The organism is Sphingobacterium paucimobilis HER1398 (assembly GCF_000416985.1).
GTDB lineage: Bacteria > Bacteroidota > Bacteroidia > Sphingobacteriales > Sphingobacteriaceae > Sphingobacterium > Sphingobacterium paucimobilis.
The window spans coordinates 57,672-115,342 of record NZ_ATDL01000020.1 but is presented as its reverse complement, the minus strand read 5'-3'; the positions used below and the strand labels follow the sequence as shown (position 1 = coordinate 115,342).

General features: G+C 41.3%; 46 protein-coding genes and 1 tRNA gene (2 of these 47 cut by a window edge). 15 read left to right on the top strand and 32 right to left on the bottom strand.

Annotated elements, in window-relative coordinates; translation table 11 throughout:
* The 4 genes from purD to M472_RS40590 form a co-directional block, all read left to right on the top strand.
* A protein-coding gene (gene purD / locus M472_RS40600) for a phosphoribosylamine--glycine ligase (RefSeq protein ID WP_021071766.1) crosses the window boundary here: on the top strand, positions 1 to 772 show its 3' portion. 503 nt of this gene lie to the left of the window's left edge; the window shows 772 of its 1,275 coding nt (coding positions 504-1,275); the start codon falls outside the window, past its left edge; the stop codon is at positions 770 to 772.
* A 98-nt stretch (positions 773 to 870) separates the two neighbouring features.
* Positions 871 to 942: transfer RNA gene (locus tag M472_RS40595), tRNA-Glu, on the top strand.
* 81 nt (positions 943 to 1,023) lie between these two features.
* Positions 1,024 to 1,680, top strand: coding sequence for a FadR/GntR family transcriptional regulator (locus tag M472_RS0123090; protein ID WP_022829436.1), 657 nt, complete (start codon positions 1,024 to 1,026; stop codon positions 1,678 to 1,680).
* 49 nt (positions 1,681 to 1,729) lie between these two features.
* Complete coding sequence (locus M472_RS40590; RefSeq protein WP_021071765.1) at positions 1,730 to 2,920, top strand: MFS transporter; 1,191 nt, start codon at positions 1,730 to 1,732, stop codon at positions 2,918 to 2,920.
* 61 nt (positions 2,921 to 2,981) lie between these two features.
* On the opposite strand, the gene M472_RS40585 is transcribed toward M472_RS40590, so the two are convergent.
* Positions 2,982 to 4,358, bottom strand: coding sequence for an MFS transporter (locus M472_RS40585; protein ID WP_021071764.1), 1,377 nt, complete (start codon positions 4,356 to 4,358; stop codon positions 2,982 to 2,984).
* A gap of 166 nt (positions 4,359 to 4,524) precedes the next feature.
* Between M472_RS40585 and M472_RS40580 the strand changes: the two genes are divergently transcribed.
* The 6 genes from M472_RS40580 (at position 4,525) to aqpZ (ending at position 8,909) form a co-directional block, all read left to right on the top strand.
* On the top strand, positions 4,525 to 5,508 hold the full coding sequence (locus tag M472_RS40580) for an aldo/keto reductase (RefSeq protein WP_021071763.1): 984 nt from the start codon (positions 4,525 to 4,527) through the stop codon (positions 5,506 to 5,508).
* Positions 5,509 to 5,630: 122 nt separating this feature from the next.
* The gene (gene ybaK, locus M472_RS40575; protein ID WP_021071762.1) at positions 5,631 to 6,104 is read left to right on the top strand and encodes a Cys-tRNA(Pro) deacylase; all 474 of its coding nucleotides are present in this window, start codon (positions 5,631 to 5,633) and stop codon (positions 6,102 to 6,104) included.
* Positions 6,105 to 6,225: 121 nt separating this feature from the next.
* Positions 6,226 to 6,681 (top strand): hypothetical protein, encoded by a 456-nt coding sequence (locus M472_RS40570; protein WP_021071761.1) that lies wholly within the window; start codon positions 6,226 to 6,228, stop codon positions 6,679 to 6,681.
* Positions 6,682 to 6,703: 22 nt separating this feature from the next.
* Positions 6,704 to 7,420 carry a hypothetical protein gene (locus M472_RS40565; protein ID WP_021071760.1) on the top strand — a complete coding sequence of 239 codons (717 nt, stop codon included), beginning with the start codon at positions 6,704 to 6,706 and terminating at the stop codon, positions 7,418 to 7,420.
* Positions 7,421 to 7,436: 16 nt separating this feature from the next.
* Positions 7,437 to 8,006, top strand: a complete 570-nt coding sequence (locus M472_RS40560) for a hypothetical protein (protein ID WP_021071759.1) — start codon at positions 7,437 to 7,439, stop codon at positions 8,004 to 8,006.
* Positions 8,007 to 8,201: 195 nt separating this feature from the next.
* The gene (gene aqpZ / locus M472_RS40555; protein WP_021071758.1) at positions 8,202 to 8,909 is read left to right on the top strand and encodes an aquaporin Z; all 708 of its coding nucleotides are present in this window, start codon (positions 8,202 to 8,204) and stop codon (positions 8,907 to 8,909) included.
* A gap of 72 nt (positions 8,910 to 8,981) precedes the next feature.
* On the opposite strand, the gene M472_RS40550 is transcribed toward aqpZ, so the two are convergent.
* From M472_RS40550 to M472_RS40540, 3 genes are all read right to left on the bottom strand, one after another.
* Positions 8,982 to 9,878: a 3-hydroxyacyl-CoA dehydrogenase gene (locus M472_RS40550; RefSeq protein WP_021071757.1), complete on the bottom strand. Its 897-nt coding sequence runs from the start codon at positions 9,876 to 9,878 to the stop codon at positions 8,982 to 8,984.
* A 31-nt stretch (positions 9,879 to 9,909) separates the two neighbouring features.
* Positions 9,910 to 11,850 carry an oleate hydratase gene (locus M472_RS40545; protein WP_021071756.1) on the bottom strand — a complete coding sequence of 647 codons (1,941 nt, stop codon included), beginning with the start codon at positions 11,848 to 11,850 and terminating at the stop codon, positions 9,910 to 9,912.
* A gap of 80 nt (positions 11,851 to 11,930) precedes the next feature.
* Entirely contained in the window at positions 11,931 to 12,818 is an 888-nt protein-coding gene (locus tag M472_RS40540) for an AraC family transcriptional regulator (protein ID WP_021071755.1), read from the bottom strand.
* A gap of 412 nt (positions 12,819 to 13,230) precedes the next feature.
* Here M472_RS40540 and M472_RS40535 point away from each other — a divergent pair, with 412 nt between their 5' ends.
* The gene (locus M472_RS40535; protein WP_144062778.1) at positions 13,231 to 14,247 is read left to right on the top strand and encodes a PAS domain-containing protein; all 1,017 of its coding nucleotides are present in this window, start codon (positions 13,231 to 13,233) and stop codon (positions 14,245 to 14,247) included.
* A 6-nt stretch (positions 14,248 to 14,253) separates the two neighbouring features.
* Positions 14,254 to 14,649, top strand: coding sequence for a response regulator (locus M472_RS40530; protein ID WP_021071753.1), 396 nt, complete (start codon positions 14,254 to 14,256; stop codon positions 14,647 to 14,649).
* Positions 14,650 to 14,704: 55 nt separating this feature from the next.
* Here the strand turns inward: M472_RS40530 and M472_RS40525 are convergent, their stop codons facing one another.
* From M472_RS40525 to M472_RS40475, 12 genes are all read right to left on the bottom strand, one after another.
* The gene (locus tag M472_RS40525) at positions 14,705 to 15,838 is read right to left on the bottom strand and encodes a redoxin domain-containing protein (RefSeq protein WP_031301962.1); all 1,134 of its coding nucleotides are present in this window, start codon (positions 15,836 to 15,838) and stop codon (positions 14,705 to 14,707) included.
* Positions 15,839 to 15,967: 129 nt separating this feature from the next.
* Complete coding sequence (locus tag M472_RS40520) at positions 15,968 to 17,137, bottom strand: sialidase family protein (protein WP_021071751.1); 1,170 nt, start codon at positions 17,135 to 17,137, stop codon at positions 15,968 to 15,970.
* A gap of 34 nt (positions 17,138 to 17,171) precedes the next feature.
* Complete coding sequence (locus M472_RS40515; protein ID WP_021071750.1) at positions 17,172 to 18,374, bottom strand: AGE family epimerase/isomerase; 1,203 nt, start codon at positions 18,372 to 18,374, stop codon at positions 17,172 to 17,174.
* Positions 18,371 to 20,434: a GDSL-type esterase/lipase family protein gene (locus M472_RS40510; RefSeq protein ID WP_021071749.1), complete on the bottom strand. Its 2,064-nt coding sequence runs from the start codon at positions 20,432 to 20,434 to the stop codon at positions 18,371 to 18,373. Before M472_RS40510 ends, M472_RS40515 begins: the two co-directional genes overlap by 4 nt.
* Positions 20,424 to 21,659 (bottom strand): MFS transporter, encoded by a 1,236-nt coding sequence (locus tag M472_RS40505; RefSeq protein ID WP_021071748.1) that lies wholly within the window; start codon positions 21,657 to 21,659, stop codon positions 20,424 to 20,426. Before M472_RS40505 ends, M472_RS40510 begins: the two co-directional genes overlap by 11 nt.
* Positions 21,656 to 22,774: a Kelch repeat-containing protein gene (locus tag M472_RS40500; protein ID WP_158499938.1), complete on the bottom strand. Its 1,119-nt coding sequence runs from the start codon at positions 22,772 to 22,774 to the stop codon at positions 21,656 to 21,658. The genes M472_RS40505 and M472_RS40500 overlap by 4 nt, the downstream gene beginning before the upstream one ends.
* A 35-nt stretch (positions 22,775 to 22,809) precedes the next feature.
* The gene (locus tag M472_RS40495) at positions 22,810 to 23,730 is read right to left on the bottom strand and encodes a dihydrodipicolinate synthase family protein (RefSeq protein ID WP_021071746.1); all 921 of its coding nucleotides are present in this window, start codon (positions 23,728 to 23,730) and stop codon (positions 22,810 to 22,812) included.
* Positions 23,731 to 23,821: 91 nt separating this feature from the next.
* Positions 23,822 to 25,033 carry a sialidase family protein gene (locus M472_RS40490; protein ID WP_021071745.1) on the bottom strand — a complete coding sequence of 404 codons (1,212 nt, stop codon included), beginning with the start codon at positions 25,031 to 25,033 and terminating at the stop codon, positions 23,822 to 23,824.
* 14 nt (positions 25,034 to 25,047) lie between these two features.
* Positions 25,048 to 26,916 (bottom strand): sialidase family protein, encoded by a 1,869-nt coding sequence (locus M472_RS44710; RefSeq protein WP_144062777.1) that lies wholly within the window; start codon positions 26,914 to 26,916, stop codon positions 25,048 to 25,050.
* A 13-nt stretch (positions 26,917 to 26,929) separates the two neighbouring features.
* Positions 26,930 to 28,354, bottom strand: coding sequence for a LamG-like jellyroll fold domain-containing protein (locus M472_RS40485; protein WP_021071743.1), 1,425 nt, complete (start codon positions 28,352 to 28,354; stop codon positions 26,930 to 26,932).
* 49 nt (positions 28,355 to 28,403) lie between these two features.
* Positions 28,404 to 29,936, bottom strand: a complete 1,533-nt coding sequence (locus M472_RS40480) for a RagB/SusD family nutrient uptake outer membrane protein (RefSeq protein WP_021071742.1) — start codon at positions 29,934 to 29,936, stop codon at positions 28,404 to 28,406.
* A gap of 20 nt (positions 29,937 to 29,956) precedes the next feature.
* The gene (locus tag M472_RS40475) at positions 29,957 to 33,226 is read right to left on the bottom strand and encodes a SusC/RagA family TonB-linked outer membrane protein (RefSeq protein ID WP_021071741.1); all 3,270 of its coding nucleotides are present in this window, start codon (positions 33,224 to 33,226) and stop codon (positions 29,957 to 29,959) included.
* 97 nt (positions 33,227 to 33,323) lie between these two features.
* On the opposite strand from M472_RS40475, the gene M472_RS40470 reads away from it, so the two are divergent.
* Positions 33,324 to 34,013, top strand: coding sequence for a FadR/GntR family transcriptional regulator (locus tag M472_RS40470; protein WP_021071740.1), 690 nt, complete (start codon positions 33,324 to 33,326; stop codon positions 34,011 to 34,013).
* A 66-nt stretch (positions 34,014 to 34,079) separates the two neighbouring features.
* Here M472_RS40470 and M472_RS40465 read toward each other — a convergent pair whose 3' ends face one another.
* The 16 genes from M472_RS40465 to M472_RS40395 all read right to left on the bottom strand — a co-directional run bounded on the left by M472_RS40465 (position 34,080) and on the right by M472_RS40395 (position 56,004).
* Positions 34,080 to 35,093: an MBL fold metallo-hydrolase gene (locus tag M472_RS40465; protein WP_021071739.1), complete on the bottom strand. Its 1,014-nt coding sequence runs from the start codon at positions 35,091 to 35,093 to the stop codon at positions 34,080 to 34,082.
* A 1-nt stretch (position 35,094) separates the two neighbouring features.
* Positions 35,095 to 36,612: a phosphodiester glycosidase family protein gene (locus M472_RS40460; protein WP_022829434.1), complete on the bottom strand. Its 1,518-nt coding sequence runs from the start codon at positions 36,610 to 36,612 to the stop codon at positions 35,095 to 35,097.
* Between the two features lie 3 nt (positions 36,613 to 36,615).
* A complete protein-coding gene (locus tag M472_RS40455; protein WP_021071737.1) occupies positions 36,616 to 37,413 on the bottom strand; it encodes a metallophosphoesterase family protein in 798 nt (265 codons plus the stop codon).
* Positions 37,414 to 37,417: 4 nt separating this feature from the next.
* Positions 37,418 to 39,046, bottom strand: a complete 1,629-nt coding sequence (locus tag M472_RS40450) for a RagB/SusD family nutrient uptake outer membrane protein (protein WP_021071736.1) — start codon at positions 39,044 to 39,046, stop codon at positions 37,418 to 37,420.
* A gap of 2 nt (positions 39,047 to 39,048) precedes the next feature.
* A complete protein-coding gene (locus M472_RS40445; RefSeq protein WP_021071735.1) occupies positions 39,049 to 42,327 on the bottom strand; it encodes a TonB-dependent receptor in 3,279 nt (1,092 codons plus the stop codon).
* A 185-nt stretch (positions 42,328 to 42,512) separates the two neighbouring features.
* Positions 42,513 to 43,694 (bottom strand): FecR family protein, encoded by a 1,182-nt coding sequence (locus M472_RS40440; protein WP_021071734.1) that lies wholly within the window; start codon positions 43,692 to 43,694, stop codon positions 42,513 to 42,515.
* A gap of 48 nt (positions 43,695 to 43,742) precedes the next feature.
* The gene (locus M472_RS40435; protein ID WP_021071733.1) at positions 43,743 to 44,303 is read right to left on the bottom strand and encodes an RNA polymerase sigma factor; all 561 of its coding nucleotides are present in this window, start codon (positions 44,301 to 44,303) and stop codon (positions 43,743 to 43,745) included.
* Positions 44,304 to 44,484: 181 nt separating this feature from the next.
* Entirely contained in the window at positions 44,485 to 45,114 is a 630-nt protein-coding gene (locus M472_RS40430) for a Pr6Pr family membrane protein (RefSeq protein WP_021071732.1), read from the bottom strand.
* Between the two features lie 97 nt (positions 45,115 to 45,211).
* Positions 45,212 to 45,391 (bottom strand): RNA polymerase sigma factor, encoded by a 180-nt coding sequence (locus M472_RS40425; RefSeq protein ID WP_021071731.1) that lies wholly within the window; start codon positions 45,389 to 45,391, stop codon positions 45,212 to 45,214.
* Between the two features lie 140 nt (positions 45,392 to 45,531).
* Entirely contained in the window at positions 45,532 to 46,872 is a 1,341-nt protein-coding gene (locus tag M472_RS40420) for a TlpA family protein disulfide reductase (protein WP_021071730.1), read from the bottom strand.
* Between the two features lie 12 nt (positions 46,873 to 46,884).
* On the bottom strand, positions 46,885 to 48,465 hold the full coding sequence (locus M472_RS40415; protein ID WP_021071729.1) for a PKD-like family lipoprotein: 1,581 nt from the start codon (positions 48,463 to 48,465) through the stop codon (positions 46,885 to 46,887).
* A 4-nt stretch (positions 48,466 to 48,469) separates the two neighbouring features.
* Positions 48,470 to 49,285 (bottom strand): DUF4843 domain-containing protein, encoded by an 816-nt coding sequence (locus tag M472_RS40410; protein ID WP_021071728.1) that lies wholly within the window; start codon positions 49,283 to 49,285, stop codon positions 48,470 to 48,472.
* 11 nt (positions 49,286 to 49,296) lie between these two features.
* Positions 49,297 to 50,715 carry a RagB/SusD family nutrient uptake outer membrane protein gene (locus tag M472_RS40405; RefSeq protein WP_021071727.1) on the bottom strand — a complete coding sequence of 473 codons (1,419 nt, stop codon included), beginning with the start codon at positions 50,713 to 50,715 and terminating at the stop codon, positions 49,297 to 49,299.
* A 9-nt stretch (positions 50,716 to 50,724) separates the two neighbouring features.
* On the bottom strand, positions 50,725 to 54,210 hold the full coding sequence (locus tag M472_RS40400; protein ID WP_021071726.1) for a SusC/RagA family TonB-linked outer membrane protein: 3,486 nt from the start codon (positions 54,208 to 54,210) through the stop codon (positions 50,725 to 50,727).
* 35 nt (positions 54,211 to 54,245) lie between these two features.
* Positions 54,246 to 55,367 (bottom strand): FecR family protein, encoded by a 1,122-nt coding sequence (locus M472_RS44705; RefSeq protein ID WP_021071725.1) that lies wholly within the window; start codon positions 55,365 to 55,367, stop codon positions 54,246 to 54,248.
* 73 nt (positions 55,368 to 55,440) lie between these two features.
* On the bottom strand, positions 55,441 to 56,004 hold the full coding sequence (locus M472_RS40395; protein WP_031301954.1) for an RNA polymerase sigma factor: 564 nt from the start codon (positions 56,002 to 56,004) through the stop codon (positions 55,441 to 55,443).
* Between the two features lie 102 nt (positions 56,005 to 56,106).
* Here M472_RS40395 and M472_RS40390 point away from each other — a divergent pair, with 102 nt between their 5' ends.
* On the top strand, positions 56,107 to 57,216 hold the full coding sequence (locus tag M472_RS40390) for an NAD(P)-dependent alcohol dehydrogenase (protein ID WP_021071723.1): 1,110 nt from the start codon (positions 56,107 to 56,109) through the stop codon (positions 57,214 to 57,216).
* Between the two features lie 208 nt (positions 57,217 to 57,424).
* A protein-coding gene (locus M472_RS40385; protein ID WP_021071722.1) for an RNA polymerase sigma factor crosses the window boundary here: on the top strand, positions 57,425 to 57,671 show its start. It continues 350 nt past the right edge of the window; the window shows 247 of its 597 coding nt (coding positions 1-247); it begins with the start codon at positions 57,425 to 57,427; its stop codon lies off the right edge, out of view.

Below are 57,671 nucleotides of genomic sequence, written 5' to 3'. Positions count from 1 at the left end.
AAAGACCGAATTAACGGCCATGTTGGCTGAAGCAAAATTTGGACAGGCCAGTTCAGTTGTTGTTATTGAGGAGTTCTTAAAAGGTATAGAACTTTCTGTCTTCGTATTGACAGATGGAGACTCCTATAAAGTACTGCCCTCAGCCAAGGATTATAAACGAATAGGAGAAGGAGATACAGGTCTCAATACTGGCGGAATGGGTTCGATATCACCTGTCCCTTTTGCTGATGCATCTTTTCTAAATAAAGTGGAAGAACGCATCATCAAACCCACAGTCGATGGTTTAAAGAAAGACGGTATTCCTTACAAAGGCTTTATCTTTATCGGATTGATGAATGTCAATGGCGACCCCTTTGTTATTGAATACAACGTACGCATGGGAGACCCTGAAACAGAGTCAGTATTACCACGTATCGAATCTGATCTTGTTGATCTATTAGAAGGCGTTGCCAAAGGCGATCTAGACAAACGCTCCTATACACTTAGTCCAAAGACAGCAGTAACCGTGATGTTAGTTTCTGGAGGCTATCCTGGAGATTACGAAAATGGAAAAGTAATCAACAACATCGAAAATGTAAAAGAGTCCATCGTATTTCATGCTGGCACCAAACTAGTCGATGGTGAAATCGTCACAGCAGGAGGACGCGTCATAGCAGTCACAACGATGCAGGATGACCTATTCACAGCCCTTCAACAGGCAACAGCAGACGCTGGAAGAATATTTTTTCAAGGAAAATATTTCCGGACGGACATTGGCTTTGACTTGATTTAAAAAATAATATTTTAGCTTTCAATCAATTACATGTTTTGGTTAAAAATTATTTTGGATAGTTGATAAAAGCGTATATATTTGCATCACCAAAGCAAAAGGGCCCGTTCGTCTAGGGGTTAGGACGCAAGATTTTCATTCTTGAAACAGGGGTTCGATTCCCCTACGGGCTACAAAAAAGCGACTTTCAAAAGAAGTCGCTTTTTTTGTTTTTAATATCAATTATTTTTCTACTTTTGCAATCATCAGATGATATGATGAATAGAATACAAAAAAAATCATTAGCACAAGAAGTAGCCGAGGCCCTTCAATATAGTATTGAGCGAGGCGCATTTGCTATAAATGAAAAACTGCCGACAGAACCTGAGCTTATGCAAAAGTTCAATGTAGGCCGATCAACTATACGCGAAGCCATCAAGTACCTCGCTCAATCGGGATTCGTTAAGGTTCAGCAAGGTTTAGGTACATTTGTCATAAGCAGCAATAGCAACAGTGCCCTTGACGACAAAATCGAGCGGGCAGACTTTGCCGATATATTTGAAGTAAGGCAATTAATCGAGCTCAAGACAGTTGAAAAAGCCGCTTCTAATAGAAGCTCAGCGCAACTGGATAAGATGAAAAAACAACTTGCCAAGCGACAAAAGTATGCCCAAAGCGGAGATACACTCAACTGTATACAAGCCGATGTCGACTTCCATATTCTAGTTGCAGAGAGCTGTGGCAATGCTATTCTCGATCAACTTTATAAAACAATGTCTGTACATGTCATCAAATTCTTCTCCAATATGTACAAGGACACCAGCACATTTATCGAATCACAGGATATACATGAAAGACTATTAAAGGCAATTGAGGACAAAGATGTCACGAGCGCTACCCAAATCGCAACAAAAATAATTGGAAAATTATAATTTTTTTACCCCAAATCGTCAGATGACCTGATGTTTATTAACACATATTATGTCCACTATATCAGCAAACAGAACCGTATATCCTATACTATTCGCTATTAGCTTCTCGCATCTGCTCAATGATCTGATGCAATCTGTCGTACCATCTGTCTATCCACTTCTGAAAGAGAATTATGGATTAACATTTACGCAAATCGGTATCATCACCCTCATTTTCCAATTAACAGCCTCTGTCCTGCAACCCTTTGTCGGCTCATACACCGACAAAAATCCGAATCCGCGCTCATTGGCTATTGGCATGCTATTTTCACTGTCAGGGCTACTATGTCTGGCATTTGCGTCCAACTTTTATTTTATTCTAGCCTCTGTCAGTCTCCTAGGCATTGGGTCATCTGTATTCCACCCAGAAGCCTCACGTGTAGCTCATCTCGCTTCCGGAGGACGCAAAGGACTGGCACAATCTATCTTTCAAGTCGGTGGTAATGCGGGTAGTGCAATCGGCCCATTATTAGCTGCTCTGATCGTCATTCCAATGGGACAAAATTACATTGGCTGGTTCGGTACATTAGCCATTGTAGGAGCTTTCATACTGACCATCGTCGGCAACTGGTATCAGCAGAATATGATTACTAAAACATCAGCTGCTGGATCTGCGATCAATACACCGCAGCATACACTTCCCAAGCGTACGGTAACCATCTCTATTGTTATTTTACTGATTCTCATCTTTTCCAAATATTTCTACATGGCATCGATGACCAGTTATTTTACTTTCTTCCTGATCGAAAAGTTTGGCGTAACAGTGCAGCAGTCACAGATCTATCTCTTTGTTTTCTTAGCTTCAGTAGCCGCAGGAACGATCCTAGGCGGACCGCTAGGTGATAGATATGGCCGCAAGCTCATCATTTGGATTTCTATTCTAGGTGCTGCGCCATTTACGCTATTGTTGCCACATGTGGGATTGACAGCAACCGTTATCCTTGCGGGTGTTATCGGCCTGATCATCTCATCTGCTTTCTCAGCAATCCTCGTCTACGCGACCGATCTCATTCCAGGTAAAGTGGGCATGATTGCAGGACTGTTCTTCGGATTTGCATTTGGCATGGGAGGTATCGCTTCGGCTGTTTTGGGCTGGCTAGCAGACCGCACAAGTATCGAATATGTATTTTCAATTTGTGCATTCTTACCACTAATTGGTATCGTCACAGGATTCTTGCCTAATATCAAACGAAAAGCATAAAAAAAGCCCTCCTATGAAACAGTTTGTCTCATAGGAGGGCTTATATCTTATAAAAGTATAATTAGGCTGTTTTTGAGATAGCATGCTCGCTCCGAGCCATTTTAGAAAGAATCAATACACTCATCAATGCATACAAAAACAATAACCCTAGACTAAGATTACCAACAGCCCATTCGGATGGCAACAGCTGATTTAAAACGGTCATAAATGCCAATCCTATTCCTCCGCCCAAGAAATAGCTCGTACTTGTCAAGCTCGATATCACACCATAGTTTGCAGAATCTACATCCCTAATACTCAATACCGCCATACTCGTAAAGCAAAAGGTAATCCCAATACCAGAAATACAGGCCACACCCACTAAAATCAACGGTAATGGATGTCCCAAATGAATAGCTGTCCACAGCACCGTAGCACCAAGCAGTAGAAATGACCATCCAAAGATCCCCATTTGTGCAGAGTTTAAGCGCTTTGAAACCAATGGCAGAGCAAACTTAGCAATCAAAGCTGAAAGTATACTAAAAGGCACCAATAAAAGACCAGCCGAAGCCGCAGTATGTCCCATATCGCTCTGAAGCATCAAAGATATCAAAAACAGAAACCCGATAAAAAAGGCTCCTTGTATAAAGAATATTCCATTTGATATCCGCACGGAGGATTGATTAAAAAGATCAAGTTTAATCAACGGTTCTTCGACTGTTTTCAATCTATAAATAACCGTACCCAACAACAACACACCAATTAAAATAGAACCTATAATAATAACTGGTGTACTCCCCACGCTAGGCAATTCATGCGTGCCATAAGTGAAACACAAGAGACCAACGACCAACAGAATGGCGGAAGCCATATCAACACGCTGACGCTCCTTTGTTGGTTCGTCTTTCGGAAAGTAAATATAAGCAAGGACCAGTGTCACGGCTAGAATCGGCACATTGATCAAAAATACCCAATGCCAGCTTAGATAGGTGCTCAATAACCCTCCAATAGAAAGCCCGCTCCCCGACCCTATCGCTGCAAAAGAGCTAAAGATGCCGATAGCACGGTTACGTTCCTGCGTCTCTGTAAATGTATTGTTAATAATAGAAGAAGAAGCCGGCATAATAAAAGCAGCCCCTAAACCTTGCAACGCTCTAAACACAGCCAGCGATTCGAAAGAAGTAGATAATCCAGCACCTAATGAGGTCAACATAAATACCAGCCCCCCCACAAGGAACACTTTCTTACGTCCACGCTGATCCGACATCCGTCCACCGATTATCAGAAAACCACCAAACAAAAGAACATACAAGGTCTGAAGCCATTGCGCCTGTTCAACCCCAATATGAAACTGCTCCTGTATCGAGGGAATGGTAAGATTTATGATGGCAATATCCAGTGCCTCAACAAAAGTTGCGACAGAGGCTAATACTAGAATCAGATTTTTCCGTAACTGCATATTAAAAATTTTCGCCAAAGGTACCCTTTATCGCCCAAACGAAAAACAACTCTCCAAAATTTACAATAAACGGACCTTATATTTTATCTTAGCCAGCATAAATACCTTACATTTTGTGTAGGTTTATAGTTAAAACACATTGTCAGATTAGAGCTTATAACGATATATGGAATTTAGAAAAATAGGAAATACAGACATAGAAGCCTCGGTGATTACATTTGGCGCTTGGGCTGCCGGCGGATGGATGTGGGGCAGTACTGACCGCAAACAGGCAACGGAAGCCATCATCGCAGCTTATGATGAAGGTGTGACTTCTATCGATACCGCCCCTATATACGGGCAAGGTACAAGTGAGGAAATTGTCGGCGAAGCTATCCGCGGAATAGCTAGAGATAAAGTACAAATACTCACCAAATTTGGTATGCGCTGGGATTTATCGACCCCACAAGGTGCGTTAGCAATGCACAGTAAAGACAATAACGGACAGCCTATTGACATCTATAAATATGCAGGTAAGGAGAGTGTGATTAAAGAGACTGAAGCAAGTTTGAAAAGGCTAAAAACCGACTATATCGACCTTTTGCAACTACATTGGCCAGACGTCACCACACCGATAGCTGAAACTATGGAGGCCCTAGAAATATTGATCCAACAGGGCAAAATTCGTGCAGCCGGAGTCAGTAACTATACAACAGAACAAGTAAAAGAGGCGAGGCACACACTCCCCATAGTGAGCAATCAAGTCCCATACAGCATGCTAAACAGGGGAATTGAAACGGAATTGGTCCCTTATGCACTGAACAATCATTTGAGTATTATTGCCTATAGTCCAATGGAACGTGGCCTACTCACAGGCAAATATACCCAGGGGTTTAATCTTCAGGAAGGAGATCATCGTCAAACCTATTTCAAAAGCTTTGATTTAAAAAAAGTAAATCATTTCCTTCAACAAATCGAGCCAATCGCTGCGACAAAAGGCATCTCTCTTTCCCAGCTCGTACTTCGATGGACTAGCTTACAACCTGGAATAACCCTAGTTCTCGCTGGAGCCCGCAATGCACAACAAGCAGTTGAAAATGCGAAAGCTGCACAAGTACAATTAGCACCAGAAGAGTTAGCTTTTATTCAGCAAGCCCTTGAAAAAATATAGCATTACAATAAAGAGGAGGGCATCATCCCCTCCTCTTTATCATTTTTAAGTACACTAAGCCGTAAAACCTATCCCACCTGCAAGGATTTTACCAGGACGAAAAATACAACAGTTTAAAACCAATGTCACAAAAAACAAATGCCGTACGGCTATTGGATACCGCTAAAATTGATTACAAACTAAGAGAGTATGAAGTAGACGAGCAAGATGTAAGTGCTGAGCATGTAGCTCTGTCTATGGGTATAGATATCGACCATCTCTACAAAACTCTGGTGCTCAAAGGAACAAAGGACCCCTATCTGGTGGCCGTCATCCCTGGCAGCAGCCACCTGGATTTTAAGAAGCTTGCAAAAGTATCAGGCAATAAGAGCTGCGAAATGCTCCCTATGAAAGACCTACAACAGGTCACAGGCTATATCCGCGGTGGCTGTTCTCCCATAGGAATGAAAAAGGAATTTCCTACATTTATTGAAGAGGCTGCACAACTTGAGGAGACTATTTCGATCAGTGCTGGCAAACGTGGTCTACAGATCATCCTACAGCCCACGGATCTCGCCACGATGACCCAAGCTTCCTTTGTAGATCTGATCGGTTAGTGTGCTGCTTTCTATCTTTTCTGCTTTCTTTGGACGTTTCATAAAATGCCATCGACGAATCGTAAACCGTTTACCTTTTCTGAATAGTAGTTTCTAATTTTGTTTCAAATCAAATCAAGATATGGCATCATTAAAACACATCATCCTCGTATTAGCTCTGCTTGTAGGGACCTTCAGTCTTTCATTAGCAAAAGTTAAAATCCCTCTTGGAGAAAGAGAAGTGCTGAATAAAGTGCACGACCTACCTGATACCGATGAATTCAAACTAGAAAACGGCAGCTATCTAGACCTAGCAACATTACATACCGAATTTAATATCGCTTATATCCTACCTTTGTATATCACTGTAGCCCCTAAACTTGTCGGTTATGATGAAAAGACAAAAGAATATTATGATATTCCGGATAAGGAGATGGAAAGCTTACTAATGGAGCAGAAATTAAAATCGACCAACCTTAATAAATTGCCTTTTTATACGCAATATGGAGGAAAACTAGTAGGCCTAGCATTGATCGCCTTTATCATTTGGGGATTTATCCCATCCTCGAAAAAGAAAGTAGAACCTAGAAATATATAAATCATTTAAATAAACAGATATCATGAGTATCCAAGTCGTATTAATTATTGTAGCTGTAGTACTTGTCTACGGAGGAATATTTTACTTTACCTACGCAAAGAAGAAAAAACTGAAAGAGGCTATGCAAAACATAGACTTTAAATCCGAGCTTCAAAAAGCAGAAACTTACCGCGACAATTTTCTTGACGGCGAGTATGACTACCTCAAAAAGCAAATGGGCAGTCTTCCTATAGATGCTTTTAACTTTGCAAATTTAGACTACGGCAACAAATCTGCTATTAAAGATGGTCTGAAAGACTCTTTAAAAAGCGCGGCAACCCTAGGTACCGTAAGATACCAAACAGTACAGACCCCTAAATACTTGCTTCTAAGCGGTGACGAACTCCACCTTCTAGATACAGATACTGAAGGAGATATAAGCAATCACCTTGTATTCAATGGAGAGAGGCTTGCTCAAGCGACTTTAGAAGAAATTCCTCAGAAAGGAACTATGCAGGCATTTGCGAAACAGAAAGGCGACAATGTCAAAGCTTATAGAATTTCTTTGCCAACAGAAGGGAAATCGATTGAACTTATTCTGTTTTCAGCACTCGTATTTACTTATGCAACGACGACGACCAGTATGTTTTCCATGAATACACAAAAGCTGATCCAAGAAAATGTTATAGCAAATGACTTTCTATTAAGGCTTGGCGAAAAATATCCAAACTTGAAAGTATCAGTCCCTTTTGCGAGCTAATTAGAGCAATTCGTTTATGAACAATAGAAAATCCATTGTCATACTAATTAGCTTATTGGCAATTGCCGGGATAGGTATAGCCCTCTGGGCAGATTCCGTCTTAAGCGAGATCGAAGACGATAAAGAACAAACTCTAAATCTATCCAAACGTATTTTAGATTGCTTTCCAGATCATGTATCCCTATACAAATATCCAGTCGAATACTCAAACGTGGCGTGGAACAAGAACTATCTGGTGATTGAAAATGGCGGATACGATGAATTAGGAATTACTTATAAAGCGAAATGGAACGAAAAGCTAGGCACAACACAAAACTATCCTGGAGAGTATATTAAGGGCGTGATCGTGATTGCCAAAGATATGTCAGAAAGAGGCGAATACCTTAATAAGGTTGGTCAAAAAGAAAGAATCTACCAAAGGAATTATATTATCAGCTATTTTGATCTAGACAAAAAGATTGTCCTAGGTAGAGATACCTTATATGGAGAAGAGCCCTCAAGCAGCAAAAGGGCGAAAGCCTCCTCCACAGCAGACTTCCCTAATGATCAAGCTGTGATTGATGTTATATCCAGTCGATTACAATAAATAAACTACATACTCTTTTTAAGAATCCTGTTGATTAATTTCAATGGGATTTTTTCATTTAAAAGACACTTTGTATCTGTAGACGAAATCCTACTTTTAACAGAGTTGTTTTTACCTACCTTTACAATCAAAAAGTTTCTCAAAAAGAAATTTTATAAAAAAACGGATGGTTCCATTATTACAACTATTTAAATCATGACAAAAAAACTATTTGCTGAATTTTTCGGTACATTTTGGCTGGTCTTCGGAGGATGTGGTAGCGCTGTCTTTGCCGCTGGAGTTCCCGATATAGGCATCGGCCTATTAGGTGTTTCCTTAGCCTTCGGTCTTACGGTACTGACGATGGCATATGCTGTAGGACATATCTCAGGAGGACACTTTAATCCTGCTGTTTCCATTGGATTGTATATAGGAGGGCGGTTTTCGGCAAGGGATTTAGTTCCCTATATTATTTCTCAGTTATTCGGAGCGATAGCTGCTGCAGGCTGTCTTTATACGATCCTTAATGGGGCAACAGCGTTTGTCGCGTATGGCCCTGGTGCATTTGCGACCAACTTTTATGAAATGCCCGGTTATTACGAACGTAGTTACAGCGTAGGCGCAGCATTCCTCACCGAGTTTTTACTGACCACCTTTTTCTTAATTATAATCTTAGGTGCTACCGATAAATGGGCTAACGGAAAGTTTGCAGGTCTTAGCATAGGACTTGCTCTAACACTTATTCATTTAATATCTATCCCAATCACAAACACCTCAGTAAATCCTGCTCGCAGTACATCTCAGGCTCTATTCGTTGGAGGAGCAGCCCTATCTCAGCTCTGGTTATTCTGGGTAGCGCCAATATTAGGAGCAATCGCTGGAAGTGCGATATATAAGTATCTTCTAAAAAAAGAACACAATTAAGACCTTACATAAGATCGCCACAACAGATCGTATGTTGTGGCGATTTCTACTTAAAACTTTTTACAGATCCCTCTATTTCAAAAAGTCCTTCGCTTTATAAGCTGGATTTGGATAGCTATAGAATCCCTCACCTGTGGATACGCCTAATTTATTTTTATCGATAAATTGCTCTTTCAGATACTTAACAGTCTGCACCTTAAGCGCATCTCCAGTTGCATCAGCCGCCATCTTATTGATATTATAAGCCGTCGTAATCCCGACTATATCCAAAATCGCAAATGGTCCTATCGGAGCTCCTGTAGCCACCATCCATGTCTTATCGATTGTCTCCGCATCAGACACTCCACTTACTAGCAGGTTAGTAGCAGCAGTCAGAAGAGGTACTAAAAGCGAATTGACAATATAACCGGGCTGCTCTTTATACAAAGGCAAGGCAACCATACCTATTGTCTTTGCAAAGCCCACTATAGTATCAAAGACTTCTTTATCTGTTCCAGGATGCCCCATGATCTCTGCTGTATTATGTTTCCAGATTTCATTGGCAAAATGTAATGCCAAAAACTTAGCCGGGCGCCCCGTTTCTCCCGCAAATTGACTAGGCAACAATGTGGAAGAATTCGTCACAAAAATAGTTTTCTCTGGTGCGACCTTAGCCAGCTTATGATAAAAATCAGTTTTAATCTGTGGGCTTTCTGGGACGGCCTCTATAACCAAGTCCGCATGCTGTGTAGCCACCGCAAGATCTGCACTATATTGCATTCTGCCCCTTGCTTCATCCAACTGACTTTGAGTAGCATTCAAATCCTTTATAAAGGCTTCACCCAAAATATCAAATTTTGCTTTTGCTTTTTCTAATACTTCATCATTAATATCATAGACAGTGACATTATAGCCATGAAAAGCTGTCTGAAATGCGATTTGGTAGCCCAATACTCCACTACCTGCTACTGTTACATTCTTTATATCCATAGTTTATCTGTTTTATATATACTATCCGAGATTACCCTCGGATAGTTTTAAGCCAATCTTTAAATTTACTTAAATGTTCACCAATGAAAGACTCTTGTTCTTGTTCATCCTTCTCTTCCCATGGCAACACATGATCAAAATAAGTCCCTTTCAATATTCTGCGCAACAACCCTTCACCCATAAACGGCTTATCATCATTCAATGTTTTGGCCACCTTCAAAAGATGCCGAATGTCGTATTGTAATGGATTTACATCTGGTACTTGCTTATTCAGATTCAACAATTTGTACACAGCAATGCGGGCTGTACGCACAGAGCTCTCCATAGTAAAGACAACATCATTATTGGTCTCTACAAACTGTCCGACAAGACCTAGGTTTTTACACCCTTCAGGTACTATTGCTGGTCTATCCCCTTTTGCTCTAGGCATAAACATAGAAGTAATATAGGGCATAAAAGCCGTACGAACAATAGTATTTTCTACGACATTGTCCAACTGATCAATGATCCCTAAGTGATGACAAAGCTCTGCTAAGATTTCATTCCCAGTACATTCAGGCATCGTTTTCCTAACATAGTCACCCTTTTTATCCATAAAGAGCGCATATACCCAGAGCACCAGTACATCATCGGGCTGTTCCGGAAAATGGGGCTGTCTATTACAGGTAAAACTCATCAACCAATTAGAGTCTGTCACCGTAATAATGCCTCCTGTCACCGTTTTTCCCGAGTACGGGTCATTAACCGCGTATTCTTTTAACTTATCTACCAGCGCCGAAGGTCTACATGTCAGCGTTGCAGATTCCCAAGCCGACTTCTCGATATCACCACAGAACTTGTCCGGATTACCAAATACGCTCGATTTTGCCGCTAGATTTTTCCATATTTTCCAGCCCGCACTCTGTCCGCTAGTGGAGTTGTCAATTCCAACAATTGGCGCTTTAGTATTATCTCCGTAGGCAGTATCTTCTGTCATCGATCCAGTCGTCACGATCACATAATCCTGTTCTCGTACAGGGATAGTTACCTCCTTACCATTCTGTTCTGTAATAATTCCTTTTACCGTTTTCCCTTCAGTATCAATATGAATATCCAAATCCTTTACCAAGGTTTTGAACTGTATCCCCACTCCTTTATCTTTCAAAAATCTTCCAAGAGGAGTCACAAATGTGTCGTATTGATTATACTTAGGAAATACCAAAGCCGATAAGTCATTCAAACCATCTATCGCATGTAAAAAACGATGCATATACAGCTTAAATTCCAATAAACTATGCCAGTTTTCAAAGGCAAACATGGTACGCCAAAACGTCCAAAAATTACTGGATAAAAATGAACTTCCAAAATACTGTTCAATAGTTATATCGTCCAGATCTTCTTTTTTCTCCAATAAAAGCCTAATCAGGGTCAACTGATCTTTCTTATTAAGACCGAATTTGCTAAAATCTTGTATTTTGCCCTTATTATGAATCAATCGAGCCTTCGAAAAGTTAGGGTCGTTATCATTGATTAAACGGTATTCGTCCAAAACACTATATGGAGCAGGCATTTCTAAAGCTGGAATATCCTGAAACATATCCCACAGATTCTCATAAGTCATGTCCATCTCCCGTCCACCTCTAACAATATAGCCATCTTTTGCATTTCCTGCACCATCCAGCGAACCACCTTCAACAGCTAACTGCTCTAAAAAAACAATGTTTTTCGCAGGAACATGGCCATCACGAATAAAATAGTAAGCTGCAGACATACCTGCAATCCCGCTACCGATGATATACACCTTACTATCGTGATAGGATTTTGTAGGAATTCCTTTATTCCGCTGGTAGTTGCCGATCTGGTCCGAAAAAGGCATTGATTTCTCAGGTACATTCCGCTGCCTTTCCTTGCTAGAGTCAGGCTGATGTTCTACATTCTCCCTGCTAGAAGAAGCTTGTAATACTTTGTCAAATTTTGAAGTGACTGTTTTCATAACACTTATTATTTAAACGTTTATGTAAAGTTACCCCGAACTAATCAACATCTGTTATCCCTAAATTCGTCAATCGTATGCTATATTTCCTGCCCTCTCTCCTGTCCTTTTCTATATTCAGATGGTGATACATAACTATACTTCTTAAAGAAACGACCAAAGGCTGAGACCGAATTGAATCCAACGGCATATGCTATATCAGATACGCTCATCTCTGGGTTTCCTAATAAAGCCAGAGCTTCTTTCAGTATATACTCATCAATAATTTCATGTGGTGTTTTTCCTGATGCGCGCTTGACCAGATGTATAAGATATTTGTTAGACACCGACAGGCAGTCTGCATAGTAAGACACCTCTCTATAGCTAGACACTCGTTCTTTTACCAACTTTGTAAATCTATAAAACAGACAACTGCCCTCTCCATTCTCTAATGTCATTCCTCTTTTTTTATCATCTACAATCGTAGCGACTTCCAGCAAGACATTAAAAATGAGGGTCCTCACTAAATCCAACATATAGCGTCCATGTCTTAAGCTCACTTCTTGTAGATATTCTATCAACTGAGAGAGTCGATTTACACTATCCTCATCCGAGCGGACAACACAAAAAGATCGCTCTCCAAACAGCCCCAGTTTATCTAAAAAAAATGGATCTGCAATATTTTTTAACAGGAAGTTTTTATCGAACAAAAGCAGCTTCATTCTCAGTTTATCATTGGTTTCAACAAATCGCAAAACGGTTGAAGGTGCAAAAACGACAAATTCATTAGAAGACAAATGATACTGAAGATTATCAACCTCCACACCGATCTGTCCCGACAAACATATACAGACAGCGTAATAGTCTACGCGAAAAGACTCTTTAGGAAATTCCGATATCGGATTACCAGAAGACACATAAAATGGACGAATACAATCGACTCCATAAAATGTCAATGTATCCTGCAACTCTTCATAGGATTTATCCATATCAGTTCCTTAAAAATAGCTTTATTCACAGGTTCCAAACACCCTGCACTACACCAGCTAACTATATAGGTAAATATATAAACTAAGATAACAAATATCTATTACTTATACTTTTATAACAGTACAATACTAGATAACAAACAATCTTCGACGAAAGGTGTTTTATATTTGTGCAACAAAAAGAATCGTTGTTTTGATTTTATTCAGGTATATTTAACTATATTTTTCACAAAAGTATAAATAAGCTTTATGTGAAACTACCATTAGCCCACAGTTGTGAGCTATATATGAAAAACATGTGGCTGATAGGACTATTAGTCCAATCCGCTTTAACTATAATGCTCTAATTGTTAGATTTTTATTAACATCTATCTATAACTGAGCGCATAGTATAATTTAATTATAAGCTATAATGGAGAGAGAGTTTGAGTACAAACTATTTTTTAGATCGATGAGGTGCCCTTCTGTTATACTTAAAGTGACCGAAGAAAACTTTCATATCGTTGATGCCAATGACGCCTACCTAAAATTATGTGCATTGGATTTAAAAGATATGAAAGGCAAGGGGTTCTTTTCTCTATTTCCCCTGAATCCCTATATCTCTGATAATATTTGGTTAAATTCTTTTCACTCTGTATTAGCACAAAAAACTGAAGTAAATACAGGAATCCGAAAATTGGTATATCCACTCAATGCAGAAACAACATTCTTGGATGTAAGGTACTACGAGATACATCATACACCAATCCTAACTGCTGAGGGCAATATAGAATATATCATACGCACCCTCGTTAATGTAACCCAACAGGTCATCCAAGAAGAGCTCTATGATGAATCTCAAAAGTCAGTTCAATATGGCAATTGGTGGATCAATACCCAACAGCAGACTATGGAACTATCTTCTGGATTTAAGGACATTTTAGAGGTCCCTCCCTATTTCAAACCCTCTCTACAATCTACAAAGCAATTTTACAGCAGCCCTGATGAGGAGACAAGCCTCTACAGATCCGTCAATAAAGCCATGGCCGAAAAGAAGATGTTTAAGAAATTGTTGCGAATTGTAACAGCCAAAGGCAATAAACGATGGCTCTTACTGACCGGAAGACCAGACATTGTCGAGAATATCTGCATAGGTGTACGGGGAGTCGCCAAAGATGTATCTGAAAAACTTGCTTATATGGACAAGATAGAAAACCAACATAACAATCTCAAGTATATTGCTTTTGCCCAATCTCATTTGGTAAGAGCTCCATTGGCAAGGATACTAGCATTAGTACATCACCTAAAAGAACGATTCAATGATGGGAATATAGAGCCTCAGCTTTTTGATGCACTGAGCCATTCTGCACATGAGCTAGATGCTATCATTCATAATATTACAAACCGAACTATTGGAGAAAAACAGTTAATTGTTGACGATAAAGAATAAAAAATTATGAAAATGAGTACTGCTGTTGTTGACGATGATAGGATTTTCCATTTTTTAATGGAGATCATGCTCAAGGAAAGTAAAATATCGAACTCTCCTGTATGCCTGTTAGAGGGGGCACAGTTTCTTCAATGGTGGCATAAACATAAAAATGATTCAGAAGCCACCCTTATATTTCTAGATCTAAACATGCCATTAGTAGACGGTTGGCACGTATTGGATAAGTTAAGGGACGAAAAGGAAAAAAATATCTTTATAATTATTATTACCTCTTCCATTGATCCCAAAGACCGAAAGAGAGCTGAAGCGTATCCTATGGTCATCGATTTCATGGTCAAACCCATACACTTAGATGATCTAATCGGGATTAAGCAATCAGCCCCTTTACTTCAATATTTTTAACAAAAAAAGAGGGAAGTATTGGATACTTCCCTCTTTCTGGTGTTTAAAACTAATCTTAGTTTAACAATTCAGCTAATTTTTTGTGAAGCTCTTCCCCTCTCAAATTACTCGCTACGATTTTACCATCAGGACCAATCAAGTAATTCTGAGGAATACCACGCACACCATATAACGTCGATGCAGCATTTTTCCATCCCTGTAGATCACTTACGTTAGTCCATTCCAATTTATCATCAGCGATAGCTTTCAACCAGTTATCTTTCTTACCTGGGTTGTCCAAAGAAACACCCAATACCGTAAAGTTTTTGTCTTTAAACTTATGATATGCCTCTACCACATTTGGATTTTCATGACGGCATGGTCCGCACCAAGATGCCCAGAAATCAAGCAATACATATTTCCCTCTAAAATCAGACAATTTTACAGGTTTATCATTTACATCGTTCTGCGTAAAGTCTGGCGCCATTGCACCTACAGCTGTAGCCTTCGCTGCAACAATACGCTTGTTAAAAGCTTCCCCTGCAGGAGTGCTTTTAACCTCTGCACTCAATTTGTTAAAAGCAGGTTCAGCAAAAGCAACATCAAGCTGTGACCCAGAAAGATCCTGCAAAGCCAATAATGCAAAATAAGAAGTCGGATGCTGTGCTAGATAGTCTTTCTGAACACGCTCCTTTTCTTCCATCAATGGTCCAGCTAGTCCTCTCAATCTCTCGGCCAGCTTACCATCTTTACGCTGCTCATCTGTAGCACCATACCATTCCGCATCTAGAGCGGCCATTCCCTTCGTTGTTTTTTCTAATTGCTTCGCATATTGCGCGTATTCAACACTGAGAGGAGCACCGGATATTTTTGCATTCTTAATAGAATCTGTAGCCACTAACTTTGCTGTTCCCTTATCGATATATAAGCTATAAGAATCAGCACCTTGAGCAGCACGACGATCCAACTTACCAGTTGGCGCATAAGTGATTGTCATCTGCGTAGGGCCTTGCACTGTCCCTGAAAAAGTAAATTTGCCTTTCTTTACGACAGCGCTGTCCTGTTCCATACCGTTACCTGTACGGTAGGACAGATATGCTTTAGCATTGTCATTTGATTTCTTAATCTGAGCTTCAATTTTAAAAGCTCCTTCTTGTGCCCATACCGCTAGAGGTAGAGCAAGCACCATAGTTAATACTGTTTTTTTCATCGGTTTAAATCCGTTTTTTAATAGTGTCGAAACTTCGACATAACGCATACGAAATTAAAGATTTTCAGATAACGTGCCTATTAATATGCGTATCAATTGCGTTACGGCTCTTCATAAACTAAATCGAACCTACTTTATTCCTACCGCAACAAACACAATCTTAGTGTATTTATCTGCTTCATAAAGAACCCCCACTTGCTTCTTATTTAACAGAACAATGTCGGAATAAGCCGCATAAGATCCTTTGAAACCTTTCGGAGCTTTGGCAACCACATGATTAAAATACCATGTCTTCCCTTTATCTCTTGAAATACGTAAGGTGAGGTTATCCCTAGTTTTCTCATCTGCAGCATTACATACCGCCAGTATGTATTTTTTACCTTTTCTCCATGACAATGTCGACCCCTGATTGACAGGATCAGGCAGATTTTTGTCGTAATACGTAGTGTCCCATGTTGCTCCCCCATCAGACGAATAAGAAACAATTCTCTGTTTCACATTTCCTTGCTGATTTCGAGTATTCATATACAACTCTGTATCAGTCACCTGAGCAGCCATTGTTTCATTCCCACCCTCAAAAGTTATTCGATCAGCGATAGCGAAGCTCTTACCATGATCATCCGAATAATAAGCATGCGCAAAATAGTCTCTCCCTGCAGGTTTAGGCTCACCTACCGAATGATTGGCAGGAATATACAATCTTCCTTTATATTTACCCGAATCAAACTGTATAGCATGCCCAGGTGTATTCGCATAAGCTCGCCAATCCTCCTTAAAACTATAATCCTTATTTAACTGTGGTTGTAAAGGTCGATGCACTTGTGTTGTTATATTGATAGGATCCGACCAAGTCTTGGCACCATCCGTCGAGGTAATATACCACGCCTCACGCAACCCATTCCCTTTTCTCACCTCTCCTTCATGATTATTCCCAGTGTTGTAGAAAAGAAACAATCGTCCTTTTTTGTATTTTGGATCCTGCATATCAACCACCGGAGCCGCATTTCCTGCTTGATCGCCACCATTATCAGCTGCGATTTGCAATGGGCCCCAGGTCATTCCTTCATCATGACTTATTTTGTATACGATATCTACATTTCCAAAATCTTTTGCATTATCGACTCTTCCTTCAGCAAAAGCAATTATTGTTTTATCATGTAGTTTTACGATCGCTGGAATACGGTAGCTAGCGTACCCGTCCTTGCCTGCTTCAAATACAACAGCAGATTTTTGCCCAAAACTATTCAAGGCAAAAAGCAGAATAAAAAAAACTGCTAAATTTATTTTTCGTGAACACATAATATATTGATATTCGGTTATATAAACTATTTTTTTAAACTTTGACAAGATGGTTTTTTAACAAGAGGTAACAGTACCATTCTTGTCTTGGTAAGTGAAATGGTCCCTTAAAGAGATTTCCTTTGGCGGTTTGACTCACTGTATTATCATAGTTAAGGTATCCAAACCACTCACCATGTTCCTTGTCATGAAAATTGTCATAAGCATATTGCTTTATACGATCGTGCATTTCCAAATATTTATTTTCTCCTGTCAATACATGAGCAAGTAAACAAGCAATTATCGTCTCGTTTTGCGGCCACCAAAATTTCATGTTATGCCAATATTCTTGCACCGGATTTCCATACACGTCCAAGAAGTATTTAATACCTCCATGCACTGTATCCCAACCACGATCCCACATATAGTCGAGCATATTGCACCCTAACTCAATAAGTCGAGGATCGTTTTGTCTATATTTAGCTTCGTGCAGAATAAACCAAGCTCCCTCGATTGCATGGCCAGGATTTAATGTTCTACCATCTATGGTGTCTACAATACTGCCATCTATAGCAACCTGCTCCATAACACACCTTATCTCTGGTTTTACAAAATAGGTCTCTATGTTATCAATGAGTTGCAATATATAATCATCATATTCTGTGGTCTCTAAGGTCTCACGAAGTTGCTGTGCTGTATTCAACATGATCATTTCTACACCTATGCCTCGCATTGGCCTCGTGTCATAATATTTACTAGGCAATGCGATTTCACCTTTTGCATATTGGCGACATTTCTCGAATAGATCTACCGCTTCTCGTCTGACTTTCTGATCTCCAGTCAGTCTAGCATAAGCAGCAAACGCGATTACAGCAAAAGTCTCCGAGAAAAAGTATCTTCGCTTTCGAATTGGGTCACCTTCCCTAGTAACATGAAAGAACATTCGGCCATCTTTGTCAAAGCACTTATTCTTCAAAAACTCATAGCCTAGACGTGCGCCCTCATGCCATTCTTCTCTATATTCGATAGTGTTGCACAAGGTTGACAACAACCATGTTGCCCTACCTTGAATCCATACTGCTTTATCGGTGTCGATCAATCGCCCATCCTGATCCCTCATGAATAAAAAACCTCCAAATTCTTTATCAAAGGAACGAGGAAACCAGAATGGCACGGTGTCATTTATAAGTTGATTCTTATAAAATGCGGCTAGTTCTTGAAGATGCGCTGTAGCATTTTCATATTTTTCTACAATCATAAATCAATTTTAAATGTGGGTATTGGAATTAAATTTTCATTATAAATATTCGCTCTCGTATAAGGTTTATAGGCGTACCTCAATTGCACTGGCCCGACTACATCTTTTGGGCAATACACCTTCAGTGTAGCACCTTTTAATTCAATACGTTCGGCCTGCACGATATTACCCAAATGATCTAACCACTCGAACCCGTTAGGTATCCCTACTGTATTAAATTCTGAAACCCGATCAAAATACAGGACAATCCCGCTCTCATCTCTAGCAAACCTTATCAGTCTTGGAGCCAGCAGATGGGAGCTCTCGTTATATAACGTACCTCTTACGGCTTGACTTAACCGAACTCCCACAGGAACTTTATTCGTAGGGTGTACATTTGTTGAGTCGCCAACATCATAACTGGGGATCATATAAGCATTGTGGATACGACCTTCCAACACTCGTTGGCTATTTCTAAAGTTCGGCCACGAGGGACGATCTATACCCGACAACTGCACATAATAGAATGGCAGCTCCTCGTTTTTCCATAATTTTCTCCAAGAACCTATCATTACAGGGAATAATAGATCATGCAACTCTGGGTTATGTGCATTACTCTCACCCTGATACCACAGTACCCCTTTGAACACGTAGTCCCCCCACTTGTGAATACCACTTTCAAAATTGTAAGCAGGTTGATAAGGATGCCTCGCATTTTTCAGCGTACTATTTTTTAAATTCAATGCCGCTCTCGTTCGACAAAAATCCTGTACAAAATCAGAGGTCAACCAATTGTGTATATACATTGCCGTAATAGCATTTTGCTCCAAAGTTTTCCTGTCGATCCAAGACTCTGTGTTTGAGCCTCCAACCGCCATCTCCACAAGACCAATAGGCACCTCTGGAATAGCCTTGGACAGATCATTCAAAAAGGCTATACTTACTGCAGAGTAATCAGTGCGTTCTCTCGTATTCAAACCTGCCCAAGCACCAGAGAAAAACTGTAGTTTGTTAACTTTATCCAATGTCACCGAATCCCAAGACACTTTATTGGTTGCCACAAGGTTATGATTCTTAAAATAACGTACATGTGCTGGCCAGTCTTTATTTTTCAACTGATCATATTGATTTGTATCCCCTTGTAATTCGAAGGCCATATTCGATTGGCCTGACGAAAAATAGACATCTCCAAAATATACAGAGTCCATCTTTATTTTCTCATTACCACTTTCTACCCACAGCACATAAGGACCTCCTGCCTTTTGTTTAGGAATAGGCAGCCTCCAATATCCAAGTGAATCCACCTCAGTTGTCAAGTGAAGTTTATCAAACAATAGCCCCACCTTAGCAAAAGATTTCCCCCTTCCTGTTAGCAGCAATTCCCTGTTTCGCTGTAAAACCATTCCCGAACCAAATATTTCATCCACCGACAGAGGCAACACTGGACTTTGAATATGGGCAAATACAGTCTCTGCAATAATTCGAGTCCCCTCTTCATTAGGATGGATAAAATCGTCAAACAAATCTATCCTCTGGCATAAAGGTTCATTAAGATTAATCAATGATATATTCCTTGACTGACTGATTTTCCTAATTTCAAGCTGTATCTTATCATACCAATCTTTGGTGCCGGACAAGAAGCGCTTATGTCCACTGAAAATAGGGGTATTGATACACACATATATCTTCTTCGTCGATCCTTTTTCGACATAACTATCTATCAACTGGTTATAATCAGGAAAAAAATCATTCCCAAAGTTGGGCCAATTACGTGGATCGGTATCATTTAAGCCAAGAGATATAACGACGATATCAGCATCAAACGCGATAGATGCGGCATATTTATCGGATCGTATATAAGGTCTATGTCCTTTGCTTAGCAACGTAGAGCCACTTACGCCGAAATTTCGAACCTCATACCTATCACCCAACATGTTTTGCAAAACACTTGGATAGTCTTTCCCCTTTGGTACATTCAGTGCTTCGGTAACAGAGTTTCCGATGCAAGCCACTTTTATTTTCTCCTGTGCGTAACTCCCTATTCCCCACAGTAAGCAAAAGAGAAAAAAACTATACTTCATTCTTCTTCGGTTTAAGTGTGAATAATTGGAGCACAATAACTAAAAATACAACGACAGCCAGCCAAGCGAAATCTGTTCCCAACTCCCCTTTTTCAGCCGATGCTCCCAATATATTGGTGATTAACGCTCCTGATAAGACGCCAACAAAATTCATCAATCCATAAGCGGTCGCTCGATATTCCTTCGCAACAAACTGACAAAGTATGGGCATATTATTCGCGTCAAACATGCCAAACCCCACCCCAAATAATAATCCAGCTCCCACGATAGCATATACATGATGTCCAAAGCCAATCAATAAAATAGAAGGTACGGTCAGTGCCAAGCCAATAGCGCTGGTATAGATACGTCCTCTTATATTCTTCAGAATCCAACGATCTGACAGTATTCCTCCGAATATAACACCGACAAAAGAAGACAATGCTATGGTTATAGTAGACAATGGCCCAGCCACAGACATAGGAAGATTCAGATTATCTGCAAATAAGGTCGGCAGCCAGTTCTTTGTAGCCCATCCAGGCAAGCTTGGGATCGCAAAATAGAAGAGTATCACCCAGAAGGAAACATTACTGAACAAAAGAGAAAGTACACCAAATACATTCTTCTTTTCTTTTTTATCTTCCTCTTTTTCCTTCTTAAAACGTTGCGGCACTTCTTTCAAAGCAAACAGTAAAATAATAGCATAGATCACCCCCACAAAGCCAAACACTTTAAATACCGAATGCCACGAATAACTCTCTGCAATAGTAGCACCAAAACCTCCTAAAGCTTGCCCTATATAAAGTCCAGTCATGTGTATTCCTACAGCCAATGATCTCGTACTATCACTATGATAATCGGCTATTAACGCCAAAGCTGCCGGTATATACATCGCCTCACTCACCCCCATTATACTTCTCAACACCATCAATTGGGGAAGATTGTTTGCAAACCCCATGAGCAAAGTCACCAAAGACCATATAAAAAGACTCACCACAATGATGTTCTTGCGATTGAAACGATCCGATACGATACCAGAAATAGGACTCATCACAGCATAGACCCATAAAAATACCGCCATTAGGTTTCCAAATACCTGCGCACTCTGCAATTCCACTATATCCATTTGCATAGTGGGGCGCAAAGTCGAGAGTATCTGTCGATCCATATAATTTAGCAGGGCCACAACCCATAGCAGGGCGACGACGACCCATGCATATCTAGAAGTGTTCTGTTGTTGCTTCATATCTTTTTACGCTGTTCTTTTAGGCGTCCTATATATATATTATCCGTACGTACCCCCGCTTTGACTTCTCCGCTGGGTAGGATCACTGTATTTTCGTCCAATACTATAGCTGTAGTGGTGACTGGCATTGCAAAAGGGAAGTCTATGGGGAGTATCTTCCATAGATCCTCTTCCATCGAATAGACCAGTTGTTGCTTGCTAAACCCAGGATGCCCAATCTGAAGTGCATTTTTCTGTTCTATCTTACGTGATCTAGTCGATGAGTCTACCGTATTCGCAGCCTCGAAAATCAGCTGTTCGACCTGATGAAATGTATCTCCAGTGTCTCCTCCAAAAACCAGGAACTGATCACCATATACCATTCCCACCGCAGCAGCCAGTGCTCGAGGCATATCACTTCTCTTCTCAACCACATTCTCCTTTGTATCGAACACATACAAGCGATTACTAAAAGGGCTTATATCCCCCTCCACCTTACGCCTACCTCCGGCGATATAGATATCAGTCCCATAAACTCCACTTACGGTATTGCTCAGAGCTTCGGGCAATCGACCTATTTCCTGCCAACTATTACTTTCTTTAATATCTAGTTTTAACACACGATCCGAAGTCATTTTTTCTCCGTCTCCACCGATTAAGTATAGTGTACCCTCCACACAAGAGAGCGCGGCATTACTCACCGCAAAAGGCAGGTCGGGAAGAGTGTCTAGAGCTAAAGACAAATCGGACATTAGGCCGACACGATACACCGTCTTCAAAGGACCTCCTTCATCTTCTCCCCCCGCAAAATACACGCTATCCTCCCATGAACAACTAGCTGCATATCCTATCACAAATGGCAGTTCATCCCTTTTTTGATATTCCAGTTGTCGTCCATTCCACTTGTATATATAGAAAGACGTGTGATATTGCTTTCTTCCCCCTTCCCAAGGCATACCCTCTGGGAAATTGGCTCCTCCTCCTATAATTACACAATCTCCAATCGTACCTACCACCGGTCCAGCCAATCCTTGGTGAGCAACACCATTTTGATCTTTTGGCAGTTCCACGGAGTCCCAATCTATCCTCAAATTTTCGACCTTACTTTCCACACAAGAACCTGTCATTTTTATCATCACACAACCAATCAATATTTTAATAAAAACATTCATTATCTAGACCTGAATGTATCAAAGCCCAACTCTTTCACGTCTGCAGAAAATAATTCAAACTCCTCTAAATTCATATTATGCACGGGCAATCTGAAAGAACCACAATCCAGTCCCAATAATTTCATATAAAACTTTCCTGTAGAAATTCCACCATATTTGCCCAATAAGGTGATAAAATCAATAGAGCGTTGTTGTAAATCTCTAGCCTTTTGGACATTTCCACTTTCATAAGCGGCAATCAAATCATTATACAGCGGCGCAATATAATTGTAGGTACTTCCTACAGCTCCTTTACTCCCCAGGACCAACGCCGATAACATATTCTCATCTCGTCCCCACAGCATATCATACTTACCATTTTTAAAATTCAGGCAGGACAGAAAATCCATAAAATCCTCGTGAGTATACTTGATACCGGCAAAGTTTGGACAACTCGCATCCACTTCCCGCAAAAGATCTATCATTGGAAAATTTACGCCCGTTAACACAGGAATATGATAATAATAGAATGGAGTATTCGGGCAAGCGGCAGCGACCTCTCGACATATTTCAGCTAGATACTGGGCATTTCTAGGTTTAAAATAAAAGGGAGCAGTTAATGAAACTGCATCCACGCCTATAGACTCAGCCTCCATCGCCAGTTCTTTACATTCCTTAATATTCGTACCTCCTAAAAACATGATGAGTTTAAAGGATTTATTCTCGCGAGATACTTGCCTCCATTTCTTCATTACTGCGACTTTCTCCTCATAGGTCAATGACACGCCTTCTCCCGTAGACCCACAGATAAATGCTCCACTCACATTATTCCTGACCAAAGACTCGTAGTACGATGGTATCAATTCTAAATCCACATTGTTTTCGCTATCAAATGGTGTAAAAGGTGCGGATACTAATCCTGTAATATGCTCTATCTTCATTTTATGTTGTTTATCTCTAATAATAAAATTGTGTACTTCTCTATTCTTTGTGCCTTTACATTCTTTAAGGACACAGCATCTATCATTTTATCTATTTCACATTAAACCAATAATCCTTGTTCAAAATCTCTTTAGGTACAGTGATTACGTCCAACCGCATCCAATTGTAGCCTCGGGTAGCATCTTTAATAAACCCCTGTGTATCTGCAGCCTCAAAAACCACCGCAAAATCACCATTGGCCATTTGAGTTATACAACTATAGCCAGCAGCTTTGTTAAATAAGAGCTGTTGATTATTCCACGTCAAACCTCCATCCAAACTTCTATAAATAAACAGATTAGATCTATTATCTGTATTACCAGTGACTGCTCCACCTGCAGGACCTGTAAAAAACAGAACACTGTCCCGTCCCCATACACTCCCCTGCACTCCTCCGGCAACACTTCTTAGTGCTTTATCCAACTCAAAGTTTGTCCAGGTCATTCCGCCATCCTTACTAAAAGCCCGATAACGCGTTGCGTCTCCTCTTCTATTATAAATCAGCGTATTATTGGGAGATTCTGCAATCTGAAACTCACCCCCATCAAACATCTCCTTTCCAAGAGCCCAAGTATCACCATGGTCATCACTATATAGCACTCGATTACGATTAGCTGTACCATTATACATACGTATTGGCACAATCAGTCGTCCCCCATCCGCACTACCAGCACTCATCTGAAACCCTGATCCAGGTCCAAACCCATTGATACTGTAACTATTGGGGACAATGTCTGTCGTTACATTCTTAGGTGCTGACCAAGTCTCTCCATGATCATCAGAATATAACATCCATGCCGTATTATTTTTCATCGAGACATCTTCAGCTGGCCACAAACAAGCAAAAACAAATACTCTACCCGTCTCTTTATCAGTGACCGCGACAGGATCCATATATGCATTATTGCCATCGGAAAGCAACACCTTCATTTCTGACCATGTCACCCCATTATCCTTACTACTTTTCAAGACCAAATCAGTTGGACTTTTATCCCTCCAACTAAACTTCCGCGCTTCACTAAACAATAATAAGTCACCATTCTGTGCAGTCACAAGTGACGGTATCCGATACACATTATTCCCATCCACACCTGCTGTAAATACATGATGTATCTCGACATCATTCAAATCAATATTATGCGAAGGGCGATATTTCATTAATGAAGGCGAAGTAAGCACCTCTTCTTTCTTTGAGCACGAAGTGCTAACTATTCCTGTCAGAGCAACAATGATTATTGCATATATATTTTTATTCAATTTCATGTTATACTATATTTCTACTGGACAATTCTTTGATTCGTTTTTACATTTCCTATCACCGCCCCATGATGCTGATTTTTCACTCTATTTATAACTTGACCGTTCGTTATGTTTTCGAAATCATAAACAGCGATCATATCAGTATAATCCACAAGTTTAGCAGTACGCATATCCGTATTAATCTGTGTCAGTGTAAGCGCTTTATCATATATTCTAATCTCATCGATAGCCCCTTTCAGAAATGCGGTCTTACTACTGGCCGTACCAAATAAAAGCTCAGCTAGCGGCTCTATAGATTGGTTCGTAGATTGGGCCAACGAGGTACTCTGTGCAATCAGATTTCCGTTCAGATAGATCTTGCCAAGCTTCGTTGCCCCAGTCTGATCATACATCACTGCGATATGATTCCATTGATTAAGCTCCATCTGCTCAATAGAGTTTGGAGTCCCTAGATTCATATTAGAATTACTTCTAATGTTTGCCGCCATCGTCAGTGTGCTATTAAGCACAAATTCATAGCCCGTTGTACTACCTACCCTCTTATTCAGAATACGTCCGGCACTACCTGTGATAGGTTTGTACCAAAACGTAAAGGTTTTACTTTGACCATTCTCAATATTAAGTTCACCATGATCAGGAATGGATATATACGTACTTCCATCCAACTCGAAATAAGTTGACACTGGTGCATTAAACCAATAATCCTTATTCAATATCTCCTTAGGCACGATCAACACATCCAGACGCATCCAATCATACCCACGTGTTGCACTTTTAATAAATCCCGGTGTATTCGCACTTTCAAAAACGATGGCAAAATCACCATTATTCAACTGGCTGATACAACTATAACCTGACGCCTTATCAAACAACAGCTGTTTTTGCCCCCAGGTCATCCCTCCATCCAAACTACGGTACAGCGTCAAGTTTGCCCGATTGTCCACCTCCGAATTGGCATTTCCTCCAGCGGGTCCTGTATACAAGAGAACACTATCTATTCCTAATATACTCCCCTGGCAGCCACCCTCTACGCTTTTCAATGCGGTATCCAGCTGATAGCCCGTCCAGGTAACACCTCCATCCACACTTGTCCCTTTATACCGACTGGCGTTTCCTCTACGATTATAGATCAAAGTGTTAGCAGGAGACTCTGCGATCTGAAACTCACCACCATCTGCCATCTGCTGTCCCAGATTCCAGGTACTCCCCTGATCATCACTATACAACACCCTGTTTCGATTAATGGTACCATTCGACAAACGTATTGGCACAATCAGACGTCCAGGGAAATTACTCTGATCACTCATTTGAAAGCCTGACCCCGGGCCAAAACCCGTGATATAGAATCCACTGGGTATTACTGCATTCGTTAAATCTGCTGCGGTAGACCAGCTCCCGCCGGCATCATCCGAGTACATCATCCAAACCGAATTATTTAACATAGAGACATCATTCTTCGGCCATAAACAACTAAAAAGAAAAATCCTTCCTGTTTTTTTATTAACGACTGCCACAGGGTCCATAAATGCATCTTCCCCGGCAGACAGAAGCGTACGCATCGTCGACCAATTAACCCCATTATCACTACTGGTTTTTAAAACAATATCTGTAGGACTCTTGTCTCTCCAACTGGTTTTCCGAGCCTCACAAAACAAAAGCAAGTCTCCATTAGACGCCGTCACCAAGGAGGGAATCCTATACGAGTTTACGCCATCAACTCCCGCTGTAAATGCGTTATACGTTTTAACACTATCTATCGGGATTTCACTAACAACCTGTCCTATCGCAGCCAAGCCGTAGGGCTGTACAAGATAACGTTCTCCACAAGACAACACGCCGAAGACCAATAAGAGAGCCACATAACATAAAGCGTTTCGATTTTTCATATATCCTCCCACTTTATTGAACGATCCGTTGACCTGTTTTTATAGCACCTGCAGCAATACCGTGGTGTTTATTGGCCGACTTATTCTCTATGCGATTACCTTCAATATCTTCAAAGTCATAAGAAGCTATCACGTCATCATAACTCTTCAGCTCAAGAGTGGCCATATCCTCTTTAATACCTTGGACTGATAATGCTTTTTTATAAATGCGGATATTATCCATAGCGCCTTTCATCTTCGTTCCCGCCGGATCGCTCTGTGCTCCAATAACCAAATCCGCCGTAGGTACGGACAAATCCTGGTCAGTTGTCTTTATGTTAGCAGCTGCCGACTCGGTGACCAAAATACCGTCGAGATAAACTTTAGTCATCTTTTGAGAACCAGTTTGGTCATAAACAAATGCAACATGATGCCATTGATTACCGTTGACCGTAAATGCCGAAGAGCTATAAGGTGTACCTAGATTACCTTCCAATCCGCGTACGTTTGCCGCTAATAACCCAGCTCCATTAGCGACAATTTCATAACCATTTCCATTTCTCTTTGTCACAAATCGAGCTCCATTATGCACAGACACCCTTTCCCAAAACGTAATAGTCATACTTTCTCCGAGATTAATATCAAGCTCTGAATGATGTGGAATACGAACATAATTGGTCGTTCCATCAAATTCCATATAGGTGGATACTTTAGGCTTTCCTACATCCAGCTTTTCTTTAAGAACATCAGCCAATTTCTTTGTCCCAAGTTCATTCAGTATTTCTTCAGTAAAATATTTCGAATCGACATCGCCTGTTTCAGTTTCGAATGCCGCGTTAACATCGATATATGACATTTTAGATTTGTCAGTCAAATAGCCTTTCAACAGTTGATCAAGCTCGTCATAACGACTATGCAAGCTCAAGTTTACTGGGGTCTTCAATAGAGAGACAAAAGACACTTCAGCATTTGGAAGATTATATTTCAATTCTTCTAATAAAGGCCTAATTTGATTAAAAATAGAAAGCGCAGTCTTCCCTTCCATTACTTCCTGTTCGCCCACATATAGAAACACTTGTCGTGGTTCATAAGGTGCCGTCAGTCGAGTGGAATAAAACTGTTGAGCAGCAATGTCTATATCCGTAATGGAGCGATTATAAATAATGTCTTCATCAAAATAATCTTGTACATCCTTCCAGTTAGAGAACAAAGAGTTCCCTAGCAATACGACCTCTCCCACCTTTATTGGTTTCTCTTTGTCCAATGCTTCATAAGCTTTTACTTGTGCCAAATACGGCTTAAAAGCATGGGGTACTTCCACTGTGTCTACCGGAAAAGGAGCCAATGAAGTGTCCCTTGCTGGAGCATCCCCCGAATAGAAAGCTGTCTTCTGACAGCCTACAAATAGAAGTACACTGATTACAGCTAAAATCTGTACATGTATTTTTAAATTTCTCATATCTATCTGATTGTCTCATGCCCACCAATTCGTGGTCACTTTTAATACCTTATTTCTGGTAACCTTCCGTTTGCTCTAACAGTGGATCCGAATTCAGTGTTGTTCGACTGATCGGTAGCAACAGCTTATATCTGTTCCCCTCGGATAGATACAACGGATTAATATTCTTAAACACATAATCATCTCCAGCCCTACGTAATGCCCACCATAATTTCCCTTCTCCAATAAACTCTCGTAAATATTCCTCTAGAACCGCATCCATATTCTGTGTTTCATTTCCATTTACAAACACTGGATAAGCTGCTCCATAGGCTCGTTTGCGAAGCTGATTCATCTCTTCAACAGGGCTCTCTCCCAATTTTATCTTCGTTTCTGCCATCAGCAATAACACATCAGCATATCTATAGATTGGAAAATCATTATTATAAACCCTTAATCCTTCATATACATTACCTATATATTTGGTCAGCAAGGTTCCTATCAATGGATAAGAAGGAATATCCGTATGCATCGTAGCGATACTATGACTCACCCTTTTGTCTTCAACGGGTGTATTTTTAAGTTTATGAACAAGACTAGCTTCCATTCCCACTCGACTACCTGCACCTACTATATTCGGATACAGCGTACTTACCATTCCCGCATTTGAAGAGTTAGCATTTAACCAAGTATTATTAACGGCACTCGCATTTATAAGAAAAACATTGAAAACCTTATTTTCGGTTTGATCTCTTTCATAATTGATTGCAAAGATTATTTCTTTATTATTTGACTTTTTGTCTGCATTAAAAATATCTCCATAGTTATCCTGTAAGCCCAACGTAGCTCCCGACATATTCTTTACCTGCTCCAGAGCTGCCTTTGCATTGATCAAGTCCTCATTGTTTTTACTTTGGTGGGTATACTTCCAAATCAAGACGTCCCCTTTCAAAATTAATGATGCTGCCAAATTCCAATAAACACGTTTTGGGGCAAACACATTTGTATTACCAAACAACTCCAGCGAACGTTCAATATCAGCCTCGATCAACTGCATGACTTCCCCTTCATCTGCCCTCGGTCTATACAATCCAGCCAAATCATCTACACCATCAATGGCCTGATCTGTGATAGGTACTTTTCCCCAAGTCTTTAACATCGTATAATAGACAAACGACCGCATACCATACACTTCTGCAAGAATCTTATTTCTCTCCGACTCGGGCAGCTTACTTTGAGGAATCAGTTTTAAAGCTCTATTGAGTCGAAACACCATTCCGTAAAAACCACCCCAATTACTTGCTGATACATTCTCTGCATCATAATTGTGGGTATAATATCTTCTCAAATCAGCATCAGCATTTTCTAAAAACAACCCATCCGCCCACAACTGAGACCGCATCTCACCCAACTCTAACAGAACCTTATTATAGGTCCGAAAAGAACCATACAAACCAAAGTAGAAGGTCCTTGTTGCAGCAGGGTCATTTATTATCAATTGTTCATTCAAGCTTGTCTGTGGCACCACCTCATCCAACAATTTACTACATGATGTACATAGCGCACTGACAATCAAGAATCCTATATATATTATTTTTTTCATCTCTAATCAATTGAAAGGTTCTACAAAGCAATATTTACCCCAAATGTCATTCGTCTTGGTAACGGGAATCGTCCTGGATCATCTCCTCCCACCTCCGGAAGCGTACCGTTATATTTTGTAAAATACAGGAGATTCGATCCCGAAATATAAGCACGGAACCCTTTGATGCGATTTTTGACAAGACGGTTCAAGAGTGATTCGTCTACCTGATAACTCAATGTGACTTCGCGTAGGGCCAAATAATCTCCCTTTTGATAGTAGTTGGCGGCTGAAATATAATTTCCACCATAATTAGCCCAATAAAACCGCGGCAAGGTACCTGTAGGAGTATACTCCGAGTAAGTGTGTTGTACATCTATTGGCATATTAGCACTTCCCTGTGCCTGCCCCATACCTCTAAGCCAAGATTGATCAAGGATCACAAATCCCAGTGCATAATCAAACTGTGCATACAGACCAATACCTTTCCAGGTTAAATTACTATGGAATCCTCCCTGTACCGTTGGCGTTGTCCTTCCCACGTACACCCTATCATACGAATCTATTACCCCATCTTCATTAAGGTCCCTCCAACGTGCATCTCCCAAGAATTTCAACGTTTTATTAGAATACGACAGATTTGAATTATACAATAAAACATCTTCATCCAGTTGATCCTGTGTCCTATATATACCATCATATACATAAGCCCATACCTCATCCAGCCCCACTCTTCTTCCTTCATACAGACCACCGACCTGCTCATACTTTGCCTTTTGAGGGTTCCACACTTCTGTTGTACTCTGTCTGTTACCATCCAACCCATTATTAGGCAGTTCCACAACATAATTTTTCACATGAGTAAAAGTCCCTCCCAATTTCCAGTCAAAACCATTATGATTTCTCAACGCATACACCTGTGCCTCTAGCTCTATCCCCTTATTTCTCAACTGTCCGAGATTAGTTGTATAATTGCTAAACCCAGTCCACGACGGGATACCAAGAGAAGCCACCTTGTTATACACGTCCCTGACAAAATAATCCACATTAAAATTCAACCTGTTATTCAACAGCCCTACGTCTACACCAAAGTTCGTAGCAGAAACTTTTTCCCATTTAAGGGCCGTATTTACAAAGCCTGCGGGACCTACACCAGCATTACCGTCATAGGTTCCGACATTTCCAAAAGGAGCATCTGTATCAAAATAACCTACAGTGCTTACGCTACCATTTTGCCCCCAGCTCACCCTTGGTTTTAAGTTGCTAACAATGCCCGACAGGACAGACTCTTTGAAAAACTGCTCGCGATGCATATTCCACCCCAACGACATCCCAGGAAAATACCCAAATTTATTATCACTCAAGCGGGACGTGCCATCATAGCGTAAATTCATCGTGAACAATACCCTCGAGTCATAGTCGTATCCAACACGTGCTATCCCCGACACCATTCTTTCCCATTGGCTGAAAGCCGAACTAGGCACACCTACAGCTTCAGTCGATGCCGACAGCCATGGTATAAAATCTGTAGCAGCCCCCATTCCTTTAGCAGAAGACGTAAAATGCTTATATTCAAAATATTCTCCTCCTGCCAGTGCACTCAAGTGATGCAAGCCAAAAGACCTATCATACTGGAGGAAACTGTTCAGGGTATATTGTTGTGTCTTATTCCTTCCAAATGCGGCATTTCTAGTCGTGATCATATCCCCTCTAGATCCATTTTGGTAGGCTTTAGTAAATTCGTCCGTTTCATTAAAGCGAAGAAAACCATTTGCATTTCCGATTAGTTTCAAGTTATCAAGAATACGATACTCCAGATTCAGTCCTCCCGAAAACCTATTTTCTCCTGTTTTATTCTGATAAATATCCTTGAAGTACAACGGATTAGCAATACCATTAGCATCTCCACCAGGAATTGGCACCCCTGTCACGTCATCATATAGTCGGAGAGTAGGCGCCGCCCCTCCAAATCGTTGAATTACCCCTCCTAGATTACTCGTACTCGAGGCATTTACAAAAGAGGGTGTTGACGATAAAGAATAAGCCGCTAAATTGACATTCACTGTCAGATCCTTATTAACCTTCAGACCACCATTGAAATTAATATTATGGCGTTGTAACTCGGAGCCAACAACCATTCCCACATCTTTTACGGTACCGATACCAAGATTAAAAGTAGAAATGTCCGATCCCCCCGAAAAATTGAGGTAATGCTCATTATAATTGCTTTGCTGTAAAATCAGATCCTCTAACTCCCGCTGCCCAACGCCCTTATAGATAATAGAATCTGCCAAGTAGGGTTTTATCGGATTCCGATCGACCAACAAATTCCATCCCTGTTGATCTAAAAGATGTCTATTTTGATCGGACAATAATTGTGTTGTATACTTCCCATCCGAGAAGCCATAGGAAGGATTTGTTGTCCAGCCCCAAGACGCCGAGTTCATCTGGTTGGCCGTACTAGTCGCCTGACTGGTATTACCATCGGCAATATTCGCCTGATATCGACTAGCTATTCCCTGTCTATTCCATGCAATGTAATCAGCCGCATCCAGATAAGTTACAGGATTACGTCGGATATAATTGTTGGCGTGCTTCAATTGGTACTCTACTTTTGTCGTACCTTTCTTTCCCTTTTTTGTCGTTACCAATACGACACCATTAGACGCCCGCGCTCCATAAATTGCCGTCGAAGCAGCATCCTTCAATAAATCAATAGTTTCGATATCACTGGAGTTGATTCCATATAGAGATGGTACTATTACCCCGTCGACAACATACAGAGGAGCTCCATTCCCATTAAACTCCGTACCACCGCGAAACGAGATTGTTGGCGAAGCCCCCGGATCACCCGTTGTCTGTTGCACCCGAAGACCAGACACCGTCCCTTGCAATGCTGTAGCCGCATTCGTATTGGGTGCAGAAAGCAGAGCTTCTTTATTGACACTCGATACAGCCCCAGAGAGCTTGGATCTCTTCTGAGTTCCATACCCCACTACAACCACATCATCAATCACGAGATTTTGAGATACGAGTGTAATCAGGTGATTCTTTTCCTTATCTATCCGATACCGTAATGGCTCATAGCCTACACAACTGATATACAAGGTGTCCCCGATAGCACCTTTAATATTAAATGCCCCCAAGGCGTCAGCCTTGACCTGTAGACTCAGCTTGGGATTACGAATGCTAGCTTCTGACAGTGCCTTTGCCTGTTCATCGACTACCCTTCCGTGCAGTACCGTCTGTGCATAACTAACAGTACCAATACCTACCAAGCTCAATAAAAAAATTAATTTACATCTTATCATAATTAGTTTTATTATCTTTACGCTATACATAAAAAGTATTATGTATTACATAATGCAAGTATAGTAAGTAATTTGTAGTTATCAAAAAAAAATATAAATGAGTTATAATATTGATACCACCAGTCTTGTAGACAAAGTGGAAGAAAAGCTGATCGAATTGATCAATAGCAAGAAGCTTTCTATAGGCGACAGTCTACCTAAAGAGCTGGAACTGACCGAACTTTTTGGAGTGAGCAGGACTGTAGTTCGTGAAGCTTTATTACGCTTACGCACCATAGGATTAATAGAGTCAAAGAAGCACAAAGGAGCCGTGCTGGTCAACCCAGACGTAATCAACCCGATCAAGCGTATACTCAATCCACATGTCCTGCTACCTCAGACTTTAAAAGAAATATTTGAGTTGCGATTGATTATTGAAGTTGGACTTGCAGACTCCATTATTGCTCGCATTACAGAGGAAGATATTCAAGATCTTGAGGCTATCATACAAAATGAACCGATACACTCTGATGAGACACTTTTTGAGATAGACCATGAGATTAATTTTCACGGCCGTCTATACGAAATTACAAAAAACCAAACTGTCATAGATTTTCAGCGCATGCTGATCCCTATCTTCGAGTACGTTCACAAAAGCAAAATTATTATCTCTGCTCAGCCCGAGGACGGATTTATTTCCCACCGTGAGCTCTTGGAGATCATTAAAAAAAGAGACGCGGATGCACTGCGCGAAGCCATGCGCAAACACCTTTCTATCCATTTTAAACGGATACTCACCGAGGAGTAAAACATGAATGCGTGTTCCGAACAATTGGCACACGCATTAAATCAACACATTATCCTTTCACAAAACCTACCGCTGTACACTAAACCACTCTCCCCAGGTCATATATACGATTGGAGTATTCACCCCCTCCATACGTCTATAATTTAGCCAGTAAGGTTCTCGATGGTCGATACTATGATGGAGTTCATTTTCATGCCCTGTAATCAAGACTCTAGGCCTAAACTTAGTCACAAAAGGTATAACCGGTCTTGCCCAACTATGTAGTAATAAAACATCTGTTCTACCTTCCTCCTCATTACGGTCGATCCATGCATTCATAGCCGAATTCGACATATCCCCCGTATGGGCCACCGTCATTCCCTCTGGCGTACGGACCCGGTATACATTGTTCAATACTTTTCCTTGATAACCTGGATATATTTTCAGATCTATATAACGATTTGAAGTCAAGTTGATTCGATCCTGCAGTATATCAGACGATCGCAGATGGGTGACACCTGCCTCGTCTGCCCATACACTCGGAGGAGCAATGATAGGTTTTCCTGCTTTTGCAAACATCCTTCCCACCTCCACATCCGCATGGTCAGTGTGTTCATGCGAAATTAATAAGACATCGCAGCCATTCACCACTTCTTGCATCAAACTATCGGGTATTAACACACTTTTATCTTTTCCACCTTTCACAATATCAAATGCAACAGTTACACTTTTCGTTTTAACAATAAAGGAATGATTATAAAGCTTATACACCCGGATCCCTTTTTTCACAGGTCTCTTCATATCTTCAACAACCATTGCTATCCGGCTCTGCAAAAATGCCCTTATGGTCTCCGAATTATCCAATCTCACATCATGTAGCACCCAATCCATATGCAACAACGCTGATCGCCTCAACAGTCCTATTTGTGCAGAAGGAGGCTCTTTTGCAAGCAATTCTTGTATCAGCTTAAACGTCTCAGACGACTGCTCCTTCATAAAACCGTCCTTATCTCCCCAATAGTTGTGCGGAGACTGTGCATTCACACATAATCCAGATAGGAGGAATAGCATAGCTATCCCTCCTCTAATTATAATTCCCATATTATCTTTTTGTTACGATCATCCAAGCAGAAGCCAGCGACGGATTGTGCGTTGCATTCGTAGCATGACTCTGTGAAAATTTCTCGTAAACTCCTCCTTCAGTTTCCCGGACTCCCACTGTCGCTCCTCCACCATTCATATATACAGCACCATCACAACCCAAGGCCTTCATTAGTTCCGCAATCTCCAGGGGCGAGTAACCATTAGATACAGAAAGCATACGTCCATTGCCAACAAAAAGGTAAACTTTATTATTCTTGGTAAAACCAATGGCAGGTCGAGGCTCTCGAATCGCAGGTATCTCTACAATATTCCCATCCTTCAAGATTATACGTCCTCCCACAGCCTGATCCAATCTATCCTTTATGGTATTAAATTCTTGTCTGCCACCGACTACAAAGCCCTCTCCATCTTTAAGCACACCGAGGAAGTTGTCTGTAGTTCCTATAAAATCAGACTTGAGAATTTCCCCATTTCTTACCATAGGTCCGTTTAGAATATACGTTGTTGGATTAGTGTTGCTCACATAAAAATCACCACTAATCGCAGCGAGCACCCGCCATGAATCCTGATAATAAGCATTCTTGTGCTGTGCCATAGTTGCCAATGGCTGCAACACAGTAATCGGAGGAACTCCGTTGTTAGGTGTACCTGGTTCTATTTTCACATTAGGATTGCTCAAGTCAACTTCAAAGACAGAAGCAGATGTCAGTAGATTACTCGAGTTGGTATAAGAAAACTGCGCAAATTTAACTCCAGCAGTCAACTCTACTTCTGAGTTTTGCAACAATGCCTTCACCAGTGTACTGTTATTCATTATCTTCTCGATCATCATCGGTTCCACATACACCTCTTTCATGTCCGCCACCTCATTGATGTGAAAAACAGCTGTTCCTTGATCAAAACGAAGAAAACCGAAAATAGAAACTAATGTTTCCGGAGCCTCATAATTCAGCGCATTAGGCACAAACAATAGCGCTTGCTTACCGCCAGATTCAAAACTATAGTATCGACCATTATCTTTATCCTCCTTCAAAGTTATCCCTTCCAATGATTCGATTCCAACTCGTTTCGAACTATATGACATCGGATCAGCAAGCACGTCCGAAAGACTCGCCATCGTCTGCGCAATCAGCCCCGTGCCCACATATTCTGCAGAGATCTCATTCTGTAATCGATAGCTCTGTCCTCCTGTATTCAAGCTGTTTTCTCCTACAGAAATACGTACCAGATCCCCCACTTTCAGTGTAGACAAATCATCGACCTGACCGTGCAGTGCATAAGCAGAGTTGTCCGAGAGGTATAGCATATCCCCAAATATACCACATACCGTGGCCTCTATGTACAGCCCTACAGGAAAAGACTCCTTTTCGCTTTTTTCTTTTAGGTATACCAAATCCTCTATTGCTAACGCCTTTGTAAAGGGCTCGGGATTTTGCCCAGAGCGGACAAACTCATACTTGGAGCAGCTCCCTAGCGTCCAGAGCATCACAATAAGTATATAATATTTACATTTCATTTCTTAAACATTTAAAGTGGTTTGTTTTTTCTTGGCATGCGGTGTCATGAGGTAAGTGACCACCGTGTTCTTAGTCACCTCAACTACTCTAAAATTCCGATCAAATGACCCCCAGCTACCCGCCACACGACCATTAAACATGTAGGGAATATTGGCTACTGTATGGATACTTTCATCATTATGATCATGTCCATTAAACACCGCACATACATTAGGATAGTCAGCAAGCAATTCTTTTACACCAGTACATTTCATACTACCATGAGGATGGATATGCCAAAATATAAAGACATGCTTCTTCTGCTTGTGCTTATCCAATAATGTCTTCAACTTCACTAGATTTGGACAGGCCAGTGCGCCTACCGCATCTGATGTTGTCCCAAAAACAAATGCATAATCACCATACGAAACATCAAAATCCATATCATGTCCCCATATTTGTTTCCACACCTCATCCGACACACGATCATGATTACCCTGCGTAACATATAAGTTTTCATGCAATCCTCTTACCGCTTCATAAGCTGGAACGAGAAATTTGGGGTCATTATGGATAATATCGCCATTCAGCACAAAGAAAGAACAAGGATTGTTCTTTTGAAAGGTCTTAAATCCAGACTTTAACGTATTTATATGATTGATATAATCCGTTTCAGCCTCTCCATAATGCACGTCAGAGGCCAAGGCAAAGCGAAATAAGACCGTATTGTCCACTTCATCAGGAATAATGCCCTTTGATTTACCACACGCGGCAAACAGTGTTATTGCACCTACTGATTGTAAAAACGCTCTTCTATCCATAATATTAATAACCTGGGTTTTGAATTAACTTCGTGTTTCTATTGATTTCTGTCTGCATGATCGGGAAAAGATCAAAATGCGTTTGATAAATCCTATTCTCTACCAGAAAGCGCTCATATACAAACTTTCCGCTACCGTCCCTGCTGATCTGCATACCGTATGCATTAGGCATCACCTGCGTACCGATGCGCCACCGTTTTATGTCAAAATAACGATGACCTTCAAAAGCCAGTTCGACCCGACGCTCGTTGCGGATCCGCTTACGCATAGCATTTTTATCAAGTCCTAGCGGTAGATTGGGCATATTTACCCCTTGACGTTTACGTATTTTATTGATAGCTGCATACACCTCACTGCTGGGTTCTGACAGATATTCATTTAATGCTTCAGCATAATCGAGCAATACCTCAGCATATCGAATATACGTCCAATGATACGTACCATTTACCACACTCGGTGTACGGCTCGCATTCTCATCCACCAGTTTTGCCAAATAATAACCCGTAGGTGTATTATTAAAGCCACCATTCAGACCATCTGCCGGAGCTCCCACATAAGTAAATATATCTTTCTGTTTAAATCGAGACCCATTATACAAAACCGTCATATAAAACCTAGGATCTCGGTTTACATAAGGATTATCCGGATTATAACCTGATGCCGGATTTATGATTGGTTTTATCCCAGGATTATCATCAGCAAACGGCAACTCTCCATTTGTCATTTCATAAGCATCTACCAAGTTCTGCAGAGGAGTAATACCGACCTGTCCATTTAAGGAAGGAACAAAAGTCTCTAACGTAAAGTTGGTATAATTACTGGTATTTTGGAATATGATTTCCTTACTATTACGGGTATGGAACAGCCCCTTGTAGTCATTGTGCAGTTCATAGTAACCCAGGTCCATTACCCCTTTGGCCGCATCCGCTGCGCTCTTCCAGCGTTCGATATCCTGTTGCGGGTTGTGCAATGCACTCGCATAGTGCAACAGCACTCTCGATTTCAGTGCCAAAGCGGCACCTTTGGTCACACGCCCCTTGTGCTGAGGAGGATATTCAACCGACAAAACCTCGGCTGCTTTGTCCAGCTCACTCACGATAAAGCCCACTAATTCCTCTGCCGATGCCTTCTCCCTTTGCAGTTCATCCGTAATCTCCATCGGTTCCAACAAAAGAGGCACACCTCCCCAGCGTCTAAACATCTCTGCATAAAAATAAGCACGCAGAAAAGTAGCTTCTGCCACCATTCGCGGTTTGCCCTCCTGCTGATCTGTATTTATGACTGGAATTAGATCCGCATATTTCAAAAAGATGTTAGCGGCGCGGATTGCCTGATACGAAGCAGTCCAATTATTAAAAGGATTACTAGAGGGAGAATAAACCCCATTATTGATCTGATTTTCCGCAGATGTCGCATGTGGACTTTCCGAATCGTCCGAAGCATTGCTGTATTTGTTGCTATAATCCACTAGCAGTTTTGCGTATACATTGGCTAAGAATTTTTCTGCTTGTACGTAATCTCCAAAAACCTGCTCGATCGTCATTCCTCCAGACTCGGCCTTATCTAAATACTTATCGATATTAGAACAGCTGCCGAAGAGCACTATAAATATTAAAAAAAAGCTAATTCTCATGGCTAAAAATTTGTAGAAATTCCAAAATTGAAAACTTTAACCTGTGGGTAAGTCCAATATCTTCCCCCTGGTGATTCCGGATCAAAATCCCCTTCAGTAGCATCCCAGGTAAACAGATTCATCCCATTAGTATACAACCGGATATTATCCACACGCTTGGTTCCAAATAATTGTACATTCTTGAACGTATATCCCAGTTCTAAATTCTTCAGTCTTATATAATCCCCTTTTCGGTTATAAAAAGACGATGCCCTATGGTTATTATCGTTAAAGCCCAGATGGAGGACAGGATATGTCGCTGTTCCGGCAGTCTGCGGTGTCCATCGGTCCTTATGTATTTCCATTACCTTTCCTCCATTATAAAATTCATAAGCTGTTTCCAGCTGCCGAGTATAGGTATAGCCAGCAGCCCCTTGAATCAAAAAGCTGAAATCGAAGTTCTTATAATTCATCCCTCCCGAAAAACCAAACATCCATTCCGGTATCGTACTTTTACCAATCGGCATTACATCATTATTATCGATCACGCCATCACCGTTGGCGTCGTAATACTTCAGATCCCCTGGGATAACCTTACCAAAGGTCTGTGGCCTACTGGTAATGATATCCTCCTGGTTCTCAAAGAAACCAATCGCTTTCATACCGAACTCCTGATTGATCCGTTGTCCTGTTTTATATAGATTAGGGTACAATCTCGTTTCTTCGTCCATGGCCAATATCTTATTACGGGCAAAAGACGTATTTGCAGTAACAAAATACTGTACATTACCAATCCTATTATGGTGATTCAATTCAATCTCAAACCCCTTATTTTCCGTCTCTCCAAAGTTAGCCGGCGGCAGGTTAGAGGCAGGAATTCCCAGCATATAAGGGATGCTCTGCGGCAATACCAACATATCCTTTCGCTTTTCATGAAAGAAGTCCACGGTCGCATTCAGCAGGCTATTTCCAAACAGATTGACATCTATTCCGACGTTGCCACGATAGGCATTTTCCCAAGAAACGAGCCTATTGGCCAGTGGTCCTTCCCCTATACCACCGATAGCAGACAGAGTCTCGCCAAATGAATATCCAGAGGCAGCCAGGTACTCTTCAATAAACAACCAACGTCTATTCGTCACCGTGAGCTGATCATTTCCTGATATACCATAGGATCCCCTTACCTTCAAGAGACTAAACAGATCATGATCACGTAACACGATATACCCTACAGAAAGAGCAGGAAAAAATCCATATCTATTTTCCTTAGCAAAGTTATCTGTACCACTGTAACCGGCATTGAACTCCGCAAAGTAGCGATCATTATAGTTATAGGCCACACGCCCTACAAGCCCTTGCGATACATAAGGAATCTCTCCCCCCAATACTTTTTGTTGTCTATTTGCCAACAACAACCCTATAAAATTATGCTTACCAAAGGAACGGTTATAATTGAATCCTACGTCTACCCATACGTCACGGTTCTGACCATAAGTTGACGAAGGGGCACTTAAAGGAGAGTCAATATCTCTATACATATAGTTAGAAGGATCATTATAATCCCCAGAGCCTAAGTATACCGCCTTTTGCACATTCATAGAACGTTTGAAAGTATTCTTAAAATATCCATCAAAAGCAAAACTTCCCTTGATTGATAGCCCCTCAGTCAAGAAATTCAACTTTCGAGTCATACTGGCCATTCCCGATAATGAGGAGTTAAACTCCTGCGAAAACCCCGAGTTATTCAATAGTGCATGCGGGCTTGAGTAGCCTGTTGCATGTAATCCCCAATACCCCGTAGGATACTTTATAGGAAAAGCATTAGGAGGAATCCGTGATATCAACGCGCCAAACATGGTCGCTGCTGATACATTGGGATAATTTCTGTCCTCAATAGCCCCGTACAGATTTAACGTCATGGATAGATCGTCATCAAAATCAATGTCAAGGTTATTTCTAAAATTATATCGCTTTAGCTCAAAGTTGTTATTGTAGAGGTCATTTTTTTCGACTTTATAAATCCCCCCTTGATGCATATAGCCTACATTGACAAAATATCTGATCTTCTTATTTCCTCCGCTCATACTGAAGTTAGATTGCGAACTCAGCGAGTTCTGAAGCAATTCCTTTGCCCAATCTACATCTGGATACTTCAAAGGATCTGACCCCGTCCGGTAGGCTTCAAGAGCTTCTTCACTATAGGGAATCTGCGTTCCGGTTGGATTATCGTTGAGATAAGCTTCATTGTACAACGTTGCAAAATCGTAGGACCCCAAAAATCTCGGAATCCGTGTCGGAGACTGTACGGCCGTCTGCGTACGAAGCGTAATCTTAGACTTGCCCTCTACCCCTCGTTTAGTCGTGACAATAATCACCCCATTTGCCCCTTTAACTCCATACAATGCAGTCGACGAAGCATCCTTTAGAATCGTAATATTTTCTATTTCATTGGGATCCAATGTCGTAATAGCAGCATAATCTTTCTGCACCCCGTCAATAGTGACCAATGGTGAAGCACTATTCAATGTTGCCACCCCACGGATATAGAGATCCGACTTGTCACGTCCCGGCTCCCCTGACCGTTGCATAGTAATCAACCCAGGAAGGCGCCCTGCCAAGGCATTCGTTATATTACTCGTGGGACTTTGCATCAGTTCTTTATTGGATATTGTCGCGACAGATCCCGTAGACGTTATTTTCTTCTGTTTTACTCCAAATCCCAAAGCCACCACTTCATCCAGCGTATTGAGAGCTCGCTGCATCTGAACCCGTAGAGGAGCATTATCCTTCAGTTCTACCACCAGCTCCTCATAGCCGACACTATTAAAAACCAATTGCTTTACAGTACCTTCTATACTGACATTAAATGTACCCCGCTCATCTGTCTGGGCCAAAACAGCGGTCTGCCCTGCTAGCCGGACACTTACGGCAGAAAGAGGCCGTCCATTTTCATCCAACACCGTACCAGAGACCATCCTCTGGAACTCTCTTTTCGTCGACACAACATCTTCCTTTCGAGTGATGAGCACTGTTTTTTGATCTATTTCGTATTTCAGAGGCAACCCGACCAAACAGGCGTCCAGCACTTTACCCAGGTCCGCATTTTGAAGACTCACAGTAACGGCGTTCACATTTTTCAACGTGTTGTTTTTATAGAAAAAATCATACCCCGTTTTGAGCTGGATCTCCATCAGGACATCCTTTATTGGTTTGTTCTTGACATGGATCGAAATCCGTTGTGCAAATACTTCAGCTTTGGCTTGAGAAAGGAGTATCGTTAGGAACAGAAATAAAAATTTCATAATAAGGAACAGTTTTAGTAAAAACTGCCGATATAGGCAATATGAACAATTGTTTTTTTTATACATTTGTTTAAGGGTTATTCGTTAATAATTGCATCTTTCCTGGTTGTAATTGGAATTTCCCACACGGCCAAGGACGGTTCCAGCGTTCTTGGCTTTTTTTCAACCTAAATTATGTACAAGATCTACTTCATGACAACTACCCTCCTTCCTTGTAATTCGATCTTTAAGTTGCTTATTTTTTCTAGGTGTGCTAGCAGACTGCGGAGAGACTTGCTACGTCTCAAAGTACCCGTATACAACTCGTGATCAGCCACCTGCACATCTACCCCATCGATATCATACCAGTTTTGGATTGTTGCCAATATCTCCTGTACAGTTTTATCATTGAACAGATAATAGTCCTTCATCCAGGAGGTGTGTTCATCGACATTAACCCTTTTTTTCTGTATGCTGGATCCAGATGAAGCCACAGTCGCCTGTTCATTTGGCAGCAATACTGTTTTAGTATTTGCATTTTCAAATTCGACACGTCCTGTGAGCAAAGTCGTCGTCGTCTTTTTCGTAGTCACATAATTGGATACATTAAACGAAGTCCCTAACACTTTGATATTTCCCGACCCCAATTCTACATAGAACGGTTGAGCTGCATCATGGCTCACCTCAAAAAAAGCTTCCCCCTCTAAACGAACTCTCCGCTCTCCGCTCGCAAATGCCGTAGGATAATAGATTTTCGTATTACTATTGAGCCATATTTTTGTGCCATCCGCCAAAAGCACCTTACTGGTGTATCCTTTTGGTGTGGAGTAACAAAGATTTTGTACCCCATCCGCTCCACCTGTCGGCTGAATAAGCACCCGATTTTCATTGTCAAACTGCAACTCCAATCCATTTTTCTGTAATAAGGACTGCCCTTGCGCATCAACGACAAAGCTTTTCCCATTATCCAATGTCAATCGGGGCAGACTATCCGGAGTCAACCATATATCAGAAGGTATATGCTCCAATGCACTGGCGTACTCCTGCGCACTCTTATCTGTATTATCTTGCAAAAAATAGAGAGAAATAGCGCCGATCAACACTATTGCCGAAGCCCATTTCAGAATCGGAAGAACTATTTCTCTTCTTCTCGTAGAAGACTCCCCTCCAACAATGTTCAATACATTACGAATCAGCCTTGATTTTTGATCAGACGAAATCATATAAGAAGACCTCTTCTCCGGATGCTCCAGCAGTTCGTCCAACAATTGTTCGTATCGTTCCACCCCCAGTTCATCGATCAATGCAAACATCTCGTCAAGTTCCTTTGACGACAATTGATCTTTAACATGCTTATCGAGGAGCAGCTTCAGTCTGTTCTCTTTCATTTAATGCCTATGGTTACATTAGCAAAACACAGAAAAAAAAGAGATGGACTAGTGGAAATTGAAAAAAAACAAAAAAATATAATAACCAAACTTTTGAAAGTACTGCCGCATGGTTTTTAAGGCTTGTACCAAGTGGTTTTTTACGGTATTGGGAGTAATTTCGAGCTTTTCCCCAATCTCCTTATAACTAAGCCCTTCTTTACGACTAAGGAGGTAGACCTCCCTTTGTTTTGCTGGGAGCATATCCACGACACGCTGCTCAAGTGTTATCATTTCTGCCAGATGTCCCTCATGCACACTGCTCTCCGCACGATAATTGACCAATACCTCTACCCCTTCCCGTTTAGTCTTCATGTGTTTGTCTCGGAGACGATTCAGGCTCAACCGCTTTCCCATGGTATACAAAAGAGGCCATACCTCTTCGTAGCCGTCCAGATTGCAGCGTTCATTCCAAAGCCTGATAACCACATCTTGCACCAAGTCCTCACTCTCAAACTGATCTTTCAAAAGCGAAAAAGCAAGACGATACAAGTCATTAGCGTACTGATCAATTATATACACCAATACAGCTTCATTACCTGCTTTAAGTTCTTTTATCGGATTATACACGGTACACCTGCTTCTTACTTACTATTTTGTTCTTTGATTTTTTAGGACTTGGCACGAAATCAAAATCACCGCTAAAATAGGGGACAGATTTCAACTGTATGTTATATACAGGTTAAGTATATATTAACCAAAGTAAACAATTTTTAAGTAAAAGAAAGAAAGGTACTCCAAATTTCCTTTTTCAGACATTTGTAGGTTTTGATCGTCGACCTATCCAAATCAATAGCGCCGAAAACAAGAGAATAACCGCCCCTACGACCCCACAATTCACCAATACCATTGTTATACCCAGTGCATTCACATCTACAAACGGGTAGGGATAGAACCCCGTGATAGCTCCATGAGCCAACGTATACAACAGGTAGATGAGCGGGTAGATGAGCCAGACCAGTATATACTTCCATCTCAACATCTCCTTTTCTGGACTACGCCACCAATAGAACAATACCAGCAATGGTATCACGGAGTGGAGCAATTCGTCCGTAAATCGAGCAAAGCCCTGTGGTTGCCACAAGAACCGTAAAGCTACATTATACACAAGACCGACGATAAAAATATAAAGTGTGATCGCTGTCAGGGTCGAGCTCTTCCCAAAAAATACACCAACGCACTTTTGGGGAGACAACCACAGACAGGTCGTACTTATGGCCACCATCAAATTGGTCTGTATCGTAAAATAACTGAAAAACCGAATCGTGCGTACAACCGGAGACAATGAAGCGCTATTAATACCAACACAAAACTGAGCGACAATGGCAAACCAAGCCGTAACGGCAATCATTGCAGCAAGATTTCTTTGAGATAAAGTCATGACAGAAGCATTCTTTATCTTAAAAATAGACAATCCCGGCGAACTATTTAATTAAAACCCGTAAATATCTTCTGATGGGTTCGCTTATACCTCCTCTCTAGGATCCCCAAAGCTTTACAAACACCTCCTGCACCACCTCCTCTGCCAAGAACCGATCTTGTGTCAGGTTAAAAGAGACACTGTACACGCCATGGCTTAGCGTATCATACACCTGTTCAAAGGCCCTTAGGCTACCTTCTTGAAGCTTCCGTATTGTCTCTTTTTCAACCAAATGCATATCACATACATCTTATTATATCGGACTAAGTTAGAAAAAAAGAAGAGATTTACCTATAGAACAATAGTATGCCTTACAAAAAGAGGACTACTCTTTCAAGCAGCCCTCTGCACAAACTAAACACTATTTATACTGATTTTCTATTTTTTCAACCACTCCTCCAAGAGTATCTTCAACTTCGGATCAGATGGCCTAGGGCTGTCTGCCGTAATCAAATTACCCTCCTTATCTATCAAGATATAACGAGGAATACTAGTTACTTTATATGCGTTAGAAAGACCATTATTCGGCCCTGCATGCAACTGTATTCCCTTAAGCTTTTTCTCCTTGACATACGCTTCCCATTTGGGTTTGTCTTTGTCTGTTGAAACACTTACAAAGGCCACCTCTTTGTCTTTAAACAAGTCATTCAGTTGTTCCCAATATGGCTCTTCTCCACGACAAGGGCCACACCAAGTCGCCCACATATCTACCAATACCACCTTTCCTTTCATATCCTCAAGTGCGACATCTTTTCCTTCTAAATCCTGGAAAACAAACTTAAATGCAGGTACTCCCACCTTAGTTTCCACGAGCTTAGCCCCCACTGCGGCCGCACGTTCTTTTTGTTCCGCCAATGTAAAGTAGCTTTCATACCGCTCATACATTGTCAGAAAATCACTGTACGAACGGGCTCCTTCCAAACGGTTCAGCACAAATTGTCCTTTCAGTATATCCGAATGTATAGCCTCCACCTGTTTTCCGAAAGGCGGTTTACTTGCTAAATCTACTTTTTGGTACACCAAAATGCTCATAAAACGATCGCCATACGGCAGTAGTAACAACTCATCTTTCAGATAGGCGTCGATATCGAGTCGTTTATAATAATCACTCATTTCCTCTTTGGCAGGATGTGTCGATCGAGGCATGTAGAGATAAGAAATCGCATAATAAGCGAAATCAAAATCCACCAAAGTCCGAAAGAAGGTGTCAAATTTCGAATTTCCGGTTCTCGCCGACCTCCCGATTTTAACAACCTCATTTTTAAAAGCCTCTACTTCGGGAAAGAAGTCCACATACGTACTCATTCCACCCAGGTTAGTCCCTTTCTCTTTAAAGTTGGCAACCTGTTTATCCCAAGTGTATAAAGTCTGATTCTCTTTCGTATTCTTTCCCATTAACTCGTATCCCCCTTTAGTCAGTCTAAAGCTTAAGGACTCGCCCCCTTTTACATAAAAACGGCTCAATCCCTGCTGCCCTTGTGTAGAACCCGTCCCCACGAGATACAAGCCCTCATACTCAGGAATAAAGCGAAAAGCAAAAGCCCCCTGACTATTCGGCATAGCAGTTGCGATTTCGACCAATCGGCCATTATACACCTTAAATAAACTAATTTCTTTCAACGGTGTGACCTCGGTCACACCATTAATATTCGTTGCTTTTTGGGCACGCAGCGTTGTAATTCCCAACAGCAAGATTGCAATGATATATAGATACTTCATTCTTTCTTCTTTTTACCAACCTAGCGGTACTTCTGCTTCCGTCACATCAGCGACCTTTCCAAAACCATCAAAAGATAATAGGCTCTTGAATGCCCCATTAAATTGCGGCGCCTCCCACACATCCACTTTACCCGAAGCCTGTGGCTGTGATGGATCAAACGTAGCTACCACCAGGCCTATAGTCGAAGGAAGGAAGCGCTTGCCATGGGTTTTCTCATTTCTAGGGTTGGTCACTGTAGCGTATGTTACATATATACTACGCAGGTATTTGAACGTCGAAATCTGCCTATTACCATAGTCCTTCATCAAGGTTGTTGTCTTCTCGCTTGGATCGTATTGGTATATTTTACCTCCTACCACATATTGAAGGTAGCCGTAGCGTTGATCCACTTCAAAATGTGTTGCTTGCGCTATTCCTGGAATATGCGTTATTTCATCCCAAAACCGCGCGGCGAAAGTTTCAGTATTGGTCATCCGAGCCAAAAAGAACTTATTGTCCTTGGTCAGCACCGCATAAGCCTGACCGCCAAATGCTACAGTTTGGTTCATCCACACCAGATCCATCCCCACATTATTTGGATTGAATGCCGAATTGTTCGCATTGTAGGGCAATGGAGAGCTTGCTGTTTGCAACATGTCACCATTTCTTATGAAACGTTTATTAGCTATGTCATACATAAGGCACCCCATAAGAAAACCAGGATAAACAGCAACAGAAGAAGATACCTTTATATGCTTCCCATCCGATAGCCTATTAACTGGAGTACCTACCGACCATTGAAATGTTGGATTTTTAATATATACATCACTTCCTTTTACGACATAACCTGCAGAGGGTTCTGTCGGTCGTATCGCATCGATAGTTTCAAACTCAGATGGCCTTGCTGTCTCAAATTTGAACGCGTATTGTTCATTCCAGATAAAGCCATCAGTCAGGTTAATCTTTTCCGTGCGTTGGTCAGTTCCGATATACACCATATACTTAGCCCCTGTTCCACTGGCCTCAGTTTGGTTATTCCAAGTTGTAATAAACTTTGGTTTACCCTCTAGATTAATCTGCTTACCGGAAAGGTCCTTAATATTTTCCTGAAAATTACGATGTGCCTTAGGATAGGTACCTGTAGCATGATCGTACTCAAAGAAGTCAATCCTCGATTTACCATTATCTTCCGCCAAGATCATCCATCCGCCGTTATATCCTGCTGTAATCTGCATCTTAAACTTTTTTGTCCAGCTAATATTGCTTTTCTTTTCTTTAACGGTATAATACACCGTATATGTACCGAAGCCCAAGGGTATCGCTTCATCTAGATTAACATGTTCTCCTAGAATAACAGGTTCTTTGTTCATTCCTACCTGATATGCCGTCCATCTATAAGTATAATCGTCCGTATTCACTTCCCTACCCGAAGACAACTTGATTACAGGTTCAATCTGTGGATTAGTAGCTGTTTTAGCGATGTACAGCTCTTCAAGGTTTGTTATAAAGAGACTATCTATAGTCGTGTATTCATAATTGCCCAAATCTTTTTTGCATCCTACAAATACAACAACAAGAGCCAATAATGCTATATATTTTGCAACTGTTTTCATTTTTCTAATTTGAGTTATTATTGCTAGGTCCCATTGTTATTTCCTTACCATTTTCATCTCGATGAACACGCCCTTCGGAAGCTTCTTTCGCTAGCCAATAGGACATATATGAGCCCCAAAACGACAACTTAGCTACAGTAAAATACTTATCAGCAACATATTGTGGGTTAATAAAGTGCTCTAGGTCTTCGTCAAACAGTTCGACGATAAGGTTCACTTTTGCGCCGGAGTATTCTCCCAAATACCCTTCAACCTGAACTTTCTTCGCAATCCATAAGTACGGTTTATCAAATCTATTGTCCGCTACAACGCGAAATTTTAACACCGATGTCTTTTTCTGTAGATTATCTCTCCAGCGATAAGCAATATTGGTATTAAAATTTTCATTCGGAACGAGTTCAAAAGCAGTCGAGAGCGGAGCGAGTTTCATTTCCTCGGCTTTCAGCACCTTAAGCTTGATGATACCTTTGTTTTTTCCGGCAGGAATTATCAAACGATCTGTCAATATCTGATAATGTATATTTTCCTTCAGCGTTCCCTCGGGATCAATTTTTATTTTGAATTCCCGATCTGCCCTATGTGTCGGCCCTGCGACCGATACGGATATACTATCTATTGCAGAAGTGACTCCCACAGGCATAAAGCCAAACTTAATGCTTAGACTATCTAAGGGTATTGTATTAGCCCCCGTTCTATATAGTTCTGTAAAATAAATAGACGCTCCATTTTCACTTTCATCAAACACGTCGAGCGACTGTTCCTTACAAGAGTAAAAAATAATGGCAGCAAATACTACATACAAAAATTTTATTTTATTCATAATATGTCAGGTTATCGATTAGCTAATTCTTCTTCTGGAATTGGGACTACCCAAGCGGTATTCGGTATATTACTGTTACCCGTAGTCAGTGAAGAAAGTACTGTCTCTATTTTTTTCCGCTTATAGTAGTACCACAACTGCCCTTCTCCATAAAACTCTTTTCGATATTCTTTCAGAATTTCATTATCCAGATTTGTCGTCGTTGTGAGTGCAGTCAGCCCTCTAGCATTCAGCACTTTATTCAAATAAGCAAGTCCTGTTGCCGGTGTGGGGTCCGTTTCGGCCAAGATATAGTACATTTCACTCAATCGGATGAGAGGAATCAGGTTACGTTGTTGTTCTACCCCCACGCGTTTATCCGCGATATCACTGTACTTAAAAAATACCTCGTGCCCTACTATCGCTGGAGGAGTTTTCCACAAATAAGTATAACGGTAATCCGCTGTTTTTTCCTCAAAGACTCTATTTATGAATTTATGAGGTCCTCCAGCCAAAATATTATCCCCCTGTTCATAATAGAAGTACTCATTGTAGTTGTTGTACAGGTCATTTGAATAGGCTGCAAAAAGAAGCTCCGTATGGAATATCCGGTCTGGATTTTTTGCATCTGCCGTGATTTTGGCCCCTTTTATCCATGGAAATAGATCAGATTGCTCGACGACTTCTTTGGCAGCCTGATGTGCCCCCACCTTATCTTTTCTATACAATAGCGCCCGCGCTTTTGTTCCCAACACCGCATAATAGTTGAAACGGTGGTTGTTCTGCTCCTTATAACCTAAACTCTTCACAGGATCATCCTTCATTAGAGACAATGCTTCATTGAGATCCATTAGCACCATATCTATCACCTTATTCGCTGGAGACAATGGCTGCACTTCTACATTTGTCGCTCGGTAATAAGGGATAGCATGGAGTGTCGAATCGGCGCTATCATACACCGGCCCATACAGACGCAACATATCAAAATGTAGAAATGCCCGCAGGCCCAACAGCTCTCCTTTCATGGTATGGAGCCGATCGTGCTGCAGTACCGCCTCCCCTTTGGTATCTATGGCCTCTATCAATTTGTTGATATTAGCGATAGCAACATAAGCATCCCCCCAAATCGCTTTTATACGAGGTTTGACCACCTTGGTTTCTCCATACTCATAGCGACCTAAAGCGGCCAATGCATGTGTGGCAGCACTGTTGGTCATGTACAACTGCGCCAATATATCTGGAATAGTCAAGGTAAGATTATCCCCATAGAGGTTGTTTGACGATAATTTGATATACACGCCATTCAGCGTCTCTTCAAATCCCTGTGCCGTCGAAAAAACCTGCTCTTCGGAGAATCGATCCTCTGGCTGTACATTTAGCCATTTGGTACAAGAACTAAAAGCCAGCCCTATAGAGCACGCAATGATTAGTTTAATATTCTTTAGTTTCATAATATTCTATTATTGAAAGTTTGCCGACAAACTGAACGACACTGTACGGGCAAATGGGTAACTGATACCGCGCTCTCTTTTTACCGTAGACAGTCTAAAAATCTCATTCACATAACCTGTAAACCGGAGGTTGCTCAATCGTGCAGATTGCATCCATGCTCGATTACGCAACTCATACCCTACGCTTGCAGACTCCAATGAAAGTGTGTTTTCCTTTTGCACAAAACGCGAAGATGGTTGGGTCGACTGGTCTACGTTTGATGTTGATTCATCCCAATCATTTAACTGGATTTTTCTAAACTCCGCAATATCTCCCATCTCTTTCCACCGCGAATAAAGCGCACGTCTATCCTGATTGCTATTCACCATATCGCTCCAGTTGATATTTTCTACTTTATTGAACAGTGCCGAGTTAAAGGCTCCTTGGTTAAGGATATACCTAAAATTGACTCCCATGGTAAATCCTTTGAACGAAAAATTACTGCTCAATATTCCCTGAAATTTAGGTGCAGAATTGGCCGCAACGACCTCATCTTCCCAATCATACTGGAAGGTATAAGAACCGTCCTTCTTTCTAAAAACTTCGTTTCCTGTAGCTGGATCTATCCCCAAGGAAGGCACAGCCCATATATCATTGGGTGATCCGCCATCGCGATATTTCATCAAGGTACGGCTATCACGCAGGCTTCTATTCAACGTCTCCAACACACTTCTGAATCCGGAATAGGTTTGTTTTACCGTCGAAGAAGTAAGCCCTAAAGTCCATACCACACGCTCTGAAGGTCTATAGATCGGCGAATATCGCGTAATAAGTTCCAAACCGTCTACAGTCAATGCTCCCGCATTTATAGGATAGTTGGACAATGCTGTTGAAGGTGGCAAGGTAATACCGACAACAAGCGGATCCGTAAACTTCCGGTAAGCGTTAACCTGTACCGAAACCCTATTATTGAACAAGTTAGCATCAAGTCCTACACTTGTCTGTCTCGTACTCTGCCATTGCAGGTTTGGATTACCTAATGAAGACAAATACAATCCCTGCCCCGAATAATTATAATCTTTGTAATAATCGTAGGTACTGATTGAAGTATAGCTGGCAAAGCTTTGATTTCCAGTAAGACCTATATTCGCTCGCAGACGCAATAAATCGACCCATGTCAGTTCTTTTAGAAACTCCTCTTGGTTCAGGTTCCAGCTCAGTCCTGCCGAAAAGAAAGGTGAGTACACATTATTCGTTCCGAAGGAAGTCGAGCCATCATAGGTCAGCGATAGATCGGCATTATAACGTCTATCGTACGAATAGTTGAAAGAACTCACAATAGAATTCCTGCGACTGACGCTCGATGAAGCTTCTGGTCTACCATTAGGCGCATATCCGTAAGCAAATCTCGGATTACCGTTACTATTGGTCGGAAATCCTACAGCCAAGAAACCTGCACTCGTATTATCCAGATCACTCACTTCAAACCGTAACACAGCATTGACCAAATGCTTTCCAAATGTCTTTCCATACTGCGCTCCCACATTGGCCGTATAACCAAAAGACTCTCTATTTCTTGAACGCAGTGTTCCACGTTCCAATATAGCTGTCTTATCAAAACTCAAATCCAATGGCGAAAGAAATCTTTCCGACTTCGTATTGAATTTTTTGACTTGTATCGACGACTCCAACCTTAGATCATTGTTTAGCTGGTAGATCGCCTTAAAGTTATTGGTCAGATCGAAATTCCTAGACCGATCAAAATTACTCAGTGTAGTGGCGTACAACGGATTATGGATATATGTTGTTTCCGTGGTTTCATATTGTTTAAGTTCTGCAAGATACCGTACGGAAGCATCTTTTTTCTCGTAATAAGGATTCGTATTGACCCAAGTGGAGAATTCACCGTACGAAGACTCCTCACTTTCGAAACCACTCAGATAGAGCTGATTGATAATGTTTACCTTTCCTGCACGGTAACCAAGATTCAGACGGGCGCCCCAGTTCTTACCCCCCGAACCTTTCATCACGCCGTTATAATATTTATAATCCCCACCTATAGAATAGGTCAGCGCATTCTCTCCCCCACTCACCATCAACGAGTGCCGTTGCGAAAAACTAGTCTGCAACGGTTCATTCAGCCAGTAGGTATTTACCCCACGGGCTAGCTCCTTCTGATAAAATGAGTACAACGAGTCCAGCTTCTCCTGTTTTTCCCAGCTATCATTACGATAATGCCTTGTAAATCTTCCGGAGAGACGTTCAAATTCGATTTTCTCCGTAGCATTCATCATATTATACCCTGATAGATCAGGAAACTGTATATTCCCATCCGTCGTATAATTGAAAATCAGCTCACCAGCTTTAGGTCTAATCGTCTCGATAACCACCACTCCGTTAGAGGCACGGGAACCGTATGCGGCAGTAGAGGCGGCATCCTTCAATAACGTCACCGAAGCGATACGGTTGATGTCCAGATCCACAATAGCTTTCAGTGAAGTCTCAAAACCATCTAATATAAATAAAGGCTGGTTCGGATCCGACGAAAACTCATCACGCAGTCCTTCTGTCGAAATACTAGTCTGGCCACGGAGCTCGATAGTAGGTAACGCATTAGGGTTTCCTCCGGCAAGATTATTCTCCATGATCAAAAATGAAGGATCCAATGTCTTCAAGGATTGCAATACATTGGTATTAGACACCGCCTTGAGTTCTTCACCATTAAAAGATGAAGTAGCTCCTGTAAAGGTCTCCTTCCGACGTTCCATCATTCCTGTGATGATGACCTCCTCGACCTCATTTTCTTTACTCTTTAACGTAATACGCACCAGTTTATCCGCACCTTCCAATATCACTTCACGTGTCTCATAGCCGAGATAAGACACGACCAGTATTTCACCGGCCTCTCCTCCTGGCAATACAAAGGAGCCGTCTTTCTGTGTAGTTACCGCTACCGATGGTTTCGATTTCAGGCGCACGTTTACCCCTGGCATACCCTTGCCTTGCTCATTCAAGATCTGCCCTCGGTACTGCTGCGCCTGAGCAGTATTTACAGAAGCCTTATTTCTCTCTCCTGAAGCAACCATCTTTTTGATAACGACCGTTTTATTCACAATCTCGTAATCCAATCCATACGGTCTCAATATGGATTCCAAGACCTGGTTCAAATTGGTATTGCTAAAAGACACTCCTCTTTTCTTGAAATTGGCAACATCCACATCCTTATAGAAAAAACTATAACCAGATTGCTTTTCCATCTGTTGGAATATCTGCTTAATAGATGCGTCCTTCAATTCCAATGTAATTTTTTGTGCATGGATAGACATAGGCAACTGCAACAAGGTCGTCGATAGCAGCACAACAGAAAGACGTATCTTCCAACTGCTCTTTCTTACAGACAACTTCGTGCTATCACCTAAAAATTCTGCTTGTGCTCGTGCTTTTTTGACCGGCATTGCTGCGAGGATCTCTCCCGGCCCCAATTCTATTGGGCGAGCTTCACTGTACTCTTGCATTAGGTTAGTTAAGTTAATTATGTGATTAAAAATGATTATTTACGACGTTCGATCTCTTTATGTTTCAGCTTGTTTTCTGAGATCTTAAAATGGATATCCGCTACTGCCAATACTTCCAATACTTTAGCGAGATCCATTTCTTTACTTATTTTACCACTGAATCGCTCTTTGGCTCCAGATTCATCAGACTTGATCTGCAGGTCATACCAAAGCGCCAATTGCTGCATGATTTCATTAGGAGTAGCATTATGAAACACAAAAGAACCATCCTTCCAAGCCATATATTCTGCTGCTTCGACCGATTTCTTTACCATCTTACTCCCTAAAGCTACGACCTGCTCATTGGGCAATAAGGACACAGTCTCACTGCCTTTCTCAACCTGCACACGCCCTTCCATCAACGTGGTACGCTGCACCGCAGCATCATACGCTGATATGTTAAAGTGCGTACCCAGCACCCTCACCTTTTGATCGGCAAAAGTCACCACAAAAGGCTGCTTATCATCTTTAGCGACTTCAAAATAGGCCTCCCCTTGTAAATGCACCTGTCGTTCTTCCCCCACAAATCTCGAAGGAAATGAAAGCACACTTTTTGCATTCATCCACACTTTAGTACCATCGGGCAGACTTATCCTAAATATGTTTCCTTTGGGTGTACTTACAACGTTATTTACGATTCTATCGGACGAGCTATTATAGATAAGTTCTCCATCGACAATACGTTGTGCCTCGCCCACCGCTTGATTCACACCGCTATCCGTAGATAGAAACACCACTTTGCCATCTTCGAAAGTCAGCTTAACGGAGTCTTTTATAGGTTTAATCTGTGCTATTGTACCACCATCCAGTTCCCTGAAGACATAGTTGGTTGTATAGTGCAAGTAGCCCCAAGCAGCAGAAAACACGACGGCTATACCCGCAGCAACCTGCATTGCCGGTCGCATATACATCCTTCTTAGCGGAGATTTGTCCTTTTCAATATTAGCCAACAACCGCGAGCGTATCCTTGATCCGCTCTGCTCTTGTTGCACAGGATCTGCAGACAGCCCCTCCTCCTCAGCATCAAACCAACTGCTCAGGTCAGACCATTCTTCTTTACTTTCAAATCCTTTAAAGTAAGCCTTGAATATATTTTTATTTTTTTCAGAAAGCGGCATATAACTTATTTTTCGGGTTACTTACATTTATAGTGACCTCAAATAAGACAAGCACCTACGTGGAAAGTAAAATTTATACGTAAAAATGGAGAAATGTATAAAACCCTCTGGTTTTCAGACGGATTCTTTTTATCGCTTTGTTGATTTGATTTTCAACAGTACTCTTAGACAATCCATATTCCACAGCAATTTCATCAATTGTTTTGTGGTTGAATCGACTTTCTTTAAATATAAGTTTACACTTTTCAGGCAAATTCTCAATCTCTTCGTGGATAAGATCCAGAATATACCGGTAGTGAAGCCTATCTTCTAGGGGAGGCTCAGGCAATACCTGCTCCATATTATCAATCTCTACATACTTCTTTTTTTCTTTATCGAGGTACTTGAACGTTAAATATCGAGCCCCGCTCATTAAATAAGCGGACATATTCAGTACCTCATGAATTCGGCTTCTATTTTTCCAGATACTCAGGAACAAATCATGTACGATATCCTCTGTGGCCTCGACCTGTTGGATTTTGCGATATACTTTGTTATATACCGGTTGCCAGTAGTGTTCATAAAAATCGGCAAAAGCCTGCTGATCACCAGCCGCCAACCTATCAATCCAAGAAGGGTCAACAATTGCTTTAGCCATATCAAAACCGAATAGATAACCACAAAGATAAGAAACCACCACCAAACAATCTCTACCTCCTTTCTGTTTATTAGTTATAACATCATTAAAATACAAGCAACTATGGAAATAACAGCAGCAGTTGTCAAGCAAAAAGGAGGATCTTTCGATCTCGAAAAAATACAACTCGATGCTCCCAAGAGCGATGAGGTACTCGTCAGAATTATCGCATCAGGGACCTGCCACACCGATATGGCAGCACGCGACCAACTTATGGGTACACCTACATTTCCCGTTGTACTGGGACATGAAGGCTCGGGTATCATCGAGCAAGTCGGCGAGAACGTACACCACCTACAAGTCGGCGACCATGTCGTGCTGACCTTTGGTTACTGTGGCGATTGTGGCAAATGTCAGCGTGGACTACCTGCCTACTGTGAAAATTTCCTTCCTCTTAATTTTGGGGGCAGCCGCATGGACGGATCTCACAGTCATCACCAAAATGGCAAGGGAATACAGGACAATTTCTTCTCCCAATCCTCTTTTGCGACCTATTCCATTGCTCATAAAAACAATGTGATTAAAGTCCGTAAAGACGCTCCTCTGGAACTACTAGGCCCCTTGGGCTGCGGCATACAGACCGGTTCAGGAGCCGTCCTCAATTCACTCGCAGTTACTGCTGGTGAGTCGATTATTATATCCGGTACAGGAGCGGTTGGCCTCGCAGGCCTGCTGGCTGCTAAAGCAGTATCTGCAGGAACTATTGTAGCGGTCGACATCAACGAAGAGCGACTAGCCTTCGCCACCAAACTTGGAGCTACCCATACCATCAACAGCAAAAAAGAAGATGTCACAACTCGACTTAAGGAGATTGCCCCCAAAGGTTTTGACTATGGTTTTGATACCACAGGTATTCCTGAAGTCATCCAAAACTCACTAGCTACATTAGCCTCGCACGGAAAAATGGGAATAGTCGGTGTTGCAAAACGACCACTTGAACTAGAGATGAACAGTTTCGTAGCTACAGGCTTACAGATCATCGGCATTGTAGAAGGAGACAGCGTACCCAATGTCTTTATTCCACGATTGGTCGATATGTATATGAATGGTCAATTTCCATTTGACAAATTGATCAAGACCTATGCTTTCGAAGATATCAATCAGGCCATAGAAGATTCAGAGACAGGTAAAACTATAAAGCCCGTCCTTCTCATTGGCGATTACAAAGGCTAGTATTGACGGAAGAAAGCGCCTGCGTCCAAAATCATTATCGACTTTTGGATGCAGGCGCTTTTAATTTCACAACCCATACCTTACTTTTATCCCCTCCTTTGGTTTTATCACAGCAGGTGTTATATTTGCTTATTCACGAGCTGACCATTCTACATATTATGTTCAAGTGTATATAATTAGCCTTCTTTAGCATTTTTAAATCGGATAAATGAACCTGCTGGACAACAATAGCGAATTAGACTACCTACACCGACTTCGAAACGGGGACCAGCGCGCCTTTATTTATTTTTACGACACCTTCAAACTGCCCATCTACCGCAAATTGCTCAAGATGGTACAAATCGAGTCCCTCGCCGAGGAACTAACACAGGATGCATTCGTCCGGATATGGGACAAGAGAGAACTGATCGACCCCGAGCAATCCTTCAAATCCTACCTCTACCGTATTGCACAAC

Bases quoted from the DNA above. Each gene is read 5' to 3' on its own strand.
- M472_RS0123090 (WP_022829436.1), top strand. From the start codon at position 1,024: ATGATGAATAGAATACAAAAAAAATCATTAGCACAAGAAGTAGCCGAG.
- M472_RS40590 (WP_021071765.1), top strand. From the start codon at position 1,730: ATGTCCACTATATCAGCAAACAGAACCGTATATCCTATACTATTCGCT.
- M472_RS40585 (WP_021071764.1), bottom strand. From the start codon at position 4,358: ATGCAGTTACGGAAAAATCTGATTCTAGTATTAGCCTCTGTCGCAACT.
- M472_RS40580 (WP_021071763.1), top strand. From the start codon at position 4,525: ATGGAATTTAGAAAAATAGGAAATACAGACATAGAAGCCTCGGTGATT.
- ybaK (WP_021071762.1), top strand. From the start codon at position 5,631: ATGTCACAAAAAACAAATGCCGTACGGCTATTGGATACCGCTAAAATT.
- M472_RS40570 (WP_021071761.1), top strand. From the start codon at position 6,226: ATGGCATCATTAAAACACATCATCCTCGTATTAGCTCTGCTTGTAGGG.
- M472_RS40565 (WP_021071760.1), top strand. From the start codon at position 6,704: ATGAGTATCCAAGTCGTATTAATTATTGTAGCTGTAGTACTTGTCTAC.
- M472_RS40560 (WP_021071759.1), top strand. From the start codon at position 7,437: ATGAACAATAGAAAATCCATTGTCATACTAATTAGCTTATTGGCAATT.
- aqpZ (WP_021071758.1), top strand. From the start codon at position 8,202: ATGACAAAAAAACTATTTGCTGAATTTTTCGGTACATTTTGGCTGGTC.
- M472_RS40550 (WP_021071757.1), bottom strand. From the start codon at position 9,878: ATGGATATAAAGAATGTAACAGTAGCAGGTAGTGGAGTATTGGGCTAC.
- M472_RS40545 (WP_021071756.1), bottom strand. From the start codon at position 11,850: ATGAAAACAGTCACTTCAAAATTTGACAAAGTATTACAAGCTTCTTCT.
- M472_RS40540 (WP_021071755.1), bottom strand. From the start codon at position 12,818: ATGGATAAATCCTATGAAGAGTTGCAGGATACATTGACATTTTATGGA.
- M472_RS40535 (WP_144062778.1), top strand. From the start codon at position 13,231: ATGGAGAGAGAGTTTGAGTACAAACTATTTTTTAGATCGATGAGGTGC.
- M472_RS40530 (WP_021071753.1), top strand. From the start codon at position 14,254: ATGAAAATGAGTACTGCTGTTGTTGACGATGATAGGATTTTCCATTTT.
- M472_RS40525 (WP_031301962.1), bottom strand. From the start codon at position 15,838: ATGAAAAAAACAGTATTAACTATGGTGCTTGCTCTACCTCTAGCGGTA.
- M472_RS40520 (WP_021071751.1), bottom strand. From the start codon at position 17,137: ATGTGTTCACGAAAAATAAATTTAGCAGTTTTTTTTATTCTGCTTTTT.
- M472_RS40515 (WP_021071750.1), bottom strand. From the start codon at position 18,374: ATGATTGTAGAAAAATATGAAAATGCTACAGCGCATCTTCAAGAACTA.
- M472_RS40510 (WP_021071749.1), bottom strand. From the start codon at position 20,434: ATGAAGTATAGTTTTTTTCTCTTTTGCTTACTGTGGGGAATAGGGAGT.
- M472_RS40505 (WP_021071748.1), bottom strand. From the start codon at position 21,659: ATGAAGCAACAACAGAACACTTCTAGATATGCATGGGTCGTCGTCGCC.
- M472_RS40500 (WP_158499938.1), bottom strand. From the start codon at position 22,774: ATGATAAAAATGACAGGTTCTTGTGTGGAAAGTAAGGTCGAAAATTTG.
- M472_RS40495 (WP_021071746.1), bottom strand. From the start codon at position 23,730: ATGAAGATAGAGCATATTACAGGATTAGTATCCGCACCTTTTACACCA.
- M472_RS40490 (WP_021071745.1), bottom strand. From the start codon at position 25,033: ATGAAATTGAATAAAAATATATATGCAATAATCATTGTTGCTCTGACA.
- M472_RS44710 (WP_144062777.1), bottom strand. From the start codon at position 26,916: ATGAAAAATCGAAACGCTTTATGTTATGTGGCTCTCTTATTGGTCTTC.
- M472_RS40485 (WP_021071743.1), bottom strand. From the start codon at position 28,354: ATGAGAAATTTAAAAATACATGTACAGATTTTAGCTGTAATCAGTGTA.
- M472_RS40480 (WP_021071742.1), bottom strand. From the start codon at position 29,936: ATGAAAAAAATAATATATATAGGATTCTTGATTGTCAGTGCGCTATGT.
- M472_RS40475 (WP_021071741.1), bottom strand. From the start codon at position 33,226: ATGATAAGATGTAAATTAATTTTTTTATTGAGCTTGGTAGGTATTGGT.
- M472_RS40470 (WP_021071740.1), top strand. From the start codon at position 33,324: ATGAGTTATAATATTGATACCACCAGTCTTGTAGACAAAGTGGAAGAA.
- M472_RS40465 (WP_021071739.1), bottom strand. From the start codon at position 35,093: ATGGGAATTATAATTAGAGGAGGGATAGCTATGCTATTCCTCCTATCT.
- M472_RS40460 (WP_022829434.1), bottom strand. From the start codon at position 36,612: ATGAAATGTAAATATTATATACTTATTGTGATGCTCTGGACGCTAGGG.
- M472_RS40455 (WP_021071737.1), bottom strand. From the start codon at position 37,413: ATGGATAGAAGAGCGTTTTTACAATCAGTAGGTGCAATAACACTGTTT.
- M472_RS40450 (WP_021071736.1), bottom strand. From the start codon at position 39,046: ATGAGAATTAGCTTTTTTTTAATATTTATAGTGCTCTTCGGCAGCTGT.
- M472_RS40445 (WP_021071735.1), bottom strand. From the start codon at position 42,327: ATGAAATTTTTATTTCTGTTCCTAACGATACTCCTTTCTCAAGCCAAA.
- M472_RS40440 (WP_021071734.1), bottom strand. From the start codon at position 43,694: ATGAAAGAGAACAGACTGAAGCTGCTCCTCGATAAGCATGTTAAAGAT.
- M472_RS40430 (WP_021071732.1), bottom strand. From the start codon at position 45,114: ATGACTTTATCTCAAAGAAATCTTGCTGCAATGATTGCCGTTACGGCT.
- M472_RS40425 (WP_021071731.1), bottom strand. From the start codon at position 45,391: ATGCATTTGGTTGAAAAAGAGACAATACGGAAGCTTCAAGAAGGTAGC.
- M472_RS40420 (WP_021071730.1), bottom strand. From the start codon at position 46,872: ATGAAGTATCTATATATCATTGCAATCTTGCTGTTGGGAATTACAACG.
- M472_RS40415 (WP_021071729.1), bottom strand. From the start codon at position 48,465: ATGAAAACAGTTGCAAAATATATAGCATTATTGGCTCTTGTTGTTGTA.
- M472_RS40410 (WP_021071728.1), bottom strand. From the start codon at position 49,285: ATGAATAAAATAAAATTTTTGTATGTAGTATTTGCTGCCATTATTTTT.
- M472_RS40405 (WP_021071727.1), bottom strand. From the start codon at position 50,715: ATGAAACTAAAGAATATTAAACTAATCATTGCGTGCTCTATAGGGCTG.
- M472_RS40400 (WP_021071726.1), bottom strand. From the start codon at position 54,210: ATGCAAGAGTACAGTGAAGCTCGCCCAATAGAATTGGGGCCGGGAGAG.
- M472_RS44705 (WP_021071725.1), bottom strand. From the start codon at position 55,367: ATGCCGCTTTCTGAAAAAAATAAAAATATATTCAAGGCTTACTTTAAA.
- M472_RS40395 (WP_031301954.1), bottom strand. From the start codon at position 56,004: ATGGCTAAAGCAATTGTTGACCCTTCTTGGATTGATAGGTTGGCGGCT.
- M472_RS40390 (WP_021071723.1), top strand. From the start codon at position 56,107: ATGGAAATAACAGCAGCAGTTGTCAAGCAAAAAGGAGGATCTTTCGAT.